Genomic DNA, 57,671 nt, shown 5'->3' on the forward strand with positions numbered 1-57,671 from the left:
CCCTCCCTCTCCCTGCCCCCCGGCCTGCCCGCCCCCGCCCCCCCGGGGGGGGGGGGGCGACTCGGCGGTCGCCACGCACGGCCACCCCCGTCCCACCCCCCACCTGCCGGCGCGCGGGATGCGGCACCGCGCGTGAGGTGCGTACAGTTCCGGGTCGGACGTGGGTGGGCCGGTACGATCCGGCGTGGGGAACGGGACGAGACGAAGGCGCATGACGGCGGACAGCATTACCGAAAACGGTCAGGACGGCATCGACCGGAGCCGGCTGGAGACCTGCCTCAGCGTCTTCGAGGCGCTGGAGTCCCTGCCACCCGACCACCCCGACGTGGTACGGGTGCAGCGGGCCACCGCGAAGCTGTACAAGGTGATCAAGCAGCGGCGACGCGAGGAACGGCGGGACGCCATCCTGGCCGCCGACCGCGCCGTGACGGAGGCCACCGCCACCGGCGCACCGGGCCGGATCGACGACGAGACCCAGGGCATCCCCCTCGCCTCGCCGACCACCGGCACCACCGCCGGCTTCCTGCACAACCCGCGCGGCTGCTACATCTGCAAGCAGCGCTACCGCGAGGTCGACGCCTTCTACCACCAGCTCTGCCCGTCCTGCGCCGCGCTCAACCGGGAGCGCCGCGACGCCCGTACCGACCTGACCGGGCGACGCGCCCTGCTCACCGGCGGCCGGGCCAAGATCGGCATGTACATCGCGCTGCGGCTGCTGCGCGACGGCGCGCACACCACAGTGACCACCCGCTTCCCCCACGACGCCGTCCGCCGGTTCGCCGCCATGCCGGACAGCGCCGGCTGGCTGCACCGCCTGCGGATCGTCGGGATCGACCTGCGTGACCCGGCCCAGGTGATCGCCCTCGCCGACTCGGTCAGCAGCCAGGGACCGCTCGACATCCTGATCAACAACGCGGCGCAGACGGTCCGCCGCTCCCCCGGCGCGTACGCCCAGCTCGTGGCCGCCGAGGCGGCGGCCCTACCGGACGGTCCGCTGCCCGAGCTGATCACGTTCGCCAAGCCCGACGGCCCGGCCGGTTCGCCGGGCAGCCTGACCGCCGGGCCGCAGTCGACAGCCCTCACCCCGCACGCGCTCACCGCCCTGGCGTTGACCAGCGGCTCCGCCTCACCGGAACGGATCGCCGCGTCCACCGCCATCGACGCCGGTGGCCTGGTGCCGGACCTCGACCCGGTGAACAGCTGGGTCCAGCGGGTGAACGAGGTCGACCCGATCGAGCTGCTCGAAGTGCAACTGTGCAACGTGACCGCGCCGTTCGTGCTGGTCAGCCGCCTGCGCCCGGCGATGGCCGCCGCGCCGGCCCGCCGCAAGTACGTCGTGAACGTCTCGGCGATGGAGGGCCAGTTCGGCCGTGGCTACAAGGGGCCGGGGCACCCGCACACCAACATGGCCAAGGCCGCGTTGAACATGCTGACCCGTACCAGCGCCCAGGAGATGCTGACCGACGGCATCCTGATGACCAGCGTGGACACCGGCTGGATCACCGACGAGCGCCCGCACCCGACGAAGATGCGGCTGGCCGACGAGGGCTTCCACGCCCCACTCGACCTGGTCGACGGCGCCGCCCGGGTGTACGACCCGATCGTGCGCGGCGAGCAGGGCGAGGACCTGTACGGCTGCTTCCTGAAGGACTACGCGCCCTGCGCCTGGTGAACGCCGTCCCACCCGCTCGACGAGGAGAAGGTACATGTCATCCGACCGCGACCCGTGGCCGACGCTCGACGATCTGCTGCGCGAGGAGAGCGAGCTGGAGCTCGCGGGCCTGACCGAGACGGACGCGTACGAGCTCGGGGTGCTGGCCGTCACGGCCGCCGCGCAGCAGCGGCTGCCGATCTCGGTGGGTGTGTGGCGAGCCGGACGGCAGCTGTTCCACTGCGGTCTGCCGGGCTCGACGGCCGACAACGACGGGTGGCTGCGCCGCAAGGGGCGGGTGGTGATGCGGTTCGAGCACTCGTCGCTCTACATGGCCCGTCTCTGCCAGGACAAGCAGACGACGCTCACCGAGAAGTTCGGCCTGCCGGCCTCGCGGTACGCCGCCGCCGGCGGCGCGATACCGCTGCGCGTGCGCGGCACGGGCGTCGTGGGCTGGTTCGGCGTGTCCGGGCTCCCGCAGCTCGACGACCACCGCTTCGTCGTCGACATCCTCGGCAGGCTCCCGCGCTGACCCGCGCATCGAGGGCCGGGCGCCCCCGCCCGACCCTCGATGATCGTCAGCGGCTGGCCCGACGGTTCGCGCGCAGTGCCCGCAGAAGGACGCCGGGGGCGGCCAGCGTGCGCGGATGCTCCCGCATCGAGACGACGTCGTTGAACCGCCTGGCGACCGCGACGTCGGTGACCGTCGCCGCCACGATCTGCCGGCTGGCCCAGCTGGAGAGCCGGTAGCCGCGCGGGTAGGGCCCGTCGACGTGCGGCAGCGCCAGGTCCGCCGACGTCGAGATCGACCAGGCCGCGTCCACCACGACCTTCTGCATGTCGAGGTACGCGCGGGCCGGCGCGCTCAGGTCCGGGTCCGACCGCAGGTACGTCGACAGGCACGCCGCGTGCAGGGCGGCGGCCGTCATCCCCTGCCCGTACACCGGGTTGAACGAGGCGACGGCGTCACCGACGCTGACGAGCCCGGCGGGGAACCGCGCCACCGCGTGGAAGTCCCGTCGCCGGCTGTCGGCGTGCGCGTACGTCCGGACGTCGCCGATCATCTCGCTCGCGGCGACCTCGCCGAACTCCGGCGGGAACTGGTCGCGCAGCCGGCGCACGAAGTCCTCGGCCGTACGACCCGGGCGATGGTCCCCGTACCCGGCCATCATGGCCATCCACCGGCCGTCCTCGATGGCGAAGTACGCGGCGCCGGCCACGTCCTCGGACATCTTCGGGCTGAGCAGCGCCATGACGACCGCCAGGTCGGGGTTCGCCTCGGTACGCCGGAACAACGCGGTCGCGTAGTTGAGGTGCACCGTCATCCGCCGCGTGACAGGCCGCTCCCAGCCGGCCTGCTCCAGCCAGTCCGACAGTCTGCTCGAACGCCCCATGGCGTCCACCACGAGGTCCGCGCTCTCCGCGCCCGGGAGTCCGTCCACGTCGCAACGGACCCCGGCGACGGATGCACCGTCGACCACGAGGCCGGTGGCACGGGCCACCACCGTCTTGACGTTGGGCAGCCGCAGCACCTGCTGGCGGATCAGCCCCTCCAGCAGGGGGCGACTGCCCGCCAGGCTGTCGGCGTCGTCGGGCACGACGACCTTCAACCGGCCGTCGAGGTACGTGCGTCTGGCCGCCGGCGGCGCCTCGACCGCCCCGGCGGCCAGGGCCTGCTCGCGAAAGCCGGGAAACAGTCGTTCGAGCTGGAGAAAGCCGCCGGGCAGCAGCGCGTGCAACTGCGTCCCCTGCGGTACGCCGGGCCGCTCGCCGGGCACCTGGAGGTCGTCGCGCTCGATGATGACCACGCTGTCCGCGTAGTCGGACAGCACCCGGGCGGCCAGCAGCCCGGCGACGCTGCCACCGACCACGACGGCCTTGCCCAGGACCGGGGACGCCTGGTCGGGAGGTGGCGCGGCGTTCAGCGCGGCGAAGACCTGAGCCGGAGAGAGGGACATCGTGCTCTCCAAGAGTTACGAGGCGTGGTGGCCTCCCGGAGCCCGTCGGCGCTTGCCGCACGGACGGGGGCGGTGGACGGCCGTTCAGAGACTGCGCATCGATCGTTGCACACACGTCGGACGTCGCCTGGCCGCCTCCACGCGGGTGTCGGATACCAGCCAGCACGCTGGACTAGGTGGACGTTCGGATGATCCGGTCTGGCGTCTTCCTTCGGCGGCTGCCACGATCACCGGATGCCCGTCGCCCGTCGTACCCTGCTCGGAGCCGGCCTGGCCGCCGCGACCGGCGCCCTCACCGGCTGCGGTGACAACCGCGCGGCCGGTCCGGCCGTCGGAGACGGTGACGCGCTCACCGCGACCGACGCGGCGGGAAACAGGGTCGGGTTCGGCCCGGCCGGGCAGAGCCCCGCGGCCTCCGGCGCGCCCTCCCCGAGTGGTGCCGCCCCACCCGCCGGCCAGGCCCGCTACGCCGCGGACGTGACCGCGCTGCTCCGGCGGCACCTGCCCGGCACGCCGCAGACCGTCACGCACAAGGGCTTTCCCGGCGCCGTCGCGGTCGTCCTGGTCGGCGGGGAGACGGCGGTGCACACGGCGGTCGGTGAGGCGCTGCGGTACGGGGCCGGCCCGAAACTGCTCGCCGCGAACCAGCGCGTCGCGATGCGACCCGACTCGGTCTTCGACCTCGCCTCGGTCACCAAGGTCTACACCGCAATCCTGCTGCTCCAGCAGGTCGACAGGGGACGCGTCGAACTGGGCGCCCCGGTCCGCGACTACCTGCCCGGGTTCACCGGCTCCGGCAAGGACCGGATCACCGTCGAGATGCTGCTCACCCACACCAGCGGCCTCCCGGTCGGCGCGAAGGTCACCGGCCTGCCGGACAACGCGGCCCGCTGGAACGCCGTGCTCGCCACACCGCTGGTCTCCGGCGCCGTACCCGGGAACACGTTCCGCTACTCGAGCGTCGGGCTCATGCTCGCCGGCAGGATCGTCGAGAAGGTCACCGGTCAACGCCTCGACCAGGCCCTCACGACCAACCTCACCGGCCCGCTCGGCCTGCGCGACACCGGCTTCAGACCCACCACCTGGCTGTCCGCCAACGTCCGGGCCGCGCGCATGGTCGCCACCGACGCCCGCTCGTCGCGCGGCCTGCTGCGCGGCACCGTCCACGACGACGTCGCCAACCACCTCGGCGGCGTCGCCGGTCACGCCGGCATCTTCGCCACCGCAGGCGATCTCGCCGCCGTCGGTCAACTCCTTCTCGACGGCGGCACCTACCGGGGCAGGCGGATCCTCGCCGCGGCGACCGTGCGCCGGATGCTCACCAACCTGAACGCCGGCAAGCCGGCAGTCGACCCCGAGCGACCCCACCGCACCTCGGCGCACGGCCTCGGTGTCGTGCTCGACCAGCCCTGGTTCATGGGCGGACTGGCCTCGGCGCGGACCTTCGGCCACACCGGGTTCGCCGGTCCCTCGCTGCTGGTGGACCCGCGCCGCAGACTCGTCCTCGCCCTGCTCACCAACCGGGCACACCCCAACTGGAGCTGGGCGAACCCGGACCCGGTCCGCGCCGCCGTCGGCGACCTGCTGGCCCGCAGGGTGAGCTGACCGCGGGCGGGTCAGGTCCGTCGCGACCGGGTGGGCGCGTCGCCGTGCGCGCTCCGCGTCGGCCGCCGACCGAGGGTGAGTGCGATCATCACCAGGGCCAACGCCCAGAGGATCACGAAGGTCCAGATCGGACGGCTCTGGGTGGCCGCGCCCACGAACCCGCCGACGGCATAGCTCACCAGGCAGAGCAGCCCGATCAGGGCGAGCCGACGGACACCCGAGGTGTCGCCACGGCCGAAGAGCCAGTCGAACAGCCCCTGGGTGGTGCGCAGCACGGTCCCGGTCTGGTAGGACGTCGCCGTCTGCACGCCGAAGGTACGGACCACGAGGCCGCCGAGGATGCCGATGGGCAGGGCGCACAGGGCGGTCAGCAGGGTGCGTTCGGTCAACGAGTCGCGTCCTGAGTCGAGCCCTCGGTCGACAAGCCCCCAGACGACGAGCAGGGCGAGCATGACGACAAGTTCGACAGTCGGTGGGGTGATCGGGCCGACTGGCGGGAGCCGCCGGAGACCGGCGCCGAGCAGACCACCGAGACCGAAGGCGACGAGAGACGCCACCGCGGACGGCCAGGCCGGAAGGTGCCCGGCCAGTCCCATGCCGACGAAGACCACGTTTCCGGTCTGAATTCCGACGAAGACCTTGTACCGAAGAAACGAGAAGGCGTCGACCACACCGGCCAGGCCGACCCCCATCGTCAGTGCGAACAACGGTGCCCGGAACACCACTTCACTCGTCCGCCACCGATCCGGCGGGACCTGGGCCGATCGTCCCGATCCGCGCTGCGAGTTCGACATTCCGCACCCTACCCAAAATCGCCTGCCGCAAAACTCGCGTTCACGACGGCCGAATGGCGCGATCGCGCGATTCCCCGGACGGCTCCGCACCGGAATCGTGGTCGGAAAAGACGTCGCACACGGCACGTCGATTCGTCGACGGCGACATCGAGGCAGAAGGAGGATGCGATGGGCCTGGGCCCCATGGCCAGAATACGCGTCAAGTTCTATTCGTTCGCCGCCGTGACCGTTGCCGGAATCGCCGTCGGTGCTCCAATGTGGAGCGTCCTGGCGGCGGCTCTCATCTGCGTCGCCATTCCCTTCGCGGTCGTGGCCCAGGACGCCGGGCCGCTGCGCGCGCTGTTCCTTCCATCCCGCGTCGCCGCACCGGCGACCACTGTGAGAAAGGCTGCCCACCATGCGCAGATCCCCTGACGGATCGTCGTCGAACGGCGACGGTTCGATGATCGGCACGCTTCCTCGGAACCCCGCGATCGACAAGACGCACCCGGACCTGGTGAATCCGCCCTCCACCGACCACGGTCTGGTGCCGAACATGGTGTTTCCGTTCTCGCTGGCGCACACCCGCCAGGAGAGCGGCGGCTGGACCCGGGAGATCACGAACCGCCTCCTGCCGATCGCCCACGACCTGGCGATCGTCAACATGAAACTCAACCCGGGGGCCTACCGGGAGCTGCACTGGCACGTCCAGTCCGAGTGGGCGTTCATCCTCAAGGGCAGCGCCCGGATCGCCGCCGTCGACCAGGAGGGCCGCAACTTCCTCGAAGACGTCAAGGAGGGCGACCTCTGGTACTTCCCGGCCGGCATCCCGCACCACATCCAGGCGTTCGAGGAGGGCATCGAGTTCCTCCTGGTGTTCGACGACGGCTGCTACTCCGAGGACGCGACATTCCAGGTGAGCGACTTCTTCGCGCACGTGCCCAAGGAGGTCATCGCCAAGAACTTCGGCTGGACGATGGACCAGATGCGCAACATGCCGGACCACGAGAAGTACATCTTCCCGGGTGAGATCCCGCCGCCGCTCGCCGAGGACCGGGTCTTCAGCCCCACCGGAGACGTGCCCCGGACGTTCAAGCACCAGTTCCTCGCGCAGACACCCGAGCGCTTCGAGGGCGGCAGCGTACGGATCGCCGACTCGACCAACTTCGCCGCGGCGACCACGACCACTGTCGCGATGGTGGAGCTGGAGCCGGGAGCGATGCGCGAACTGCACTGGCACCCCAACGGCGCTGAGATGCAGTACGTCCTCAAGGGGTACGGCCGGATGGGTGTGCTCGCCAACCCCGCCACGGCCCGCACGTTCAACCTGGAGACCGGGGACGTCGGGTACGTGCCGATCTCCATGGGCCACTACGTGGAGAACATCGGCAACGAGCCGTTCGTGTACCTGGAGCTGTTCCGGTCGGCGAAGTTCGAGGACATGTCGCTCATGCAGTGGCTCGCGAACGTCCCGCCCGAGGTGGTCGCCACGACGCTGAACATGCCCCGTGAACTGATCGAGGTGATGCCGAAGGAGAAGCATCCGGTGCAGCGGCACTGAGCCGCCCGCACGCGCGAACGCCACGACCGGCGACCCCGGGTCGTGGCGGTCGCGCGTACAGGGAGGTCAGGCGCCGGTCTCCCGGGCGTCCCAGGCGCGGGCGAGCGCCACCCGGCTCCGGACGCCGAGCTTGCCGTAGATGGCCCGCAGGTGGGTGTCGACGGTGTGGAACGACAGGAACAGCTCACTCGCCGCCTGCTGCTTCGTCGCGCCGCGCGCCAGCAGTTCGGCGACCCGGGCCTCGGCCGGGGTGAGCGCGTCGACACCTGCACACCGCTCCGGGGCCTCGTTGCGGTCCCGGTCGGTGATGGCGCGACCGACCCGGCGGGCCCGTTCCTCGTCGCCGCTCGCGCCGAGGCGTACGTAGAGCGCGGCAGACGTCTGCGCGGCGGCGAGCGCCTCCCGCGCCGGGACCCGTGGTGAGCTGGCCAGGTCCAGCAGCGCGTCGGCCAGGGCCGGACGCGCGGAGGTGGTCCGCAGCCGGGCCACCGCCGTGCGCAGCGCGCCGGGATCGCCGGTCACGAGGCCGTCCACGTGGTGGGCGACACCCCGCCACAGCCGGTCGTTCGTCCTGCCGGCGACGCGCTTCAGGTGGTTGGCGAGCGTCTCCGCCCGCACGGTGTCGCCGAGCGTCAGCGCGGCACGGACCAGACGCGGCCCGTGATGCGGCACCAGGAGGAGCTGCGCCAGCGAGCGTTCGGTCAGGTCGATGGTGGCCCGCACCAGCGCGCCGTGACGTTCCGGTTCGGGGTCCCCGGCGACGGCGCAGCCCAGCCGGTACCACCGCAGGCCGTCCGGCCAGTCCAGCGTGGGGTCCTCGGACGCCAGCAGCGCGCGGGCCACCGCCACCTCACCCCGGTGCAGGAGGACCTCCACCACCGTGGCGAGCAGGCTGAGGCGTGCCCCGTCCAGCCGCTCGTCGGCGGAGCCCTTGAGGGCGAGTCGGGCGCGCGCCTCGGCCTCGGAGAACTCCCCCACCGCGAGGCGCGCGACGCAGTCCAACGCGGTGAACAGCGGCCGCGCCGCCACCCCGATGGTGTCGATCTCCGTGATGAGGGCGTCGAGTGCGGTCCGCGCCTCGGCGAAGCGGCCCCGGGAGATCTCGTTGGCGATCCGGTCGACGCGCAGCAGGACCCCCTGGCTCCGCGTCGCCGGTTCGGCGCCGTCCACCTCCCGCAGGATCTGTCCGGCACGCGGCAGATGCCCGGCGCCCGTGGCGCTGGCCGCACGGGCCATGGCCAACCGGACCGCGCCGCCGGGCGTCGGCGCGAGGGTGTGCGCCCGCTCGGCCTCGGCGAGCAGCCGGCCGGTGTCCCGGTGGCCGTACCGGGCCGCCACCTCGGCCAGGGTCGTCAGGAACCAACTTCGGTCGGCGGCATCCGGGTGCTGGTCCAACGCGCGTTCGAGGTAGGTCATCGACAGGGAGGGGCGCTGGGACGCGTAGTAGACGGCCATCCGGTCGAGCAGGACGGCCCGCTGGTGCGGCCCGTACCGGTGGGCGGCCACCTCGTCGTGCAGCAGCGCCAGCCCCTCGGTGAGCCGCGCGGCCAGGAAGAGGTTGTCGGCGGTGGCGATGAGCCAGTCCAGGCGGGCGTCCGGCTCGTCGGGAGCGCCCGTCGCGAGCATCAGGTCCGCCGCGAGCGTCGGGCTCACCGCCGGTTCGGTGACCAGGTGGGCGACCGCCGTCCGGGCGGCGTGGCTCGCCACCGGCATCGCCCGCAGCAGCTGGCCGGCGGCCTGGGCCGGGTACCCCGTCGCGGCCAGCACCAGGCCCGCCGTCTCGTGCAGTGTGCGGCGCACCGGCGGCGGAACGGACGCCAGTATCGTCTCGCGACGTTCGGACGAGGACAGTCGCAGCCCGACGGGCGTATCGACCAGGACATTGTCGGCGATCAACGCCGCCACCGTCGCCTCGAAGGACCGGCTCGACGTCCCGCCCGTCCCGGCGAGCATCTGTTCGAGGAAGCGTCTGTCGCACGGGGCGTCCGCGACCGCCACCGCGTGGAGTACGCGGCGTTCGTCGGCCGTCTCGATCGACGAACCTCCGGTGTGCCCGGCACGACGGTTGGTCAATGGCGTCTCAGGCAACGGACAACCACCTCTGGTCGACGCTTCCCGACAACCCGGCCGCAGCCGTGGCGTTTGCGGGTCGGACCCGTCACAGCGAGACTAACCAGGCCGAATGCTGATCAGGTGCAATTCCGCGCACAAAGGCGAATGAGATTCCGGTGTACGCGGCGTCAGTGCGTAATCGCCGATTCGGACGCGCGGATCGAATGGCCACAAACCCCACACGAGAATGGGTAAATTACCCAGAGAGCCGATATTCGGAATCGCCGGGACGACCGACGGATCCGCGACACGCCGCCCGGAGCCCTGGAGAGTCGATGGTCCGCTCCGCACCCCCACCCGCCGGGCAGGGACCGGGGTGGAGCGACAAGCCGGATGCGCGCCACGAGTTCCGTCAACCGATCGTGGTGCTGGCCCTGACCACCGCGATCGCGGGGTTCGTCGACGCGTTCGCGTACCTGACCTACGGCGCCTTCGTCGCCAACCAGTCCAGCAACGTCGTCTTTCTCGGCATCGGTCCGGCCGGCCGGCATCCGGCCTGGCCGGCGGCTGCGGCGTCCCTGGTCGCGTTCGCGGCCGGGGCGGGGATCGTCACCCGGCTGCGCGCGGCGCGGATCCGGTGGGCGCCGTCGGTCCGTGTCCTCGCCGCCACCATGTTCGCCATGTCGGTGTGGGCGGTGCTGAACGTCCTGTTGGACCACGGCCGCCACGGCCCGCAGTCGCGGATCGCGCTGTCGGCGCTCGGCGGATTCAGCATGGGCTGCCTGGCCACCCTGTTCGTCCGCACCGCGGGGGTCGCCACCACCATCACGTACCAGTCGGGCACGGTGGCGAAGACCGGCGAGCGGATCGTCGGGTGGGTCGCCGGCCCGACGGCGGATCGGAGCAGAGCTCGTCGGGCCTCGCTGCTGGGCCTGCTGACGCTCGCCGGGTACGCGGTCGGCGGTGCAATCGGCACGCTCGCCCAGCAGCGACCGCTCTGGGTGCCCGCCTGGGCGACGCTCGCCCTGCTGGCCGTGCTCGCCCTGGCCCGGCGCGATCCCGCCTCCGCCCGCAGCTGAGACCAGGTTCACGGGGAGCCCCCGAGCTTTTGCCGACACGGTGTCGATAAAGTTGCCGACACCTCGTCGGAAAACCGCTCGGGGTCGTCTCTCGATGGAGGTCCCATGTTCCTGGCGTTGCGCGAACTCCGCTTCGCGCGCTGGCGATTCACCCTCATGGGCAGCGTGGTGGCCCTGATCGCCGTGCTGATGGTGCTGCTGTCCGGCCTCTCGTCAGGCCTGGTCAACGACGGCGTGTCCGGCCTGCAACGACTGCCCGTCACCGCGTTCGCCTTCGACGGCGAGACCAAGATCGATTCGGCGTTCTCCCGCAGCATCGTCGACAGCCAGCAGGTCGACCGGTGGCGGCAGCAGCCCGGCGTCCGCGAGGCGGAGCCGTTCGGCAACCTGCTGGTCAACACCCGCAGCAGCCGCGACACGCCCGTCGACCTGGCCCTCTTCGGTGTCGAGCCGGGCTCCTTCCTCGCCCCCACCGCCGCCGAGGGGGCCGACGTGGGCACGCCGGACGGCATCGTGGTGTCCCAGACCGCCCTCGACAACGGCCTGCGCGTCGGAGACACCGTGACCGTCGACCGGATCGGCACCGTCCTGACCGTGGTCGGCGCCACCGCCGACCAGCACACCTTCGGCCACGTCGACGTGGCGTACCTGCCGCTGGAGAGCTGGCGACGCCTCCAGGCGGGCGTAGGCCCAGGCCAGGCGCTGCCCGCGAACGCCGCCGACCGGGCCACGGCGGTCGCGATCCGGGCCGACGACACCGTCGACCTCGCCGCCGGCGACGCCGCCGCCGGCACCACGACCGTCACCAAGAAGGAGTCGTACGGCGCCTCGCCCGGCTACACCGCCGAGACCACCACGCTGACCCTCATCGAGGCGTTCCTGTACGCCATCTCGGCGCTCGTCGTCGGCGCGTTCTTCACGGTCTGGACGATCAACCGCCGGCACGAACTGGCGGTACTGCGCGCGATGGGCGCCGCCAAGCCGTACCTGCTGCGTGACGGTCTCCTCCAGGCGCTGGTCATCCTGACGCTCGCGATCGCCGCCGGCGTGGCGGTCGGCGTCGCCCTCGGCAGCCTGATGGGTGGCAGCGGCGTGCCGTTCGCCCTCGAAGCGCCAGCGGTCGGCTTCGCCGCCGTGCTGCTGGTGCTCCTCGGCCTCCTGGGTGCCTCCGCCGCCATCGTCCGCGTCACCACCATCGACCCGCTCGCAGCCCTGGGAGAACAGCGATGACCACCACCGACCGCACGGGCCTCACCCTGTCCGGCGTGACCCTGCGCCTCGGTGACGGCGACGCGACGGTCACCGCCCTGGACAACGTCCACCTGAGCGTCAGTCCGGGCGAACTGCTCGCCGTCGTCGGCCCCTCGGGCGCGGGCAAGTCCAGCCTGCTCGCCGTCGCCGGCGTGCTGACCACCCCGGACGAGGGCACCGTGACCATCGACGGACGCGACGTCGCCTCGATGAGCGCCAAGGACCGGGCCGCGTACCGGCGCGACCACGTCGGATTCGTGTTCCAGAGCGGGAACCTGCTGCCGGCCCTCACCGCCGTGGACCAGCTCCGGCTGGTCACCAACCTGAGCCGCAAACGGGTCGACGACCGCAGCCCGGAACAACTGCTCGCCGACGTCGGGATGGCACACCGTGCCGACCGTCGACCGCACCAGCTCTCCGGTGGCGAACGGCAGCGGGTCGGCATCGCCCGCGCCCTGGTGGGACGCCCGTCACTCCTGCTGGTCGACGAGCCGACCGCGGCCCTGGACCGGGCACGCAGCCACGACGTGGTGCGGCTGCTGGCCGAGGAGACGAAGCGTTCGGCGGTCGCTACCGTGATGGTGACCCACGACCAGGACGTCCTGGAGCACTGCGACCGGGTGGTGGAGATGATCGACGGACGGCTGTCCGGCAACTGACGGACGCGAGGGAGGGCCCGTGCCACGCATCAACGCACCGACGGTCGCACAACACCGGGCCGAACGGCGCCGGGCCCTCCTCGCCGCGGCCCGTACGCTGCTGGCCGACGAACCGGGACAGGCACCCAGCCTCGCGGCCGTGGCGTCCCACGCCGGCCTGCCCCGCTCCTCGGTCTACGAGTACTTCCGCTCCCGCGACGACCTGCTGCTGGAACTGGTACGGGAGGTGCTGCCGAACTGGTCGCGCCAGGTCACCGAGGCGATGGCGCAGGCCGACTCTCCCGGCGGGCGGGTGCTCGCGTACGTGGCGACGAACCTGCGCCTCGTCGCCGAGGGCGAGCACGCCCTGGCCGCCGCGCTCATCGAGTCGGTCCCCGGCGACGAGGTCAACGAGAGCGCCCGGCGGATGCACGAGCAGATGAGCACACCGCTCGTGGCGGCGCTCACCGAGCTGCGACTGCCCGATCCGGGCAGCACCGCGGCCCTGATCAGCTCGGTGGTCTACACCGCCAGCCGGATGATCGAGACGGGTGCGGACCGGACCGCCACCGAGGATCGGGTCCGGGAACTGCTCGGGCCCTTCCTGTCGCACCGCGTCGGGCAGGGCGGCTGAGCGCGGACCGCGAGTGCCGACCGGGCCGCCGATCACCGGTGTCCGATCACCGGCGAGGTCCGGTCCACGACGTACGGCGGCGGCCGGTCTCCCCCACGGGTGACCGGCCGCCGTCGCGTCATCGGTCAGAGCCGGGCGGCACCCGCCTCGGTGGCCTCCCGCACCGCCGAGGTACGACGCACCTCGGCGCGCCCGTCGCCGGCGTCCTCCCGGTCCGGCGCGGCCACCCGGGCGGCCCGGTTGGTCGCCGCCGCCTGGTCACCGGTCACGCCGCCGCGGATCCGGTTGTTGGCGGCCACCTGGGCGGCCGGTTCGTTGCCCGTCACGGTCAACGCGCCGTTGATGATGTTGTCGTCGACGGTGACGCCACCGGTGGTGCTGGTGACGCTGACGTCCGCGCCCCAGTAGCCGCCGGAGGCGCAACTGTCGAGGCCGCCGTTCGGGCCGAGCTGCACGCCGCCCAGGTTGCCGGCGAACGTGGCCTTGCCGCGTACCGCACTGCCGCACACGACACTGCCGGTGGCGCTGTTGAGCACCGACAGCGTGCCGTCGACGAACGAGTCGTGCACGTCGGTGTAGTAGGTGCCGGTGCTGCTGAGGTTGCGCTGCACCTGGGTGCCCCGGTCGAGTCGCACCTCACCGGCGCCGACGGTGACGTGCCCGGCGATCGTGGACGCCTCGGCGAACAGGAAGCTGTCGATGGTCGCCGCGCCCTTCGGGCGTACGGTCACCGTGCCGGTCCGAGCGTCCTTGAGGAAGACGCCGTACCCGCCGGCGGCCAGCACCACCTGACCGTCGACAGTCGTGTCGGTGGCGTCGAGGTAGCCGTCGGCGGCGACGCGCACCTCGCCGCTGACCCGCCCACCTGTCACCACCAGGTTGCCGCCGGCGGCGACTGTGACGTTGCCGGTGATCGTGGTGCCGGTCAGCGCGCAGGACTCGCCGGCCGGCACGTACAGGTCGTTGGGCACGGTCACCGCACCACCGGTGCCGATGCAGTGGGTGACCAGGTCGGCGTGGGCGGTGGGCGCCACGGTCAGCACCGAGGCGGCGACGACGGCGCTCACGGTGGCCAGCTTGGCGACGGTACGTCCGGGCATCGTGGTTCTCCCTGTCGGTGAGATTCGAGGACTCATGCGCCGACCTCCGATCGGCCCGCGGCCCGGACGATGGCGCCCTGCTGCCGCTTGGTGAGCGTTCCGCCGGCCACCAGCGCGGCGGTGACCGTCTCGACGTGCCGGACGAAGGCCGCGTGGCCCGGGTAGTCGGCGTGCTCGTCGATCAGGTCGTTGATGGTGCAGCCGTCGCCGGTGTCGACGTTCGCGATCCCGGTGTCGTCGCCGTCGATGACCACCGTGGCCCGGGTGTCGGACCCGGGGCAGGCGTCGGTGCCGTCGGCCACCACGGTGAACGTCGTGGACTGCTCGGTCGCGGAGTTCCCGGCGGCGTCGGTGGCCCGGTACCGCAGGGTGTGCGCGCCTGTCGCGCGGACGGTGACCGGGGCGGTGTACGCGGTCCAGCCCCCGGTGTCGAGCGCGTACTCGACCGACGCCACACCGGAGCCTGCGTCGGTCGCGGTGACGGTGACTGTCGCGGCACCGACGTACGCGCCGTCGCCGTCGCGCTCGCCGGTCACGGTGGCGGCCACGGCCGGCGGAGTGTCGTCCTCCTGCGGCGGTGCGACGACGGTGAAGTGGGACATCTGCTCCACCGACGTGTTGCCGGCGACGTCGGTGGCCCGGTAGTGCAGCATGTGCATCCCGGCCGCGTTCACGACGACCGGGTTCGTGTACGCGGTGAAGGCTGCCCCGTCGAGGGCGTACTCGATGGTGGCGACACCGGAACCGGCGTCGGTGGCGGTCAGCGTGGCGGTGGCCGTTCCGACGTAGTTGCCGTCGCCGTCGCGGTCCCCGGCCAGCGCGGCCGTGACCACCGGCGCGGTGGTGTCCTCCTGTGTCGGCTCGACGATCCGGAACGCCACCGAGCCGACGGCGCTGGTGTTGCCGGCCCGGTCGGTGGCGCGGAACTGCACCGAGTGGTCGCCCACGGCGGTCAGCCGGACCGGCTGGGTGTACGGCTGGAAGCTGGTGTCGTCGACCTGGTACTCGACGGTGTCCACACCGGAGCCGGCGTCGGTGGCCGAGACGGTCACCGTGGCCGAGCCGACGTAGTTGCCGTCCGCGTCGCGGTCACCCGCCACGGCGGCGGTGACCGTGGGGGCCGTGGTGTCCTCGCCACCCCCGCCGTCGGTGACCACCAGTTCGCCGACCATCTGGCTGTGGCCGGGGATGGCGCAGAAGTAGCGGTACCGGCCCGGGGTCAGCGTGACGGTCGCCTGGTGGCGGCCGTCGTTGGCGTCGAACGGGTTGGCCAGGATGTTGAGGGTGACGTCGTGGTTGTAGCCCTCGGTGGAGGTGTCGAAGGTCAGCGTGTGCGGCATCCCGGTGGTGTTGCCGGTGGCCGCGCTGTTCTCCCAGATGATCGTTGTCGTACCGGCGACCGCCTGGGTGGGCACGGACTTGTAGCGGGTGGTGTCGTCGTCGGCGGTCCAGGTCAGCACCTGGTCCGCGACGCGCGGGGCGGCGGAGGCGGGCGTCGCGGCCAACGGGGTCACCGTGAGCAGCAGCGCCGACAGCACAGCCGTGAGGCGTCTGATCATCGTTTCTCCTAGAGTTCCCGCACGCGGATGTTGCGGAACTCGGTCAGGTCGTTGTCGCCGTGGTTCTGCACGCCGATGAAGCCGCGCAGGAACTGCCGCAGGTCGGTGGGCGGGTCGCCGGCCCGGGAGGACTGCTTGCCCGGCGTGTTGTCGAACTCGTTGATCACCACACCGTTGCGGATCATCGTGTAGTGCTGCCCGACCGCGCGGATCTCGTAGTCGTTCCACCGCTCCTTCGGGGTGACGCCGGCCTGGGCGAGCGGCACCGGGTCGAAGTTGTAGACCGAGCCGGTCTTCTGCGGCTCACCGGTCTCACCGTCGTAGATCTGGATCTCGTGTCCGCAGTAGATGGCCATCCAGGCCGGTGACGTCCGGGCCGATCCGACCGTGCCGCAACTGCCCGGTGGCCGCTGCTCCAGGGGGGTCCGCAGGTCCGGGAAGCGGATGAAGACGCCGGTGTTGGCGCGGCCGGTGCCCGGAGCAATGTCGCGGAACTGCACCCGCAACGAGAAGTCGCCCAGTTCCCTGGTGTGCCAGAGCATGCCCAGGCCGCCGCTGGAGCGCAGCGACCCGTCCGGCTGGATGGCGAACGAGCCCGACGGCGCCTGCTGCCAACCGCGCAGCGACTCGGCGGTGCCGTCGAAGAGCGGCTCGTACCCGGTGTGTCCGTCCCGGCCGATCCCGGACGCGGCGGCCAGCCGGGTGAGGGTGCCCGACTCGCGGGCGGTCAGCAGGTCGTCGTCCTGCACCGCGCGCGTCACCGCGCTCACGTGCCGGACGAAGGTGTCATGGTCGGGCCAGGTGCTCTCGTCGTCGATCAGATCGTTGACCGTGCAGCCCTGCCCGACCGTGCGGCTGGGCACCCCGGTGTCGGTGTCGCCGAGCCACACCGTGGCCCGGGCGTCGGGCACCGCGCAGCCCACCGTGACGCCGGTCTGTGCCGTCGCCGTCGAACCGTCGGCGTACGTGACGGTCAGCTTCGCCGTGTAGGTGCCGACCCGGGCGTACGTGTGCCGGGGGTTCGCCTCGGTCGACGTGCCTCCGTCGCCGAACTCCCACCGGTAGCCGACCCCGCCGGAACGGGACCCGGTGAAGGCGATGGTCAACGGCTTGTTCTGCACGGCGACCGAGGTCGCGGCCGGCGCCGGGGTGGGCGCGCCACCGGTGTAGGTGATCCGGATCAGCTTCTGGTTGGGGTGCAGGCTGAAGAACCCGCCTCCGTAGTCCAGCAGGTAGAGCGCCCCGTCCGGGCCGAACTTGGCGTCCATCCAGCTCTGCAACCGGTTGTCGCCGTTGCCGCCCGGGATGATGGCCCGCAGCGACTCGGCGTACACCGGTGGGGCTGCGGTCGGCACGCCCGCCGGGTCGACGGTGACCGCGACCCGGTTGGCCGCGTTCGACTGGTCGCCGATGAGCCACTTGCCGTCCCAGTGCTCCGGCCAGGCCACCCCGCTTGTCGTGTCGACGAGTTCGCGGTGGTAGGTCGGGCCGGACATGATGGCCTGCCCGCCGCCGCGCAGGTACGGCTGGGTGTAGGTGGCTTCCGCCGGGACGTACGTCGGCAGGCCGCTGCCGTCGGTCCGCTTCGGGAACACCGGTCCGCCGCCGCCCGGCGAATACCAGATCATGTTGTCCCGGGCCGCCGGGATGTCCACCAGGCCGGTGTTGCGTGGTGAGGTGTTCTTCAGGTTGTCGCAGTCGTACCAGCCGGTCAGCTCGGTGGCGTCGGTGCTGCTGCGGTCCCGGTAGGGCTGCCTGTTGCCCATGCAGTACGGCCAGCCCTGGTTACCGGCCGAGGTGATGATGGTGGCGGTCTCGTACTTGGCCGGGCCCAGGGTGGGGCTGGGCGTCGACGCGTCCGGGCCGACCCAGCCGGCGGTCAGCCACTTGTGGACCGGGTCGATCTGGAGGCGGGCGATGTTGCGCACGCCCATCACGTAGATCTCCGGTCGGGTCTTCTCGGTTCCCGGTGGGAACAGGTTGCCCTCGGGAATGGTGTACGTGCCGTCCGGCTCCGGGTGAATGCGGATGATCTTGCCGGCGAGGTCGTTCGTGTTGCCCGAGGTGCGCCGGGCGTCCTGGAAGGAGATCCCCTGGTACTCCTGGGTCCAGTTGTTACCGGAGTAGCCCTGCGACCCCTCGGAGGAGTTGTTGTCGCCGGAGCCGACGTACAGGTTGCCCCTGTCGTCGAACGCCATCCCGCCGCCGGCGTGGCAGCAACTGTGGATCTGCACCGGGAACTGGAGCAGATCCCTGCGGCTGGCCTGGTCGATGGTCTGCGCCTGGCGGTCGTACGTGAACCGGGAGACGGTGCGCTGCCCGACCCGCTTCACCCGGTCGATCGACTCGTGCGGCATCCAGTAGACGTAGAGCCAGCCGTTGTCGGCGAACGCCGGGTCGGGCACGATCCCGAGCAGGCCCTCCTCGTTCTTCACCAGTTCCGAGCCGCTGCCCCGGTTGCCCATCACCTCCAGGGTCGTGAGCAGCTTGACCTGCTTGGTCCGTGGATCCCAGGAGTGGATGGTGCCGCAGCCCAGGCCGACGTTCGGGTTGTTCCAGTCCGCGACCGGGCCGCTCGGGCAGGCCGCCTTGCCGACGTAGAACACGGTGCCGTCCGGGGCGATGGTCAGCCCGTGCGGCTCGCCGATCTGGTCGAGCTGACCGGTCTGGTTGGCCGCGGTGAGCCGCTCCACCTTGTAGTTCGACGCGATCGTCGCCTGGCAGTCACCGCGTACCCGCCCGGTGGTCCAGTTGAGAGCCCCGGTGAGGTGCGCGCGGAACGCCTCCTCGCCGTAGCTGCCCTCGGTGTGACCCATGCCGGTGTAGAACGACCGGCCCCCGTCGTAGTCCCGGCACCAGGACACCGGGTGGAAGGGCCCGTTGGCGGCCGGACCCGGGTCGTAGTGCCGCTCCTGCACCTGGGCGAGCGTGTGCACGGTGCCGATCGGGTTGGGATCCCAGTTCTCCCACCGGTCCGAGCGGGTGACGGTCAGCGGCAGCGACGCCGTGGCCGGGTGTTTGCGGTCCAGGATGTCGACCACCGCGCGGTTCACCGCGGGCGGCTCCGGGGCGGTGGTGCTGCCGGTGAACAGGCGCAGGTCGGCGAGCTGGATCAGCGGCTCGCCGCTGTTCGCGGTGACGTTCAACCGGTAGCGGGTGAACTCCTGCGGGGTGGCGATGTCGAACCGGCGGGTCTGGAACCGGTCCGGGAAGCTCTGCCCGGTGCGCCGGTCCAGATCGGACCAGGTCTGCCCGTCCGTGGAGCCCTGCAGGGTCCAGTCCTTCGGGTCGCGCCCGGCGGAGTCGTTCCCCGAGGTCAGCGCGTACCCGGTGATCCGCTTCGGGGCGGCCAGCTCGTACGCCACCCAGGCGGTCGGGGTGCGGACCAGCCACTTGGTGTTGGCGTCGCCGTCGGTGAGCTTCTCCTTCGTCTCGTTCGGCGCGTTCTCGCCGCTGGCGGTCACCCGGGCGACCGGCTCGGCCACCGGGATGGCGCCGGCCGGGCGGGTGCCGATCAGGCCGGTGAACCAGGTGGAGTCGACCTGGGCGCGGGCGGCGTCGGCGATGCCGACGAAACCGCCGCCGGCCTTCATGTAGCTCTGTAGCGCCGACTCCTGGTCGCGGTTGAGCGCGGCGCCCGTCGCGGAGAGAAAGACCACGCTGCGGTACGCGGACAGCCCGGCCGTGGTGAACACGCCCGGGTCCGTGGTGGCCGTGACATCGATGTCATTACTGACAGCAAGCTGTCGGATGGTGTCCACGGCGCGCGAAACCGGGTCCTGCTGCTCGGCCACCGGCCCGTGGAACACGAGGACCGCGCTCTTCGTCTGCGCTGCCGCCGGCGCGGGGCGCGGTGCGGCCGCCGCCGCGCTCGACGCCGTTGCCGTCGTCGTTGCCGGGATCAGTGTCGCGATGGCCGCTACCGCGGCGAGGGCTCGTCGTAGATCTCTGGTCATCCCCGTCCCCACTTTCGGTCAGCTTCCGTGCGTGTGGGTGTGGCCCTGGAACCGGTGGATCGCCTCCTCGGCACCGGGCGGCATGCTCCCGTCGGCGTTGCGCACCAGGAAGATCCCGGCCATGCCGCCGTCGGAGTGGAACTGCACGTGGCAGTGGTACATCCAGGCACCGGGGCCGACGCCCTCGCCGGCCAGCACCTGAAAGCCGAACGAGCTGCCCGGGTTGAGGTCCTTGTTGTCGATCACCAGGCTCGGATCGGCCGGACCTTCGAGCATGCCTGTGCGGTTGTCCGCCCAGCGGTGCGCGTGCAGGTGGAAGGTGTGGAAGGTGCCACCGTGCCCGATGGCGATCCACTCCACCCGCTCGCCGAGGTTCGCCTCGAACATCGGGGTGTCCGGCGCCATCCGGTTGTTGATCATCATGTCGTTGAACACCACGGTGAACTGCTTCGACGGCAGGATGTCGCCGCGTCGCCGGACGACCAGCGCCCCGTACAGTCCCTTCGCGACACCGCCGGTGCCGTGGTCGGTACCCATGGCGTGGTCGTGGTAGTGCCAGTAGCCGGCGCTGCCCGGCATGTACCGCCGACCCGCCGCGGCCACCATCTCGTGGGAACGCCAGACGTACGTGCGCGTCTCACCGGGATTGTTGAACGAGGCGTTGAACGGGCTGCCGTCCGAGTCGGTGCTGTAGTCCACCCCGTGCGGATGGATGGACAGCCGCTGGGTGGTGGTGTTGACCAGGGTGATCTCCAGGGTGTCGCCCTCGTACATCTCCAGGACCGGCCCCGGTACGGTGGCCCGCCCGGGTTCCAGGCCGTACCCGAACAGCCCGCCGGGTAGCTGTTCGGCGTAGAGGGTGACCTTCTTCGTGACGCCGGCGGCGGCCCGGGCCGGGCTGCCTCCGAAGGCGGTGCCGAGCGTGGGGGCGGACGCCCCGAGCGCGCCGGCGGCGAGCGCTCCGGTGGCGATCAGGGATCGACGGGACAGGTGGCGGTGGGAGCCGACGGCGTGATCGTCCATGGGTCTCCGTTCCCGACCGGGCGAAGACGCGACGAAGGGCAGGGTGCATCGACCGCCGAGCGCGGAGGTCCAGGCACGACTGAGGGTGAGGCTCGTCGCGTGCTCTGCTCGGAAGACTCAGAACTTTCGGTGGATGACAGCAACTTATGTAATCCATCGACGAAAGTACAGGTCTGATTGCAGAAAGATTACCTTGACATCACGACGTACTTCGATCGAGCATGAACCTGCCGGTGCGGCACCACCGCACGCACCAACGGCCCGCCGGCACCTGCCGGCGGGCTGTCGAAGAGGGTGTCAGATGCGGTGGCGGTCGTCGGCCGGCAGGCCCGGGGCCGCCGGCGGCTCGGGCGCCTGGTCGGGCTGGCCGAGCTGCGCGACACGGGTGGGGTCGAGGACCCGGGAGAGGAACGCGCGGGTCCGTTCGTGCTTCGGCGCGCCGAGCACCTCCTGCGGTGGCCCCTGCTCGACCACCACGCCACCGTCCATGAAGACCACCCGGTCCGCCACGTCGCGGGCGAACGCCATCTCGTGGGTGACGACCATCATCGTCATGCCGTCCTCGGCCAGCTGGCGCATGACGGTGAGCACGTCGCCGACGAGTTCCGGGTCGAGCGCGGACGTCGGCTCGTCGAAGAGCATCAGCTTCGGCTCCATCGACAACGACCGGGCGATCGCCGCCCGCTGCTGCTGCCCGCCGGAGAGCTGCGCCGGGAACGCGTCGGCCTTGTCGGTCAACCCGACGCGCTCCAGGTTGGCCCGCGCGATCCGCTCGGCCTCGGCGCGACCACGCCGCAGCACCCGGCGCTGGGCGATGGTGAGGTTGTTCAGCACGGTCAGGTGCGGGAACAGGTTGAACGACTGGAAGACCATGCCGATGCCACGACGCACGGCGTCGACCTCGACGTCCGGGTCGGTCATCTCGACGCCGTTCACCCAGATCCGGCCGGCGGTCGGCTCCTCGAGCAGGTCCACGCAGCGCAGCAACGTCGACTTGCCGGAACCGGACGGCCCGACGACGCAGACCACCTCGCCCTGGGCGACCTCGAAGTCGATGCCCTTGAGCACCTCCAGGGGCCCGAACGACTTGTGCAGGTCGCGGATCTCGACGGCGGGACGGGGCGGCGTGGTCGTCATGCGGGTCACCGGGCCTTGGCGTAGCGGAGTTCGAGGCGGCGTACCACCTGGGACAGCGGCAGGGTGATCACCAGGTAGGCGAGGCCGGCCACCAGCAGCGGAGTCGCGTTCACCCGGTCGTTCAGCATGTCCCGACCGAACTTGGTGATCTCGATGGTCTGCGCCGTCACGCCGAGCACGTACGCCAGCGACGAGTCCTTGGTGAGCAGGATCAACTCGTTCGTCAGCGGCGGGATCACGATCCGGAACGCCTGCGGGATGACGATCGTGCGCATGGCCGTGAAGTGCGACATGCCGAGGGTGCGCGCCGCCTCCATCTGGCCCTTGGGGACGGCCTGGATGCCGGCCCGGATGGTCTCGGCCATGTACGCCGCCGCGGTCAACCCGAGGCCGATCGCGATGGAACCGAACACGCCGCCCGGGATCTGGCGCTCCGGGAAGGCGATCGGGATGCCGTACCCGACGAGGAAGAGCACCAGCAGCGCAGGCAGACCCCGGAACAACTCGATGTACGCCGTCGCCACCCAGCGGTACGGCGCCACCCGGGACAGCCGCATCAGCGCCAGGATGGTGCCGAACACCAGACCGAAGGCGAACGCGCCGAGCGTGTAGAGGATGGTGTTGCGCAGCGCGACTGTGATGATCGTCGGGAACATCGACTTGATGATGTCGACGCGGAAGAAGGCGTCGGCCAGCCTGTCCCAGTCCGCGGCGAAGAGCACCGCGGCGATGACGGCGATGAACACCAGGTACTGGATACCGAGGGACAGTCGTTCCCGCTGACGGCGTCGCAGCTTCACGTTCGGTCGTTGCCTTCCCGGAAGGGGTGCCGGCGGGCAGGGCGCCCCAGCGCCCTGCCCGATGGAGCGTCGATCAGGCGCTCGGCCGCTTGCCGATCCACTTCTCGTAGACCGTGTCGTACGTGCCGTCCTGCTTGGCCTTGGTCAGCGCCTCGTTGATCTTCTTGAGCAGCTCCGGGTTGCCGTCCTTCTTCACCGAGAAGCCGTACTGCTCGCCGGTGTCGAACTCGGCGGCCACCTCGAACCCACCCGGGTTGTTCTTGAGGTACTCGGTCCAGACCGGCAGGTCGTTGATGGCGGCCTCGACCTGGCCGTTGGCGACGGCCTGCTGAAGGGCGGCGAGGTCCTCGAACTCGACGAGCTGCAGGCCCTTCTCCTTCTCGAACTTGCGGGCGTAGTCACGGCCGGTGGTCGCCGCCTGGATGCCGACCTTCTTGCCCCGAAGGTCGTCGAGCGACTTGTACGCCTTGCCGGTCTTGACGAGCATCGCCTGGGTCGCGTCGAAGTACGGGTCGGAGAAGTTCATCACCTTCTGCCGTTCCTCGGTGATCGTCATGCCGGCCGCGGCGGCGTCGCACTTGCCGGTGTTCAGGTCCTGGCCGGACTTGATCCCCTCGAACGGGGTGTCGATGATCGTCTGCTCGACGCCCAGCTCCTTGGCCACCAGGTCCATCAGGTCGACGTCGAAGCCGGTCACCTTGCCGCTGGCGTCCTTGGACTGGAACGGCGGGTACGGCAGGTGGGTGCAGACCGTCAGCTTGCCCGCCTGGACGAGCTTGACGCCGTTCGCCTGGACCTCGCTGTCGTCCTTCTTGGCGCATCCCGCGGTGACCGCCAGGGCGGCGATCGTCGCGAGGAGTCCGGCCTGGCGGGCTGCGCTTGAGAACCTCACGGCTGTGTCCCTCCGGTGCGGCTCCCCTTGTGACGGGCAGCCAGGTTGGTGCGAAGACGGTGTGACAGGCGACGGTACCCGATCCGACGGGCCGCACCCAGATCACGGCGGGCAGCTGACGCCGACACCACGGCCACGGAGGCGGTGAACCCGACACTCCGCCCACAACCGGGCGAGTGCCGGGGGCTCGACGCGGCGGTTAGCCTGTCCCCATGCGCGACTCGGTGTCCGGGAGTGATCCCGATGGCTGACGCCGACGATCTTCGGAGTCTGGCCCTGTCGCTGCCGGACGTCGTCGAGATCGACAGCGAGGGCTTCGACTTCCGGGTCGCCAACAAGGGCTTCGTCTGGTCCTACCCCGAACGCCGGCCCGGCGAGCGCCGGCGCATCCGCACCGACGTCGCGGTGCTCTACGTGGGCGACGAGGCCGAGAAGCAGGCGCTCCTGCTCGGCGAGCCCGAGCTGTTCTTCACCACGCCCGGATACGGCGGGCTGCCCCTGGTCCTGCTACGGCTGGAGCGGGTGGACGTGGAGCGCCTGACCGAGCTGGTCACCGACGCGTGGCGGATGCGCAGCGCCGCTCGCTCGGAGTAGCAACCCCGGCACACGACGTGCGACCCTCGCCGTATGTCGGACGGGGACCAAAAGATTTGTGGAGTTCCTACAACTGAGGGCCGGTCGGTTCGGTGATTGCGTCATGGCGCCGCCCGCCCGCAGCCGGAAAAGTGATCACTGCCGGGAGTCGTCCACTCGCGGCGCGCAGGCCATGGTCTACCAAAGGGGTCAGTCGGGTGTTCAACCGTATCGCCATCGTCAACCGAGGTGAGGCCGCCATGCGGCTCATCCACGCGGTCCGCGAGCTGGCTGCGGAGACCGGCGTGCCGCTGGAAACCGTCGCCCTCTACACCGACGTCGACCGCACCGCCACCTTCGTCCGCGAGGCGGACATCGCCTACGACCTCGGTCCGGCGTCCGCCCGCCCGTACCTGAACCTCGCCACGCTGGAGCGCGCCCTGCTCGAGACCGGGTCCGACGCCGCGTGGGTCGGCTGGGGTTTCGTCGCCGAGGACCCGGCGTTCGCCGAGCTGTGCGAGAAGATCGGCGTCACCTTCGTCGGGCCGAGCCCGGAGGCGATGCGCCAACTCGGCGACAAGATCGGCTCGAAGCTCATCGCCGAGAAGGTCGGCGTGCCCGTCGCCCCCTGGAGTCGCGGTGCCGTCGAGACGCTCGACGCCGCACGGGCCGCGGCGGCCGAGATCGGCTACCCGCTGATGCTCAAGGCCACCGCCGGCGGCGGCGGGCGCGGCATCCGCGTGATCACCAGCGAGGCCGACCTCACCGACGCGTACGAGCGCACCAGCCAGGAGGCGGCGCGGGCCTTCGGCAGCGGCGTCGTCTTCCTGGAGCGGCTGGTGACCGGCGCGCGGCACGTCGAGGTCCAGGTGATCGCCGACGGGCAGGGCACCGCGTGGGCGCTCGGCGTCCGGGACTGCTCGGTGCAGCGCCGCAACCAGAAGGTCATCGAGGAGTCCGCGTCGCCGGTGCTGGACCGGGCGCAGGCGGCCGAGCTGAAGGCGTCGGCCGAGCGGCTCGCCGTGGCGGTCGGGTACCGGGGCGCGGCCACCGTCGAGTTCCTGTACCACCCCGGCGACCGGCTGTTCGCGTTCCTCGAGGTCAACACCCGCCTCCAGGTCGAGCACCCGATCACCGAGCTGACCACCGGCTTCGACCTGGTCAAGGCCCAGCTGCACGTCGCCGGCGGCGGGCGCCTGGACGGCGCTCCCCCGGCCGAGCGCGGCCACGCCATCGAGGCCCGGCTCAACGCCGAGGACCCCGACCGCGACTTCGCGCCGTCCCCCGGCCGCATCGCCCGGCTCGACCTGCCCAGCGGCCCCGGCATCCGGGTCGACACCGGGGTCAGCGAGGGCGACACCATCCCCGCCGACTTCGACTCCATGATCGCGAAGATCATCGCGTACGGACGGGACCGCGACGAGGCGCTGGGCCGGCTGCGCCGGGCCATGGCGAACACCACGGTCATCATCGACGGCGGGGCCACGAACAAGAGCTTCGTGCTCGACCTGCTCGACCAGCCCGAGGTGATCGACGCCAGCGCCGACACCGGCTGGATCGACCGGGTCCGCGGCGAGGGCCGCCTCGTCGCGCACCGGCACAGCGCGGTCGCCCTGGCCGCCGCCGCCATCGAGGCGTACGAGGAGGAGGAGCGCGTCGAGTGCCAGCGGCTGCTGTCGACGGCGTCCGGTGGACGCCCGCAGGTGCAGCACGCCAGCGGTCGACCGCTCGACCTCAAGCTGCGCGGCGTCGACTACCGCACCCGGGTGGCACGGGTCGGCCCGCACCGGTTCCGCGTCGGCATCGAGTCCGGTGGCGTGGTACGCACCGCCGACGTCGAACTGGACCGCTTCGACAGGCACACCGGTCAGATCGTCGTCAACGGCATCCGGTACCGCCTGCTCACCGCCACGCACGGGCCGACGCACCTGGTCGAGGTGGACGGTGTCACGCACCGGGTGAGCCGCGACGAGGGCGGCGTCCTGCGCTCCCCCATGCCGGCCCTCGTCGTCGCCACGCCGCTGGAGATCGGCGACGAGGTCGAGGCGGGCGCGCCGGTGCTCGTGCTGGAGGCCATGAAGATGGAGACGGTGCTGCGGGCGCCGTTCCGGGCACGGCTCAGGGAGTGCGCCGTCTCCGTGGGCAGCCAGGTGGAGGCGGGTGCGCCGCTGCTGCGCCTGGAGCCCCTGGCCGACGACGGCGACGACACCGCCGACGCCACGGCCACCGCGTCGGTCGAACTGGACCTGCCCACCTCCGCCGAGGAACTGTCGGCGGACGCGCGCAGCCGGCGCGGCCAGGAGGACCTGCGCGGCCTGCTGCTCGGCTTCGACGTCGACCCGCACGACGACCGCCGGGTGCTCGACGACTACCTCACCGCCCGCCGTGCGGCCACCGAGGACGGCCACCGCCCCCTGGCCGCCGAACTCGACCTCCTCACCGTGTTCGCCGACCTGACCGAGCTGAGCCGCAACCGGCCCACCGGCGAGGACGGCGGCGCGCACGTGCACAGCGCCCGCGAGTACTTCCACACCTACCTGCAGAGCCTCGACGTCGAACGCGCGGGCCTGCCGGACGCCTTCCAGGGCCGGCTCGGCAAGGCGCTCGGCCACTACGGCGTCACCGACCTCGACCGCAGCCCCGACCTCGAAGCCGCCGTGTTCCGGATCTTCCTGGCCCAGCAGCGCGCGTCCGCCGACGCCACGGTCGTCGCGGCCCTGCTGCGCGCCTGGCTGCGGGAGACCCCGCCGGACGAGACGCTGCGCGAACCCGCAGGCCTCGCCCTGGAACGGCTGATCGCCGCCACGCAGGTGCGCTTCCCGGTCGTCGCCGACCTCGCCCGGGGCGTGGTGTTCGCCTGGTTCGCCCAGCCGCTGCTGCGCCGCAACCGCGCCCGCGTCTACGCCGAGGTCCGTGGACACCTGCGGCACCTGGACGCCCACCCGGACTCGCCGGACCGCGCCGAACGCGTCGCGGCGATGGTCCGCAGCACCGAACCGTTGGTCCGGCTGCTCGGCCAGCGCCTCGTCCGCGACCACCTCGACAACACGGTCATGCTGGAGGTGCTCACCCGGCGGTACTACGGCAACAAGGCGCTCACCAGCGTCCGCACCCGCACGGTCGCGGACTGCTCGTTCGTGGTCGCCGAACGCGCCGACTCCAGCGTGGTCTCCGCCGCGGTGAGCTTCGACGCGTTGGACCGCGCCCTTCGTGGCCTCGCCGACCTGGCCACCGGCGAGGACTCCGTCGACGCCGACATCTACCTCGGCTGGGAGAACCAGCCGGAGGACTTCGACGCGATGGCCGCCGCGCTGCTCGCCGTCATCACCGCGCACCCGCTGCCCCCGCAGGTACGCCGCCTCACCGCCACCGTCGCCGGTCGGGGTGGGGCCGTCATGCACCACCACTTCACGTTCCGCCCGTCCGGCACCGCCATGGCCGAGGACCGGCTCATCCGCGGCCTGCACCCGTACATCGCCGAGCGGATGCAGCTGGAGCGGCTGCACAGGTTCGACCTGACCCGGCTGCCGTCGTCGGACGAGGAGGTCTACCTCTTCCAGTGCGTGGCACGGGAGAACCCGGCCGACGAACGCCTCGTCGCGTTCGCCCAGGTACGGGACCTGACCGAGCTGCGCGAGCAGGACGGCCGACTGGTGGCGCTGCCGACCACCGAGGACGCCATCGCGGCCTGCCTCGACTCGATCCGCCGCGCCCAGTCGCGCCGGCCGTCGAAGACGCGGTTCAACACCAACCGGATCGTGGTCTACGTCTGGCCGCCCAGCGAGCTGACCCGCGAGGAGATGGAGATGATCGCCGGGCGGGTGCGCCCGACGACCGTGGGCGCCGGGCTGGAGGAGATCCTCTTCATCGCCCGTCAGCGTGACCGCCGGACCGGCGAGCTGACCAAGATCGCCGTACGGATCTCCTTCGACGCCGCCGGCGGCGCGGAGCTGGCCGTCGGCGAACCGCCGGTGGAGCCGGTCGAACCGCTCGACGAGTACCGGCTGAAGGTGCTGCGGGCGAGCAGCCGCAACACGGTGTACCCGTACGAGCTGACCGGCCGGCTCGGCGACTTCGTCGAACACGACCTCGACGACGCGCACGTGCTGGTGCCGGTGGACCGGCCCAAGGGACGCAACCGCGCCGCGATCGTCGCCGGTGTCGTCACCACGCCGACCGAGCGGTACCCGCAGGGCGTCACCCGGGTGGTGCTGCTCGGCGACCCGACGAAGTCGCTCGGCGCCCTGTCCGAGCCGGAGTGCCGCCGGGTGATCGCCGCCCTGGACCTCGCCGAGCGGATGCGGGTGCCCCTGGAGTGGTGGGCGCTGTCCGCCGGCGCCCGGATCTCGATGACCTCCGGCACCGAGAACATGGACTGGGTGGCCGCCGCGCTCAAGCGGATCGTCGAGTTCACCCAGGCCGGCGGTGAGATCAACATCGTGGTCGCGGGGATCAACGTCGGCGCCCAGCCGTACTGGAACGCCGAGGCGACGATGCTGATGCACACCAAGGGCGTGCTGGTGATGACACCGGACTCGGCGATGGTGCTCACCGGCAAGCAGTCGCTCGACTTCTCCGGTGGCGTCTCCGCCGAGGACAACTTCGGCATCGGCGGCTACGACCGGGTGATGGGACCGAACGGGCAGGCGCAGTACTGGGCGCCGAACCTGACCGCCGCCCGGGACGTGCTGATGGCGCACTACGACCACACGTACGTCGCGCCCGGCGAGGACGCCCCACGGCGCGCGACCACCACCGACCCGGTCGACCGCGACATCTCCGCCTTCCCGCACGACGTGGCCGGCAGTGCCTTCGCCACCGTCGGCGAGATCTTCTCCGCCGAGGCCAACCCCGACCGCAAGAAGCCCTTCGACATCCGTACGGTGATGCGCGCCCTCGCCGACCAGGACCACCCGGTGCTGGAACGCTGGGCGGGCATGGCCGACGCGGACACCGCCGTCGTACAGGACGTCCACCTGGGTGGCATCCCGGTCTGCCTGCTCGGCATCGAGTCGCGCTCGGTGCCCCGGCACGGCTTCCCACCCACCGACGGCCCGGACACCTACACCGCCGGCACGCTGTTCCCCCGATCGTCGAAGAAGGCCGCCCGGGCCATCAACGCGGCGAGCGGCAACCGTCCCCTCGTCGTGCTGGCGAACCTGTCCGGCTTCGACGGCTCACCGGAGTCGATGCGCAAGCTCCAGTTGGAGTACGGCGCCGAGATCGGCCGGGCGATCGTGAACTTCCGTGGACCCATCGTCTTCTGCGTGATCTCGCGCTACCACGGTGGAGCGTTCGTGGTGTTCTCCAAGGCGCTGAACCCGAACATGACGGTGCTGGCGTTGGAGGGCTCGTTCGCCTCGGTGCTCGGTGGCGCCCCCGCCGCCGCCGTGGTGTTCGCCGCCGACGTCAACGCCCGTACGGCGGCCGACCCCCGGGTACGCGACCTGGAGGCGCGCGTCGCCGCCACGTCCGGAACCGAACGCGCCGCGCTGACCGCCGAACTCGACGAGCTGCGCTCGTCGGTGCGCGCGGAGAAGCTCGGCGAGGTGGCCACGGAGTTCGACCGGGTGCACAACATCCAGCGGGCCGTCGAGGTCGGCTCGGTGGACGCCGTCATCCGCGCCGCCGAACTGCGTCCGCGCATCATCGAGGCCATCGAGACCCGCCTGGGATAGCGCACGTACCCGACCCGCCGGCGGTCAGCCGCATCGGGCTGACCGCCGGCGGGGTCGTCGCTCAACCGGTTCGCTGCCCGCCGGTGCCGGGCCTGTCGGCCTGCCAGGCCGCCACGAGATCCTCGCGGGCCCGGGCGACCCGGGAGCGGATCGTGCCGACCGGGCACCGGCACACGTCCGCCCGGCGTGACCCTGCTGGCCTTCCTGGCCCTCGACCTCGTCAGCGGGGTGTGGCGGACCCGCCGAGCGAGGGCCACGGCCGGATGACACGCGCACGTGCCCTCCGGCCGTTCAGCCCGCGACGGGCTGGTCCCGCACGGTGCTCGCGCGTCCTCTCGGGACCACCGGGTCGGGCATGCTCCAGGAACGCCACAGCTGGCTGTACCCGCCCCCGGCTTCCAGCAGCTCGGTGTGCGTACCCTGCTCGGCGATCCGCCCGTGGTCCAGGACGACGATGCGGTCCGCGGTGGCCGCCTGACTGAGACGGTGGGCGACGACCACTGTGGTACGGCCCTCGGTGGCCGCCACGGCGGCGCGGTCGAGGTCGCGCGCGCCCGCGCTGCCCGCCTCCGCGGTGGCCTCGTCGAGGACCGCGACGGCGGGGTCGGCGAGGACGAGACGGGCCAGCGCGAGCTGCTGGGCCCGCGCCGGGGTGAGCTGCCGACCCCCCTCCCCCACGGCCGTGGCGAGACCGTCGGGCAGGGTACGCAGCCAGTCGGTGGCGCCGACGAGGTCGAGGGCGGCGGTCAGCTCGGCGTCGGTGGCGTCCGGGTCGGCCAGGCGCAGGTCGTCGCCGAGCGGGCCGGCGAAGACGTGCACCTCCTGGCTGATCAGGGCGATCTCGCGGCGCAGGCGGTGCTCGCCGAGGTGCGTCAGTGGCACGCCGCGCAGGCGCACCGCACCCTGGCTGGGCGCGATGATGCCGGCGATGATGCCGGCGAGGGTGCTCTTGCCCGCTCCGCTCGCGCCGACGAGCGCCACACGCTCCCCCGGTGCGAGACGCAGGGTGATGTCCCGCAGGACGACGGGACCGTCGTCATAGCGGTGCTGCGCGACGGTCACCTCCAGCGCCGCCGGTTCGGAGCGCTCCTGTCGACCGGGCTCGGAGGTGACGGGTGACGCGGTGTCGGGCAGTGTGGTGACGCCGACGAGCCGGGCCAGGCTCGCTCCGGCCTGCAGCACCGAGTCCGATTCGAACAGCAACAGGCCGATGGGGTTGAAGAGGCGGTGGAAGTAGAGCGCGGCGGTGGTGGCCGCGCCCACTGTGACGAGGTCGTCGCGTACCAGCAGGAAGCCGGCGAGCAGCACGGCGGCGAGCCCCACGAACTCGGACCGGTTGATGCGCAGCCCGAACCGGGTGAACAGACCGAAGATCTCCAGCGACAGGTCGCGGGCCACCGCCGAGCGGTCCGCGATCCGGGTGACGTGGACGTCCTCCATCCGGTAGGCGCGAACGGTCGCCGAGCCGCGCAGCGCCTCGGCGGTCGCCTGCGTACGCTCGCCCGTCGCCACCCGTTCACGCGCGTAGTACGGGACCGACCGCTTGAGGTACCAGCGCAGCGCCAGCGCGTACGCCGGCACGGCGACCAGCCCGGCGATGCCGAGCCGCCAGTCGAGGGCGAAGAGCCCCGCCGCGGTCAACACGATCGTCAGCAGCGCGCCGAGGAAGGCGGGGCCGCTGGTGGCGATCACGTTCGTCACCACGGCCACGTCGTCGCCGGCCCGTGCCACCAGGTCTCCGGTCCCGGCCCGCTCCAGGGTGGCCGACGGCAGGTGCAGCGCGCGGTCGAGGACCCGCTCCCGGAGCCGGGCCAGCACGGTCTCTCCCAGTCGTGCGGCGATGGCGGCGCCGACCGCCGTGAGGAGTCCGGCGAGGACCGCCGCGCCCGCGATCACGCCCGCCCAGGCCACGACCTGTCGCGTGTCGGACCCGGCGATGACGTCGTCGACGAGGCGGCCGAGCACCCACGGTGCCACGAGTCCGGTCGCGGCCGCGGCGACGAGCAACGTGCCGGCGAGGACGCTGAGCCCCGGCAGGCGCGCCAGCTCGGTGCGCAGGGCGACCCACGTCTGCCGGCCGGTGGCCGTCGGCAGCAGGTGCCGGGACTCGACACCGGTCACGATGGAGTGGTCGGTCATCGCAGGATCTCCTCCCGGTAGCGGGCGTCGCTGGCGAGCAACTGCTCGTGCGGCCCCTCGGCGACGACCCGCCCGCCGTCGAGCACGGCCACCCGGTGAGTGACCCGCAGCAGGGTCGGGCTGGTGGTGATGAGCACCGTGCCACGGCCTCCCGCGCCGCGAGCGGAGGCCAGACCCTCGGCGAGCAGCCCTTCGGTCACCGCGTCGATCGCCGTGGTGGGGTTGTGCAGCACCAGCACCGGCGGGTCGGCGACGAGTGCCCTGGCCAGCCCGATGCGCTGCCGCTGCCCGCCGGACAGGTTCGCCCCCCGCTCGGTGAGGACGCGGTCGAATCCGTGCGGGTGCGCGGCGAGCACGTCCTCGGCCGCGGCCGCGCGGACGGCCGCGCGCAGGACGGTGTCGTCGAGGTGGGCGCCGGCGCTGAGGTTGTCCCGCAGGGTCCCTTCGAACAGCGCCACGTCGTGCTGCTCGACCAGGACGGTGGCGCGTACGGCGTCGATGTGCAGCTCGTCGACGGGTACGCCGTCGATGTGCAGCGTTCCCCGGTAGTCCTGGCGCGGGACCCGTCCCGCCAGCAGCGTGACGAGCGCCTCGGCGTCGCCCGGATCGTAGGCGAGCACGCCCAGGATCTCACCGGCGCCGACGCGCAGGCTGACGTCGTCGAGACCGGAGTAACGGACCGAGTCGAGGGCGAGGCGGGACGACGCCGGTGCGGACGGGCCCGCGCCGCCGGGCCGGTCGACGGGTGCGGCGCCGACGACCCGGGCGACCCGGCCCGCGGAGGCGCGGGCCATGGCGAACAGCTGGACGCAGTACCCGAGCGTCTGCACCGGCTCCGCGATGAACTGGGCCAGCCCGACGACGGCGACGAGTTCACCGATGGTGAGTCGGCCCTGTAGTGCGAGCCAGCCCGCCACGCCGGCGACCGTCGCGAGAAAGAGGCCGTTGACCATCGTGGTGAGCCCCAGGTGCAGGCCCTTGGTGGTGGCGGCGCGCAGGGTGACGTCGAGGGCGTGGCGGCTGGCGCCGGCGTACCGGCGGGCGGCGTGGTCCTGGGCGCCGATGCCGCGCAGCACACGCAGGCCGGTGACGAGGTCGACGGCGAGCGCGGTCGTGGCCGCGAGGGCCTCCTGTTGGGACGTGCTGCGCCGGGTGAGCAGCGGTGCCATCCGTTGCAGGGCGACGACCAGCAGCGGCACGCCGATGAGCACCCCGAGGCCGAGCGGGATGTCGACGACGACCAGCGCGACGGCCGCGACCACGATGGCGGTGAGCGCCGCCGAGGCGAGTCCCGCGACCCGCACGACGAGTGCGGACAGCTCGGCGTCGGAGGCGGTGACGGACAGCAGCTCTCCGTCGCGCATGCCCGAGCGGTGCCCGTGCGGGTCGAGCGCGCTCCGGGCGATCTCGACCCGGATGGCGTGCGCCTCGTGTTCGACAGCGGCGTACGCCATCCGGGCGCCGGTCCGGTAGGCGAAGGCGAGAACGGTGAACAGTGCGGCGAGGCCGCCGAGCGACAGCGCCAGCGCGCGACCGTCTCCGGTGGCGACCGCACGGTCGATGACCACGCCGATGGCGACCGGGATGAGGGCCTCGGCGGCCTGGTGGGTGCAGAGCAGCGCGATGCCGAGAACCACACGTCCACGCTGTCGGCGCAGCGCTCGACGCAGCACCGCCGCGCCGCTGACTCCCGGGACAGCCGTCACCGGCGTCACGACCGGGCGACCCGGGCGAGCGCGTCGTCCGGCCGGTCGGTGGCCGGGACGACGTGGTGGCGGCCGATCGGCAGCATCAACGGCTTGCCCGACGTGGGATCGGTGACGACCTTGCTGTCCAGGCCGAAGACGGCGCGTACGCATTCCTGGGTCAGGACCTGCGCCGGCTCACCGGCGGAGTGCAGCCGCCCGCCCGCCAGGGCGATGAGGTGGTCCGCGTACCGGGCGGCGAGGTTGAGGTCGTGCAGCACCATCACGATCGTCGTCCCGCGCGTGAGGTTGAGGTCGGTGAGCAGGTCCAGGACCTCGACCTGGTGACTGACGTCGAGGAAGGTCGTCGGCTCGTCGAGCAGCAGCAGATCTGTCTGCTGGGCCAGGGCCATCGCGATCCACACCCGCTGCCGCTGGCCGCCGGAGAGTTCGTCGACCGAGCGGTCGGCGAGGTCCGCCGTCCGTGTCGCGTCCAGGGCGGCCGCCACCGCGGCGTCGTCCTCCCTGCTCCAGCGCGAGAGCGTCCGCTGGTGCGGGTTGCGCCCGCGCCCGACGAGGTCGGCCACGGTGATCCCCTCCGGCGCGGTCGGCGACTGGGGAAGCAGGCCGAGAGTGCGGGCCAGTTGCTTGGCCGGCAGCCGGTGCACCTGCTTGCCGTCGAGCAGGACGTGACCGGTGCGGGGCGCGAGGAGGCGCGACATCGACCGCAGCAGGGTCGACTTGCCGCACGCGTTCGCCCCGACGATCGCCGTGATCCTCCCGGGTGGCACGTCGAGGTCGAGCGAGGAGATGACAACCCGGTCGCGGTAGCCGAGGGTCAGGCCCTCGACCGCCAGCGTGTGGGTGGTGGTCACAGCGAGCCTCCCGCGCGGTTCGTCCGGATGAGCAGGTAGATGAGGTAGGGGGCACCGAGCACGCCGGTGACGACACCCACCGGGTAGCGGGTGTGGAAGGCGAACTGGCCGACGAAGTCCGCGATCAGCACCAGGAGCGCGCCGACCAGCGCGGACGGCAGCAGCAGTGAGCCGGACGGGCCGACGAGCCGGGCGGCGATCGGCCCGGACAGGAAGGCCACGAAGGCAATCGGCCCGGTCGCCGCGGTGGCGAAGGCGATCAGACCCACGGCCGCGATGATGACCAGGATCCGGGTACGTTCGAGGCGCACCCCGAGCGCCGCCGCCGTGTCGTCGCCGAGCCGCATCATGGACAGGTTGCGGCCCTGGCTCAGCAGCACCGGCACCAGCACGGCCACGGCGACGGCCACCGGACCGACCTGCTTCCAGGTGGAGCCGTTGAGGCTGCCGGTCAACCAGCGCAACGCCTCCTGCAGGTCCCACTCGGCAGCCTGGGTGAGCACGTACGCGGTGAGGCTGTCGAGCATGGCCGCCATGCCGATGCCGATCAGCACGAGGCGCGTACCGGCGACGCCGTCGGAGAACGACAGCAGGTAGATCGCCACCGCCACCGCCAGCCCGGCGACGATCGCGAAGGCGGACACCCCCGCCCCTCCGAGTTGCAGCGTCACGATCGCGAAGGCCGCCGCGGCACTCGCGCCGGAGCTGATGCCGATCATGTCGGGGCTGGCGAGCGGATTGCGCAGCATCGTCTGGAAGGTGACGCCCCCGAACCCGAAGCAGGCTCCGACCAGAACCGCGAGGACCGCCCGAGGCAGGCGCAGCGTGCCCACGGTGAACGACGCTCCGGGGACGTCCTGGCCGGAGATCACCGCCAGCACGTCAGCCGGCGGGTAGAACGTGCGTCCCGCCATCAACGAGACGGCGAACGCCACGACGACGAGAACGGCGAGAGCGGCGAGGACGGCACCGCGGCGGCGTGCCCGGCGGACCCGGCCGTTGGTGACGGCCGCAAGGGTCGTGGTGCTCACAACTCGCGAACCTTCTGCCGGCGGACGATGTAGATGAAGAAGGGGGCGCCGATCAGTGCCGTCACGATGCCGACGTCGATCTCCGCAGGGCGTGCCACCACCCGGCCGACGACGTCCGCGGCGGTCAGCAGCGCCGCGCCGATGAGCGCGGAGAACGGTAACAGCCACCGGTGGTCGAGCCCGACGAGGAGGCGGCACACGTGCGGGACCACCAGGCCGACGAACCCGATGGGTCCGGCGACCGCCGTGGCGGCGCCGCACAGCAGCACGGAACCGGCACCCGCGACGCCGCGCACGACGGCGACCCGCTCGCCGAGCCCTGCCGCGAGGTCGTCGCCGAGGGCCAGCGAGTTCAGGGCCCGGCCGGACAGGAGGCAGATCACGAGACCCACGGCGAGGAACGGCAGGGCCTGCCGGATGCTGTCGTAGGTGGCGCCACCGACTCCGCCGATCTGCCAGGAGCGGAAGTTGCCGGCGATGTCGTTGCGGGGCAGCACGAAGGCGCTGATCAACGACGCGAGCGCGGCGGACGTGGCAGCGCCCGCGAGCGCGAGCTTGAGCGGCGTCGCGCCTCCGCGTCCCAGCGACCCGACGGCGTACACGAAGACAGCCGCGAGGGCGGCACCGAGGATCGCCACCCACAGGTAGCTGGTCGGCGAGGAGAGGCCGAACAGGACCATTCCGGTGACCACCGCGAGCGACGCCCCCATGTTCACGCCCAGAATGCCGGGGTCCGCCAGCGGGTTGCGGGTCACGCCCTGCATCACCGCCCCGGCCAGGCCGAGCGCGGTGCCGACGAGCACGGCGAGCAGGGTCCGCGGGATCCGCTTGGTGACGGCGGCCTGTTCCATCGTGTCGTCGGCGCCTCGGAACGCGGCGACGATGTCGGACCACCCGACGTCGCGGGAACCGAGGGCGACCGACGCCACCATGAGCGCCAGGAGCACCGCGGCCACCACGAGGAACCACACCAGGCGTACCCGTGCCGGACGCCGCACCACGGCGGCGTCCGGCACGGTACGCGAGTCGAGCGCGGTCATGAGACCCGGTCAGCAGCCTTGGCGAGCATCGCGACGTAGTCGTCCAGCACGAACGGGAGGGCCAGCGGGGTCGGGTTCGCCGCGGTGCCCAGCGGGGTGGCACCGGAGAGCATGACGACCGAGCCGCGTTTGATCGCGGGGATCTTCGACAGCAGCGGGTCGGCCTGCGCGGCGGCGAGGAGCTTGTCGTCGCCGTACGCGACGATGACGTCCACGTCGTTGAAGACCTGGATCTGCTCGGCGCTCTGCTCGAGGCTGAACTTGTCGGTGCCGGCGGAGAGCGTGGCGATGCTGGCCGGCACCTTCAGGCCGAGGTCGGCGAAGAACTGGGCCCGGGTGTCGTGCGTCGTGTAGAAGCCGATCTTGCTCAGGTCGGTCGGGTCGACGTGCGTCATGAACATCGCCGACCTGCCTGCCAGCTGGGGGTGCTTCGCGGCGGTGTCGGTCATCCGCTTCTCGAAGTCGGCGATCAGCGCGTCGCCTTCCTTCGCGAGGCCGAGGGCCTGGCTCTCCAGCTTGATCGTGTCGCGCCACGCCGTGGCCCAGGGCGCCTGCGGATAGGCGACCACCGGAGCGATCTTGCTGAGGGTGTCGTACTCCTGCTGTGTCAGCCCGGAGTACGCGGCGAGGATGACGTCGGGCCGGGTGTCCGCGACCGCCTCGAAGTTGATGCCGTCGTTCTCGTCGAACAGCACAGGCCTGGTGCCGCCGAGCGCTGTGAGCTTCTCGGCGACCCAGGGCAGGATGCCGTCGTTGTCGTCGTCGCCGAAGTTGGCCTTGGCCATGCCCACGGGAACGATGCCGAGGGCCAACGGAACCTCGTGGTTCGCCCAGGCCACCGTCGCGACCCGCTTCGGCTTCTCCTTGATCGTCGTGGTGCCGAGCGCGTGCGTGATCGTGATCGGGAAGGCGGCGGCGGGGCTGCCGTCGGCGGCGTCCTCGGCCTTGGACGACCCGCCGCAGGCGGCGAGCGCCAACGTCGCGGCCAGGGCGACGACCCCGGTCAGGAAACGGTTAGCACGCATAGAACTGAACTCCATCGCTAAGTAAGGGAAGGCTAACCTAACATAGCGATATGAGTCGTTCTCATGGCCGGCCCAGGGGCATGTTCGCTGGCTGATGGCCTCCTTGGTTGACCGGTCCGGCAGGCGGATGCAGCGACTGCGCCTCAGCGCGCGGTGCCGCCCGGCCGGCGTGTGCCGCGGCCGGCCGGCCGGTGCCCGATGCGCGGAGCCCGTACCGCTGAAGGCCTGGCCGACTCCGGACGGACGTCCCGCGCCGCGCCGGCGACCATCTCGTCAGGATCGCTGGCGAGGGCCTGCCGGATGTGCGCCGGGACGACCTCGGACTTCGCCAGGGCCAGCCGGACCTGCGCGGAGCGGTCCTCCACCAGGCGTGCGAGATCCGCGTCGTCCAGCTCGACCGCGCCGACGAGGGCGACACGGACGTCGACCACCGGGTCCTGGGCGAGGGCGCTGCGCTGCTCGGCGGTGGTCCGCGGATTGCGGGCGAGCCCCTTACGGACACGGGCGGTGCGATCGGCGAGCAGCGCGGTGATCACCTCGGGGTCCCGGGTGTGGGTGGCGAGCCGTTCCCGCACCTCGGGTGAGACGTCCTCGATCAACCTGGCGGCCAGCTCGGGCTCCAACTCGCGCGACTCGGCGAGGAGGCCGCGAAGCTCCTTGTCCGCCGCCTCCGACATCACCCGGCGAACCGACTCGTCACACGCCGGGTTGCCGGCGACCGCCCAACGGACCCACCGGTCGGGGTCCTTCACGAGACGCAACAGGTTCCCGATCGACGCCGAGGGGTTTCTCGCCACCGCCTCCCGTACCCCGCGGTCGTGGTCCCGGGTCAGCGGGCGCAGCGCCTGGGCGGGAGCGTCGACCCGCGAGGCGACCGCCTTACGGACGACCGCCGACGGGTCGGACGCCAGGTCGAAAAGGGTCATCTGGGACGTTGCGGGATCCTGCGCGAGGGCGAGCCGCGCGTCGACGTCCCCCTCGACCGCACGCTCGTCGGTGGCCCCTGACCTGCTGTGACCGTCGGACCCGCCGACGTCCTGCTGCTTTGCCATGGACGCCATCATGTCACTGACCTGCTGGGGCGTCGCTCGCCACCGGCAGGCTGCCCCCCCGGCGGTCGTACAGTGGGGAAGGTCCTGGCCCCAGTGATCATGGCGGGTGTCACCTGCCCGCCGGAAGGAGCACAGTGAACCGTCCACTCCGGACCACGCTCGGCGTCGTCCTGAGCGCCGCCCTCCTGGCCACCGTCGCCGCCACCCCGGCGCAGGCCCACGGCGCGGGTCGACCGCCCGCCGTCATCGCGCTGCCCGACGGGTTCCAGCCCGAGGGCATCGCCACCGCCGGCCGGTACGCGTACTTCGGCTCCCGCGCCACCGGGGCCATCTACCGCGCCGACCTGCTGACCGGTCGGGGCGCGACGATCGGCGCGTCCACCGGCACCCCGTCGCTCGGCCTGAAGGTCGACCCGCGCGGTCGGCTGTTCGTCTCCGGCGGCACGGCCGGCGACGCCCGCGTACTCGACTCCCGCACCGGCGAGGTGCTGGCGCGCTACCAGTTCGCCACCGCCCCGACGTTCGTCAACGACGTCGTCCTGACCCGCGACGCGGCGTACTTCACCGACTCCAACCGGCCGGTGCTCTACCGGTTGCCGCTGGGCCGCGGTGGCGCGTTGCCACCCGCCGACGGGTTCACCACGATCACGCTGACCGGCGCGTACGAGCAGGTCGGCACCGGGGTCAACCTCAACGGCATCGTCACCACGCCGGACGGCCGGGCGTTGATCGTCGTGCAGTCGACCACCGGCACGCTGTTCCGGGTCGACCCGGCGACGGGCGCCACCACGGTCGTGGACGTGCCCGGCTACACCTTCACCAACGGCGACGGGCTGCTGCTGCTCGGCCGCACGCTGTACGTCGTGCAGAACCGCCTCAACCAGGTCGCGGTGGTCACCCTGAACCGCGCCGGCACCGCCGGAACGGTCACCGGCACCATCACCGACCCGAACTTCGACGTGCCCACCACCGTCGCCCTGGCACTGGGTCGGCTCTACCTGCCGAACGCCCGGTTCACCACGCCCCCGACCCCGACCACGCCGTACTCCGCCGTCGCGGTCCGTACCCGCTGATCGACCCGACGGGTACGCCCGACGCGGATGCCGACGAGCCCCGGCCGATCCTTCGCGGATCGGGCCGGGGCTCGCCGGTGTGCCTGTCAGACGAGGTCGAACCGGTCGTTCTCCATGACCTTGGTCCAGGCCTTGACGAAGTCGGCCACGAACTTCTCGCGCGCGTCCTGGCTGGCGTAGACCTCCGCCAGGGCCCGCAGCTGGGAGTTGGAGCCGAAGATGAGGTCGACCGCCGTGGCGGTCCACTTCACCTCGTCGGTGGCCAGGTCCCGGATCTCGTACACGTGCTCCTCGGACTTCGACGCGCTCCACCGGGTGCCCGGGGAGAGCAGGTTGGCGAAGAAGTCGTTGGTGAGCACACCGGGCCGGTCGGTGAGGACGCCGTGCGCGGCACCACCGACGTTGTTCCCGAGGGCGCGCAGGCCGCCCACGAGGACGGTCATCTCCGGCGCGGTCAGGTTGAGCATGAAGGCGCGGTCGATGAGCAGCACCTCCGGCTGGGTCTTCTCGCCCGGCCGCAGGTAGTTGCGGAACCCGTCCGCGCGGGGCTCCAGGACGCGGAACGAGTCGACGTCGGTCTGCTCCTGGGTGGCGTCGGTGCGGCCCGGCCGGAACGGCACGGTCACCTCGACGCCGGCGTCACGCGCCGCCTTCTCGACGGCGGCCGAACCGGCCAGCACGATCAGGTCGGCGAGCGAGATCCGCGCGCCGCCCGCCGCGTTGAACTCCCGCTGGATGCCCTCCAGGGTCTCCAGGACGGCAGCGAGCTGCTCGGGCTGGTTGACCTCCCAGTTGCGCTGCGGCTCCAGCCGGATCCGCGCCCCGTTCGCGCCACCGCGCTTGTCGGTGTGCCGGAAGCTCGCGGCGGACGCCCAGGCGGTGGAGACCAGCTGGGCGGTCGTGAGACCGGAGTCGAGGACCTTCGCCTTGAGGGCGGCGACGTCGGCGTCACCCACGAGCTCGTGGTCGACGGCCGGCACCGGGTCCTGCCACAGCTGCGGCTCGGCCACCCACGGGCCGAGGAAGCGCTCGATCGGGCCCATGTCGCGGTGCAGCAGCTTGTACCACGCCTTGGCGAAGGCCAACGCGAACTGGTCCGGGTTCTCCAGGAACCGGCGCGAGATCTTCTCGTACGCCGGGTCGAACCGCAGCGCCAGGTCGGTCGTGAGCATCGTCGGCCGGTGCTTCTTCGACGCGTCGAACGGGTCCGGGATGATCTCCGGGGCGTCCTTGGCGACCCACTGCTTCGCGCCGGCGGGGCTGGTGGTGAGCTCCCACTCGAAGCCGAAGAGGATCTCGAAGAAGCGGTTGCTCCACTGCGTCGGTACGTCGGTCCAGGTCACCTCGAGACCGCTGGTGATGGTGTCCCGGCCCTTGCCGCTGCCGTGGGTGCTGAGCCAGCCGAGGCCCTGCGCCTCCAGCGGGGCACCCTCGGGCTCCGGACCCACGTGGTTGTCGGCCGGGGCCGCGCCGTGGGTCTTGCCGAAGGTGTGTCCGCCGGCGATCAGCGCGACGGTCTCCTCGTCGTTCATCGCCATCCGGCCGAAGGTCTCCCGGATGAAGTACGCCGCCGCCCGCGGGTCGGCGTTGCCGTTCGGGCCCTCCGGGTTGACGTAGATGAGGCCCATCTCGGTCGCGCCGACCTCGGGCGCCATCTCGGAGTCGCCGACGTAGCGCTCGTCACCCAGCCAGGTGTCCTCCGGGCCCCAGAAGATCTCCTCGGGCTCCCAGACGTCCTCCCGACCGAAGGCGAAGCCGAACGTCTTGAAGCCCATCGACTCCAGGGACACGTTGCCGGCGAGCACGAGCAGGTCGGCCCAGGAGACCTTCTGGCCGTACTTCTGCTTGACCGGCCACAGCAGGCGGCGGGCCTTGTCCAGGTTGGCGTTGTCGGGCCAGCTGTTCAGCGGCGCGAACCGCTGCGCGCCGTCGCCGGCGCCGCCCCGGCCGTCGTGGATGCGGTACGTGCCGGCGGAGTGCCAGCTCATCCGGATCATGAGGCCGCCGTAGTGGCCGAAGTCCGCCGGCCACCAGTCCTGCGAGGTGGTGAGGACCTCGGCGATGTCCCGCTTGAGGGCCTCGACGTCGAGCTTCGCGAACTCCTTCGCGTAGCTGAAGTCAGGCCCCAGCGGGTTGCCCTTGGCCGAGTTGGCGTGCAGCACCGACAGGTCGAGCTGGTTGGGCCACCAGTCCCGGTTGGTGCGCGGGCGACCGCCGGTCTTCGGGGTCGGCGAGTCGATCGCCGGGTTCTCGCTCTCGCTGCCGTGCGCGGTCACCGAGTCGTGTGCGACCGGGCAACCGGCCGCCTCCTTCTTGTCCACGCCCTGCGCGCTGGCCGGGGCCTGGTCCTGGGTGTCGCTCATGTACTTCCTTCCGAACTGGCGGATCGCTGGGCGGTGCGTTCGGTCGCGCAGTCGGGGCAGACGCCCCAAAAGACGACCTCCGCTTCGTCGACCACGAAGCCGTGGTCGTCGGAAGCGGTGAGACAGGGGGCGTCGCCGACGGCGCAGTCGATGTCGGCGATCACGCCGCAGGAGCGGCACACGATGTGGTGGTGGTTGTCGGCCACCCGCGCCTCGTAGCGGGCGGTGGCACCGGCGGGCTGGATGCGCCGCACCAGACCGGCGTCGGTGAGCGCCCGCAGGACGTCGTACACCGCCTGGTGCGAGACCGTGGGGTGGTCGGCACGGACCAGGCGCAACACGGTGTCGGTGTCGACGTGCGGATGGTCCCGCAGCGCGGCGAGCACCGCCAGCCGCGGCCGGGTCACGCGCAGCGAGACGGCACGTAGCTGCGCCTCGAAGCCGGACCTCATGTCCCGAACATAGCCCACTCTTTTGGAATGGATCAAATTTTGCCGGATCTCACGCCGGCCGTTTCGGGAGGATCGTGCCCGATCAGCCTCTCCTGCGCCGTACGACCCGCCGGACGGCCAGGAACGCCACGCCTCCGGCCAGCACCCACGGCGCCGCCACGATGACCGGGTCCAGCGGGTGATGCACCCGGTCGACCCGCTTGCCGCTCAGGCGCGAGGAGAGCCCGTGGTGGGTGACCTCGCTCCGGATGCCGGTCTCGGCGACCGGGTTGTCGGGGTGCCGGGTCAGCACCGACCGCAGGGTGCTCTCCACCGCGTCCACCCGGTCCGCCGCGAGCAGGAGCAGCCAGTGGGCCGCCCGGCCCTCGCTGTACGTCCGGTACGAGTAGCGGCGGATCACCCCGGAGAGCCCCCGGGGCGGGCAGGAGGTGCCGAAGACCGGGGTGAGGAACCGGTGCTCGATCGACCTCTCGCGCGGCCACTTCTCGGGCTGCCGCTCCGGGAACTCCCAGTGCGCGCCGTTGAGACCCGGGTCGAACTGCTCCCTGGGCACCGAGGGGCGGTCCCGGGGGTCGAGGTCGACTCCCCACCCGGGGATACGAGCGCGCAGCTCGTCGGTGGATTCGGCCAGCTTCGGCTTGTCCGGCGTGTAGGGCATCGCGGCGCTCCCGGTCGGTCAGGCGGCGTTCGGGACGATGATCGGCTTGATGCAGCCGTCGAGTTTGGCGGAGAAGATGTGGTACGCCTCCGCGACGTGTTCCAGCGGGATCCGGTGGGTCACGATGTCGCTGGGCTTGAGGTAGCCGTTGCGGATGTGCTCGAACAGGCGCGGCCACTGCCGCTTCACCGGGCACTGGTTCATCCGCAGGGTCAGGCCCTTGTTCATCGCGTCGCCGAACTTCACGGCGCTGAACATCGGCCCGTACGCGCCCATGACCGAGATCGTGCCGCCCTTGCGGACCGAGTCGATCGCCCAGTTGAGGGCGACCGGGGAGCCGCCCTGGAGCTTGAGCTTCGTGGCGGTGACGTGTTGCAGCAGGTTGCCGTCCGCCTCGGCGCCGACGGCGTCGATGGCCACGTCCGCGCCGAGGTGATCGGTGATCTTCTTCATCTGCACGACGATGTCGTCGTACTCGGCGAAGTTGTACGTCTCGGCGTGGGCGAACGACGCCGCCTTCTCCAGCCGGTAGTCGAGGTGGTCGATGACGATGACCCGGCCGGCGCCCATCAGCCAGGCCGACTTGGCGGCGAACAGGCCCACCGGGCCGGCGCCGAAGACCACGACCACGTCACCCTCGGTGATGTCGCCGAGCTGCGCGCCGAAGTAGCCGGTGGCGAGCGCGTCGGTGAGCAGGACGGCGTCGTCGTCGTCCATCCACTCGGGAATCGGGCTGGGGCCGACGTCGGCGAACGGCACCCGCACGTACTCGGCCTGACCACCGTCGTAGCCGCCGCAGGTGTGCGAGTAGCCGTAGATGCCGCCCACGGCTGTCGCGTTGGGGTTGACGTTGTGGCAGTTGCTGAACAGTCCCCGGGCGCAGAAGAAGCAGGAGCCGCAGTACACGTTGAAGGGGACCATCACCCGGTCGCCGGGCTTGACGTTCCGTACCGACGAGCCGACCTCGTCGACGACGCCGATGAACTCGTGACCGAAGGTCATCCCGACCCGGGTGTCGGGCATCATCCCGTGGTAGAGGTGCAGGTCGGATCCGCAGATCGCGGCCCGCGTCACCCGCACGATCGCGTCGTTGGGGTGCTCGATGGTGGGACGGTCCTTCTCCTGCACCCGCACCCGGTAGGGACCGCGGTAGACCATTGCGCGCATCACTGCCTCCTGGACCAGCCTGCTGCCGGACGATCCGCCCCGGCACCGCCCGAAGCACTGGTCTCCCTACCCCCGCTTTCCGGGGGCAAACCGGCGGCCGATCCCGGTGCGCGTGAGCCCGGTCGGGCTCACGACCGCGCGCGGAGGCGCGGCCCTGACCGGGACAGACCGCCGAGGTCAGGGCCGCACGGTCCGTTCCGGTCAGCTGGCGTACGTCTCGAACTCGCCGACCCGTGGCGCGCCACCCGAACTGGTGATCGTGAAATTGATCTTGCTCAACGAGGTCGCGGCGAAGGTGATGGCGCCCGCCCCGCTGCCGGAGGCGAGCACGGCTCCGGTGTCGTTGTTGACGAGCTGCCAGGACCCGATGGAGCCCGAGGTGCCCGACGGTTCCCGGATGATCACCCGGGAGACCCGGGTGGCGGAACCCCACTTGATCGAGATGGTGCCGGTCGCCCCCGCCGGCGACCAGTACGTGCCGAGGCTGCCGTCACGCACGTTGCCGTAGCTCGTGCCGCTGGCCTTGCTGGAACCGTCGGCGCCGGCGCCGAGGCTGAGGTTGGTGCCGCTGCCCGGCGGGGGCGTCGTGGGCGGGGGCGTGGTGGGCGGCGGCGTGGTCGGCGGAGGCGTGGTGGGCGGCGGGGTCTGCGGCGAGCAACTGCCGTCGGACACCCGCAGGCCCGTGTTGGCGCCCACCGTCTGACGGACGACGTCCGGCACGCAGTTCGCCCCGTCGAGGCGGTACGCGTACGGGATGCTGACTGTCGTGTTCGACGTCGGATTCGGGCCGGCGGGGTACGACTCGCTGCCGGCGCTCGACCAGGTCACGTTGTCGAAGATGTTGCCGCTGACCTGCCAGTAGCCGCGCTCGTTGGTGTAGAAGGTGCCCAGGACGTCCTTGGAGTCGCGGAAGTAGTTGTTCTCCACCTTGGCCCTGGCGCCGGCGCGGGAGTTGATGCCGGACTCGTGCAGGCTCACGTAGTGGTTGTTGTAGATGTGCGCGACGCCGCCGCGCAGCAGCGGCGTACGGGAGTCGATGTTCTCGTACAGGTTGTGGTGGTACGTGATGAACCCGTTGGAGAGGTCGCTCTCGCTGGACCCGACCAGGCCACCGCGTCCGGAGTTGCGCAGGATGCTGTAGGACAGCGTGACGTACTGGGTGTTGTCCTTCATGTCGAACAGGCCGTCGTACCCCTCGGACTCCCCGCCCGACGCCTCGAGTGTGACGTGGTCGACCCAGACGTTGCGGACCGTGCTCTCCATGCCGATGGCGTCGCCGCCGTTCGAGGTGGGCGAGCCCGACTTCTTGACGTTCCGGACTGTCACGTTCTGGATGATGATGTTGCTGGAGTCGCGGATGTGGATGCCGAGCTGGTCGAAGACGGCGCCGCCACCGACCCCGATGATGGTGACGTTGCTGATCTGCTTGAGCTCGATCACGCCGGCCGCGGTGTTGCAGCTCGACCCCGACACCTTGGTGGTGTTGCCGTGGTTGATGGTCCCGGAGACCTCGATGGTGATCGGCGTGCTGCTGCTGGCCCGACCGCAGAGCGCCGCGTGGATCGCGGTGCCCGTCGTGGCGCGTACCGTCTGACCGCCCGCGCCGCCGGTGGTCCCGCCGTTCTGGGTGGCGTAGCCGGTGGCGCTGCCCACCGCGGCCGAGGCCTGCGGGGTGACCATGGCCACCCCAAGCGCCACACCGACCGTCGCCGTCGCGAGCACTGCCTGAAGTCGCAGTGCGACTGGTCTTCTCATCTCGCCTCACCCTCGTCCTGGAATTGCTTTCCTGATGACAGAAAATTGCCCACAGTGAATTCGCGCATCCTCGATGGGAGCGCGGAACTGGCACGTCACTGATGGCGTCACTCGAAATTCGTTCGCCCGGACGAAGAATGAGACATCGACGTGACGCAATCGTAGGAAAGCGGTTTCCCTCGATGCAAGGGTTAGCGTTTGCAGGTTGTTTGCAGTCCCCCGGGCCCGGCGGTGACCAGCACCGCCGGGCCCGCGTGCGACTACTCCCTCGTGCCGATGTCGTCGATCGGCGGGACCCGCAACAGTCGCCGCACCGGCCACACCGTCGTCGCCAGCGCCAACACCGTCGCACCACCGAGCACGGCCACTCCGCCCAGCGGCGGCACGTACGGGATCGGGCTGCCGGTCAGCGCGTTGACGATCGCGCCGAGCGTCAGCGCCGCGATCGTCGCGCCGATCAGCACCGCGGCGCCCAGCAGCCCGGCCTGCTCGGCGCGGACCATCGCGCGGATCTGCCGGCGGGTCAGACCGACCAGTCGCAGCAGCGCCAGCTCCCGGCGACGGGCCAACGCGGCCAGCACCATCGTGGTCGCCGCGGCCAGCGCCGCGTAACCCACCATGACGCCGATCAGCAGCCGGTTCAGCCAGGCGCCGAGCGCCAGATCGGTGCCGATCAGCCGGGTACGGGTGGCCGCGTCGAGCACCGTGACGCCCGGGTGCCGGGCCGACCACTCGGCAAGCGCCGCGTCGGCCTCCCCGCCGCCACGGACCAGGACCTCGTCGGCGGTGACCCCGTCGGTGTGCCCGGCGACCGTCCGGGCGGCCAGCGTCACGTCGCCGAAGCCGAGGCCCCGACCGTAGACCGCGACCACCCGCAGCTCGGTGGGGGTGCCGTCACCCAGCCAGAGTCGCGCCGTGTCGCCGACCCCCCAACCGGACGCGGACGACTGCCCCACGGACAGGGCGACCGTATCGGCACGCAGGTCGGCCAAGCTGCCCTCGCGCACGTCCAGGTCCATCGTGGAGGTGATCTGGTCCGGGTCGATCGCCTGCGCGGTGACCGGCTCGATCCCGTCGAACCCGCGCACCACCACCTGCGTACGGCGTACCCCGGTGGCCGCCCGCACCCCGGCCAGCTCGCGGACCTCGCGGGCCGCCTCCGGCGCCAACCCGCCCGGGGCGACCAGCACCCGCTCCGCGACGGTGCCCGCCCGGCTCTGCCCGACGGTCTCCCGCTCGATATTGGTCTGCAGGAACCAGACCGAGCCGCCGAACCCGATGGACAGCACGAGGGCCGTCAGCACGGTCGCCATGCCCTGCGCGTTGGCCCGCAGGTTGGCCGCCGCCAGATAGCCGCTGACCGGCCAGAAGCGGGACAGCACGGGGGTGAGCAGGCGTGCCGCGTACGCGTTGAGCCTCGGCGCGAGCAGCGCCACCCCGAGGACGAACAGGTACAGCATGCCGACCGCGCCGGCCAGCGCCGCGGTCGCCCCGGAGCCGCCGAGGGTGAACGCCCCGGCGGTGACCGCCCCGGCCAGCGTCAGCACACCGGCGATCAGCCGCACCCGACCGTCGCGTCGCGGTTCCACGGCGATCTCACCGAGCGCCTCCACCGGCTTGATCCCGGCGACCCGACGCCCGGCGATCAGCGCGGCGAGCACCGCCACGAGCACCGCCGTACCGACCGCGGCCGGCACCGCGAACAGGCCGCCGACCATCGGGAAGTCGGCCGGGACGAACCCGCGTGCCAGCAGTTCGCCCCGCACCCACCGCGCCGCCAGCAGACCGGCCGGCGCGCCGACCGCCGAGCCGACCAGGCCCAGCAGGGCGGCCTCGGCGACCAGCATGCGGCGGATCTGGCCCGGGGTGGCCGCGACCGCCCGCAGCAGGGCCAGGTCGCGGCGGCGGTGCCGGACGGACAGCCCGATCGTGCCGGCCACCACGAAGACGATCAGCAGGATGACGTACCCGCCGAAGGCCGAGCCGGCCGTGACCAGCATCGACTGGGCGGCCAGGTTCGCCGACTGCTCGGCCTGCCCCCGGTCCCCACCGGCGTACGTGCTCGCGCCGGCCGCCGAGGCCACGCGACGCACCTGCTCGGCGACCGCGCCACGGTCGGCGTCGGGCGCCACCCGCACACCGATCGCGTCCACCCGGCCCGGACGCGCGGACAGGCGGGCCGCCTGCGCGTCGGTGAAGAACACCTCGGCCGCGCCGGTGTCCGCGACCGCGCTCACCCGGTACGGCCGGCTGACCCCGCCGACGGTCAGGTCGAGCCGGTCCCCCGGTGCCACGCCCAGTCGGGAGTCGGCCAGCACCTCGTCGTCGGCGCGCGGGGCGACACCCGCCGTGATCGGACGACCGGTGAAGGCGTACGTGCCCCAGCTGTGCCCCACCGCGGCGGGCGCGCCGATCACCACCCGGTCGTCGCCGGTCACGGCCGTCACGCCGGGCAGCCGCCGGATCTGGTCCACCAGAGCGGCGTCCACCGTGCCGCCCTCGGGGAGCGCGACGGTGCTCGTGGTGGTCTCGCCGTCGAACCCCCGGCTGGTGTGGCTGACCGTGCGGTCGGCGACGACCAGGTCGGCACCCACCCAGACGCGGGGCTGCGGACGAAAGCGCAGCCCGGACTCGACGAGGGTGCCCATGGCGACCAGGATCATCACTCCCGCGACCAGGGCGAGCAGGGTGGCGGCCGCCGGGCCGGCACGGTGGCGCAGCAGTCGGGCGGCGAGCGCGGTCATCGGACGACCCGCCGGTCCAGCGACGCCAGGTGCTCGGCGATCCGGGCGGCGCCGAGCTGCGGCAGGTCGGCGACGATCCGGCCGTCGGCCATCACGAGCACACGATCGGCGTACGACGCGGCGACCGGATCGTGGGTCACCATCACCACGGTCATGCCGTGCTCGTCGACGACCGCGCGCAGCAACGTCAGCACCTCCGCCGCGGTGCCCGTGTCGAGCGCGCCGGTGGGCTCGTCGCAGAAGATCACCTCGGGGCGGGTGGCCAACGCCCGTGCGATCGCCACCCGCTGCTGCTGCCCGCCGGACAGGGCCGCCGGCCGATGGCGCAACCGGTCGGTGAGCCCGACCCGTTCGATCACCCTGCTCAGCCAGGCCTGGTCCGGGCGGACGCCGGCCAACCGCAACGGCAGGAGGATGTTCTCCTCGACGGTGAGCGCGCCGATCAGGTTGAACGCCTGAAAGACGAAACCGATCCGGGTACGCCGCAGCTCGGTGAGCCGGGTCTCGGACAGCGGCGACAGGTCGGTGCCGCCGATGGACACGCGGCCGGAGGTCGGCCGGTCGAGGCCCGCGGCGTTCTGGAGCAGCGTGCTCTTGCCGGAGCCGGACGGGCCCATGACCGCGGTGAAGGTGCCGCGGGTGAAGTCGGCGTCGATCCCGGCCAGCGCGTGCACCCGGTTCTGGCCGGTCTCGTACACCCGGGTGAGGTGTTCGACGCGTACGGCGGCGTCGACTGTGGGTACCGGACAGGTGGACATCCTGGTGGCCTCTCTGCAGGTCGTCGTTGTGGGCTGCGCGCACCACAAACGCTATTGACCTGCGGAGACGGTCACCATCCCGCGTGCTGCCGGGTCGGGGTACAGCAGGCGCTACCGCTGGCCGCCGTCGAGGTACCGCAGCACGGCGGTGACCCGACGGTCGGCGCGGTCGTCCGGCGGGAGTTGCAGCTTCGCGAAGATGCTCCGGATGTGCTTGTGCACCGCGCCGTCGGTGACGAACAGCCGCTCGGCTATCGCCGTGTTGCCGAGTCCCTCGGCCATCAGCCCCAGCACCTCGCGCTCGCGTGGCGACAGTTCGCTCAGCGCCGTGTCCGGGCGGCGGTTGCGGGCCAGCAGCTGCGCCACCACCTCCGGGTCGATCACACTGCCGCCGTCCGCCACCCGGCGCAGCGCGGCGAGGAACTCCTCGACCCGGCCCACCCGCTCCTTCAGCAGGTACCCGAGCCCGGCGGCGCCGACCGCGAACAGTTCGGTGGCGAACGCCTGCTCCACGTACGCCGACAGGACCAGCACCGCGAGACCGGGCCGGCGCCTGCGGGCCTCCACGGCCGCCACGATGCCCTCGTCGGTGTGGGTCGGCGGCATCCGCACGTCCACGATCGCCACGTCGGGTGCGTGCTCGTCGACCGCGACCAGGAACTCCCCGGGCGTGCCCGCGGTGGCGACCACGTCCAGCTCCTCCGCCCGCAGCAACAGCGCCAGACCCTCGCGCAGCAGGGGGTCGTCCTCGGCGATCACGATCCGCATGGCAGCTCCACGTGCATTCTCGTCGGCCCTCCGGGCGGGCTGGTCAGTGTCATCCGGCCGTCGTACGCCTCGACCCGCCGGCGGATGCCGGTGAGCCCGGACCCGTGTGCCTCGTCGGCGTCGCCGCGCCCGTCGTCCTCGACGGTCACCAGCAACCGGCCCCGCTCGCGGCGTACGGCGACGTCCACCTGGCCCGCCCCGCTGTGCCGGACGGCGTTGGTGAGCGCCTCGGCCACCACGAAGTACGCGGTCGCCTCGACCGAGGCGGCGCAGCGCACCGCCACGTCCACCTCCAACCGGCAGGGCACGGCGCTGCCGGCGGCCAGGCCCGCCAGCGCCCCGGCGAGGCCCCGGTCGTCCAGTACCGGCGGCAGGATTCCGCGCACCACCGTACGCAGCTCGCCGAGCGCCTGTTCGGCGGCGTCCTGCGCCTGCCCGAGGATCTCGTCGGCCCGGTCCGGGTTGCGCCGCACCGCCCGCCGCGCGGCGCCCAGCAGCACGTTGACCGCGACCAGCCGGTTCTGGGTGCCGTCGTGCAGCGACCGCTCGATCCGGCGTAGCTCCACCGCGTGCGCGTCGAGTGCCGCGGCCCGGGTGGCGGTCAGCTCGGCGACCCGCAGCGACAGGTCGACCCCGGGCGGCGGGGGCAGCAGCCACCGGCCCGGCCAAGCCTGGAAGCGGGCCAGGGCCGGAGTGAACGCGACGGTGGCGGCAAGCCAGCCCACCCCGACCACCGCGACCAGGAGCGCATCGGACAGCCCGTCGACGCGCCACCAGAAGATGCCCGGCGCGCCGTCCTCGGGTGCGAGCAGCCGGTACCACAGCGGGAACGTGATGTCCTGGACGGCGTAGAGCGGGAGCGCGACGCCGACCAGCCCGGTTGTCAGGCCGGTGACCGAGTGGAGTGTGACCCAGCCGAGCTCCCGGCGGACGAACGGGTCGCGTACCGCCGCCCGCAGTCCGGCCGGCACCGGCCCCGGCGTGGGGATCCGCGCCCCCTCGCGGGACAGTCGGGCACGCTCGCGGTCGGCCACCGCGCGCACCGCGCGCAGCGCGCCGGGCGCCGCCCACAGCCCCACCCCGACCAGGCAGGCCACCCCCACGGCCAGCGTCCAGAGCAGGGCGCCCAGCGCCAGCACCGCGGTGCCCAGGCCACCGACGAGGTGCCGCACGGCGCGGACCCGCCCCCACACGTACGCCATCGTCCACCTCCCGCGCCAACATAGGCCGCCGCGCGCCGCGATGACGACGCCCGGCGCGGAAAGTACAGCCTGCTGTACCGCCGGTCGTCGAACGCGGTCCGCCCGGCGGCGCCGACGGTCCGTCGCGGCGCCGCCTGCCGCGTACGTGGCCTCGCGCCCACCCGGGCAAGAGTCCGGAAAGGGTCCGGAAATTTCGGCGGCGGACGGAGCCGGATCGGGAGCCGCCTACCGCGACACAGCGCGTGTCCGCGCCGCTCCTGATCGACTTCTGACCTGGAGGGACGGCCCACACACAGGCAGTCGCCACATCGACCAGGGTTTCCGCGATGCTTCCGGAAAATGTTGACAGGTTGACGACGGAGTCAATACGGTCGCCATCGACGGCTCTCAATCACCGTCACTGTCATACACCGCGACCCACTCCTCCGGTCGTCGTGCGGACGACCGGCCACCACCACCAGGCGGCACGACGCCGGTGACCGTCACGTGGCCACCGGCAGCGGGCCCGCCACGAGGAGGAACAGGTTCATGACCGACACCAACCACACCCCCGCCAGACCGGCGAGGCGCGGCCGCCTACGGCTGCTCCTCGGCGCCGTCTGCGCCGCCGTCCTGGCCGTCGCCGGCACGATGACGGCGACGAACGCGTACGCCGAGGCCGATCGGACGCTCACCTCGAGCCTGACCGGCACGCACAACGGCTACTACTTCTCCTTCTGGAAGGACGGCGGCAACGCCAGCATGACGCTGCGCGCCGACGGCCGGTACTCCAGCAGTTGGGACCGCAGCACCAACAACTGGGTCGGCGGCAAGGGCTGGGCCACCGGCTCGCGGCGGACGGTCAGCTACTCCGCCAGCTACAACCCGGGGAACAACAACACCTACCTCGCCCTGTACGGATGGACCCGCAACCCGCTCATCGAGTACTACGTGGTGGAGAACTTCGGCAGCTACAACCCGAGCAGCGGCGCCCAGCGGCTCGGCACGGTCACCACCGACGGCGGCACCTACGACATCCTGCGCAGCCAGCGGGTCAACGCCCCGTCGATCGACGGCAACCAGACGTTCTACCAGTACTGGAGCGTCCGGCAGCAGAAGCGTTCCAGTGGCACCATCACCACCGCCAACCACTTCGACGCCTGGGCCCGCGCCGGCCTGAACCTCGGCACCAACCACTCCTACCAGATCATGGCGACCGAGGGCTACCAGAGCAGCGGCAGCTCCGACGTGACCGTCCGGGAGGGCAGTGGCGGCAACCCGACCTCCGGGCCCACCACCGGCAACCCCGGGACCGGCAACTGCACCGCGACGCTGTCGGCCGGCCAGCAGTGGGGTGACCGGTTCAACCTCAACGTCGCGGTCAGCGGCACCAACAACTGGGTCGTCAACCTCGGCCTCGGCGGCGGGCAGAGCATCCAGAACAGCTGGAACGCGTCGGTCAGCGGCACCAGCGGCACCGTCACCGCGACACCGAACGGCAACGGCAACAACTTCGGGATAACGGTCATGGCCAACGGCAACTGGAACTGGCCGACGGTCACCTGCCGTACCAGCTGACCTGGATCAGCCCCTGCGGCACCCACCTCTGGCGTGGCGGCTCCGGCCGTCACGCCAGAGGTCCGTCCCGCGCCCGGACATCGTCCGCGCACGGCGCGGCACACCTCTTCGAGCGGGAAATCGGCGAAACTTCAGGCGGCCGTGTCGAGAACGCGTCGTCGGCTCCGTCCCCGGAGTGAACGCGACCACGATGGGTCACACCCGTACCGAGGAGAAACACACAATGGCCAAGTACCTGCTGCTCAAGCACTACCGGGGCGGTCCGAGCGCGGTCAACGACGTACCGATGGACCAGTGGACGCCCGAGGAGATCTCGGCGCACATCCAGTACATGCGCGATTTCGCGGCCCGGCTGGAGCAGACCGGTGAGTTCGTCGACGGGCAGGCGCTCGCGCCCGAGGGCACGTTCGTCAGGTACGACGGCGAGGGCAACCCGCCGGTCACCGACGGGCCGTTCGCCGAGACCAAGGACCTGATCGCCGGCTGGATGGCGATCGACGTGGACAGCTACGAGCGGGCCGTGGAGCTGGCCGGTGAACTGTCGGCCGCACCCGGGGCCGGCGGCAAGCCGATCCACGAGTGGCTCGAGCTGCGCCCCTTCCTCACCGAGCCGCCCACCATCACGGAATGACCGTTCAGCTGGACGAGGCTCTGCTGCGGAGCCTCACGCCCAGCGTCCTCGGGATCCTCGTCCGCCGCGGAGTGACCTTCGCGGCGGCCGAGGACGCCGTGCAGGACGCGCTGGTCGAGGCCGTACGCGTCTGGCCGGCCGACCCGCCACGGGACCCGAAGGGCTGGCTGGTCACCGTGGCGTGGCGGCGGTTCCTCGACACGACCCGCGCCGACGACGCCCGCCGACGACGCGAGGACCTCGTCGACGAGGAACCGCCGCCCGGACCGACGCCCTCGGTGGACGACACACTCCAGCTCTACTTCCTGTGCGCCCACCCGTCACTGACACCGTCGTCCGCCGTCGCGCTCACCCTGCGCGCCGTCGGCGGGCTCACCACCCGCCAGATCGCACAGGCCTACCTGGTGCCCGAGGCGACGATGGCGCAGCGCATCAGCCGGGCCAAGCGCACCGTCTCCGGTGTGCGGTTCGACCAGCCCGGCGACGTCGCCACCGTGCTGCGTGTGCTGTACCTGGTCTTCAACGAGGGCTACTCCGGGGACGTCGACCTCGCCGCCGAGGCCATCCGGCTCACCCGGCAACTCGCGGCCGCGATCGACCACCCGGAGGTGGCCGGGCTGCTCGCGCTCATGCTGCTGCACCACGCCCGGCGCGCCAGCCGCACCGCGCCCGACGGAGGCCTCGTGCCACTGTCCGAACAGGACCGCGGCCGGTGGGACACCACCTCGATCGCCGAGGGCGTCCGGATCCTCCAGGCGGCCCTCGCCCGTGACCGGCTGGGCGAGTTCCAGGCCCAGGCCGCCATCGCGGCGCTGCACGCCGACGCGCCCACCGCCGAGGAGACCGACTGGGTGCAGATCGTCGAGTGGTACGACGAACTCACGCGACTGACCGACAGCCCGGTCGTTCGGCTGAACCGCGCGGTGGCGGTCGGCGAGGCGGACGGCCCGCGCGCCGGCCTGGCGGCGCTCGCCGCGCTCGACGACACGCTGCCCCGCCACACGGCTGTCGCGGCGTACCTGCACGAGCGGGACGGTGACCTGGCGACGGCGGCACGGTTGTACGTCGAGGCGGCCCGGCGGGCACCGAACCTCGCCGAGCGCGACCACCTGACCCGACAGGCCGCCCGGCTCAACGCCCGCCGCTGACGGCTCACGTCACGGCGTGCCCGCTTCGCTCGTCGAGGTACGTGTGCAGCGCGGCGGCGCCGCCGAGCATGGCCCGGCTCCGCGCCGACAGGCGGGCGCGCCAGTCACCCAGCAGGGCTCCGAGCGGTGCGACGCCTCCTGCGGAACGGACCTGGACGAGCAGCGGGGCGATCTGTTCCAGCAGGTAGCCACCGCGCCGGAGCTGGTGGGCCAGGAGCGCGTCGCGGACGTCGGCCGCCCGGTAGACCCGGTAACCCGTGCGCGGGTCACGGTGCGGCCGGACCAGACCGGCGTGTTCCCAGGCGCGCAGGGTGGCCGGACGCACGCCGAGCCTCCTCGCCAGGGCCCCCACGAACATGTCGCCGCGCTCCGGTGGCAGGGGTTCGAGGTCACCGACCGCGGCCTCGACGGCTTCGAGGGTGCGGCGGTCGTCGAGAAGTTGGGCGTGCGCCTCGTCGACGAGCCGCAGCGCGTCCTCGGTCGCGTCCTGGTTGATCGCCCGCATGATCGCGGCGGCCGGTTGGTGTCCGTACCCGGGCAGGAGGGCGAGGAACGCGCGCAGCGCCGCCGCGTGCAGCGGAGTGTACGTGCGGTAGTCGTGTGCCGTGCGTGCCGCGGCCGGCAGGATGCCCGCCGCCTCGTAGTTGCGCACCGCCTGGGTCGACAGGCCGTGCTCCCGCGCCAGGTCGACCGGCCTGAGCCGTCGCGCGCTTTGAAGGTCCTGCCGCACCGACCTGCCTTCGCCGCCGAAAAAGTCTCCACCGTCACTTCAACGATAGCGTTGACGGTATGACCGCTGCCAGCACGGACGCAGTCCACACCGTCGACGCCGACACCGTCCTGAGTCTGCTCCCGGCCCGGCCACCGCCGTCGCCGGACTGTCCCCCCCGGGTGACCCAGTGGTTCGGCTACGCCCCGCTGGATCCGGCGCAGGTGCTCGACACCGACGGGATCGTCTTCGTCAGGGACACCCTCCGCCGCTGAGCCGGCCCGCCCCCGAGCGCGCGGCTCAACCGTCGCCGGGGCGGACCAGCCCGATGATGTCCTTTGGTGGGGTCGCCGCCGAGACCGTCATGCTCTACCCGAACATCTTCGGCGACGCGCCCGCGTCCCTGGACCGGGCCCGCGAGTTCCTCGTCGCCGGCGGCCCGAGCGACTACTTCCCGCCGCTGGGCGCCACCGTCGCGCTGAGCAGCCTCGCCGCGATCGCGCTGACCTGGCGCAACCGGCGGCTGCGCTGGTTCGTCGCCGCCGCCGCGGCGGTCTTCGTCGTCTGCGAGTTCCTGTTCTCCGCCGTGTTCTTCTGGCCGCGCAACGAGATCATGTTCGTGGACCCGGTCGGCACGCACTCCCCCGAGTACCTGCGTCAGGTCGCCGAGGAGTTCGTCGCCGGCCACTGGGTACGCCTGGTCGGCGGCGCGTGACCGGGACGGTCCGTCGTGCACGGACCGTCCCGGGCGCAGGCCCTAGACTCGGGACCGGCGTCGATCGGGGAGCGTGCGCAGGTGAGTTCGTCCCAGCTTCTCGTCACCCTTGACCGCGACAGCCCGGTCCCGTTGCAGCAGCAACTCTGCGACCAGATCAGCGGATCCGTGCGGACCGGCCGGCTGCGCCCCGGCGATCCGGTGCCACCCAGCCGCGAGCTGGCGCACCAGCTCCGGGTCTCCCGGACGGTGGTGACCCGGGCGTACGAGCTGCTGCGGGCCAACGGGGTGCTCACGTCCCGGCGGGGATCGGGCACGCGGGTCAGCGGTGCCCTGCCCGAGGCGCCACCGCCCGCCCGTCGCGCCGCCCGGGAGCACCTGCGGCCCGAACCGCCGCTGCCCACCGACGCCGGCAGTGCGCTGTGGAAGCCCTGGGAGCCGGCGCCGGCGCACCGGTCGGACGGCACGTACGACTTCCGGCACGGCACCCCCGCGCTGGACAGCTTCCCGGTGGCCCGGTGGCGGCAGTCGCTCGCCGAGGCGGTGAGCAGGGCCGACGCGGTGGCGCTGGGCTACGGCCCGGCCGAGGGATCCCCGTCGTTGCGTACCCAGATCACCGCCCTGCTGCGGCGCAGCCGGGCGCTCGACGCCCCCGGCGAGAACACGGTGGTGACCAGCGGCGCCACCCAGGCCATGGACATCCTGGTCCGGTTGCTCGTCGGCCCCGACGACGTGGTGGTCATCGAGGACCCGAGCCACACCGTGCTGCGCCAGATCTTCGGCTACTCGCGAGCCGCCGTGGTGCCGGTGCCGGTCGACGAGGAGGGGCTACGGGTCGACGAGATCGACGGCCGGGTCCGCGCGCACGGTCTCGACCCCGCGCGGGTACGCCTGGTCTACGTCACCCCGTCGCACCAGTTCCCGACCGGGTTCATCATGTCCGACAGGCGCCGCCGGGCGCTGCTGCGCTGGGCCCGGGGACACGCGGCCACGGTGCTGGAGGACGACTACCACAACGAGTTCACGTTCGCCGAGGAGCGGCTCCCGTCGCTGGCCGCCGACCCGAGGGGCGCGGACGTGGTCTACGTGGGCAGCTTCAGCAAGACCCTCTTCCCCTCGCTGCGCATCGGATACGCGGTCCTGCCGCCACACCTCGTCCGGCCGTTCCTCGGCGTCAAGTGGATCACCGATCGGCTGACGCCGA

Annotated in this window: 45 protein-coding genes and 1 pseudogene (1 of these 46 running past the window's edge); 18 read left to right on the forward strand and 28 right to left on the reverse strand. The window is 71.9% G+C overall.

The features are described 5' to 3' along the window. The first annotated feature begins 211 nt into the window (after positions 1-211). Positions 212-1,672 carry an SDR family NAD(P)-dependent oxidoreductase gene (locus ABZS77_RS22115; RefSeq protein ID WP_354825778.1) on the forward strand — a complete coding sequence of 487 codons (1,461 nt, stop codon included), beginning with the start codon at positions 212-214 and terminating at the stop codon, positions 1,670-1,672. Positions 1,673-1,706: 34 nt separating this feature from the next. Then, a complete protein-coding gene (locus ABZS77_RS22120; RefSeq protein ID WP_354825780.1) occupies positions 1,707-2,183 on the forward strand; it encodes a heme-degrading domain-containing protein in 477 nt (158 codons plus the stop codon). 46 nt (positions 2,184-2,229) lie between these two features. Here ABZS77_RS22120 and ABZS77_RS22125 read toward each other — a convergent pair whose 3' ends face one another. Then, positions 2,230-3,609, reverse strand: a complete 1,380-nt coding sequence (locus ABZS77_RS22125) for an FAD-dependent monooxygenase (protein WP_354825783.1) — start codon at positions 3,607-3,609, stop codon at positions 2,230-2,232. 234 nt (positions 3,610-3,843) lie between these two features. On the opposite strand from ABZS77_RS22125, the gene ABZS77_RS22130 reads away from it, so the two are divergent. Next, positions 3,844-5,214 carry a serine hydrolase domain-containing protein gene (locus ABZS77_RS22130; protein ID WP_354825786.1) on the forward strand — a complete coding sequence of 457 codons (1,371 nt, stop codon included), beginning with the start codon at positions 3,844-3,846 and terminating at the stop codon, positions 5,212-5,214. 11 nt (positions 5,215-5,225) lie between these two features. Here ABZS77_RS22130 and ABZS77_RS22135 read toward each other — a convergent pair whose 3' ends face one another. Next, on the reverse strand, positions 5,226-5,936 hold the full coding sequence (locus ABZS77_RS22135; RefSeq protein WP_354825789.1) for a DUF1275 family protein: 711 nt from the start codon (positions 5,934-5,936) through the stop codon (positions 5,226-5,228). A 240-nt stretch (positions 5,937-6,176) separates the two neighbouring features. Between ABZS77_RS22135 and ABZS77_RS22140 the strand changes: the two genes are divergently transcribed. Continuing rightward, on the forward strand, positions 6,177-6,422 hold the full coding sequence (locus tag ABZS77_RS22140) for a hypothetical protein (protein ID WP_354825792.1): 246 nt from the start codon (positions 6,177-6,179) through the stop codon (positions 6,420-6,422). Beyond that, entirely contained in the window at positions 6,406-7,548 is a 1,143-nt protein-coding gene (locus tag ABZS77_RS22145) for a cupin domain-containing protein (RefSeq protein ID WP_354825795.1), read from the forward strand. Before ABZS77_RS22140 ends, ABZS77_RS22145 begins: the two co-directional genes overlap by 17 nt. 66 nt (positions 7,549-7,614) lie before the next feature. On the opposite strand, the gene ABZS77_RS22150 is transcribed toward ABZS77_RS22145, so the two are convergent. After that, entirely contained in the window at positions 7,615-9,636 is a 2,022-nt protein-coding gene (locus ABZS77_RS22150; protein ID WP_354825798.1) for a helix-turn-helix transcriptional regulator, read from the reverse strand. Between the two features lie 299 nt (positions 9,637-9,935). Here ABZS77_RS22150 and ABZS77_RS22155 point away from each other — a divergent pair, with 299 nt between their 5' ends. The 4 genes from ABZS77_RS22155 to ABZS77_RS22170 all read left to right on the forward strand — a co-directional run bounded on the left by ABZS77_RS22155 (position 9,936) and on the right by ABZS77_RS22170 (position 13,202). Further along, positions 9,936-10,679 carry a YoaK family protein gene (locus ABZS77_RS22155; protein WP_354825800.1) on the forward strand — a complete coding sequence of 248 codons (744 nt, stop codon included), beginning with the start codon at positions 9,936-9,938 and terminating at the stop codon, positions 10,677-10,679. 105 nt (positions 10,680-10,784) lie between these two features. Then, complete coding sequence (locus ABZS77_RS22160; RefSeq protein ID WP_354825803.1) at positions 10,785-11,909, forward strand: FtsX-like permease family protein; 1,125 nt, start codon at positions 10,785-10,787, stop codon at positions 11,907-11,909. After that, a complete protein-coding gene (locus ABZS77_RS22165) occupies positions 11,906-12,589 on the forward strand; it encodes an ABC transporter ATP-binding protein (RefSeq protein ID WP_354825805.1) in 684 nt (227 codons plus the stop codon). The genes ABZS77_RS22160 and ABZS77_RS22165 overlap by 4 nt, the downstream gene beginning before the upstream one ends. 19 nt (positions 12,590-12,608) lie before the next feature. Continuing rightward, on the forward strand, positions 12,609-13,202 hold the full coding sequence (locus ABZS77_RS22170; protein ID WP_354825808.1) for a TetR family transcriptional regulator: 594 nt from the start codon (positions 12,609-12,611) through the stop codon (positions 13,200-13,202). A gap of 125 nt (positions 13,203-13,327) precedes the next feature. Here the strand turns inward: ABZS77_RS22170 and ABZS77_RS22175 are convergent, their stop codons facing one another. From ABZS77_RS22175 to ABZS77_RS22205, 7 genes are all read right to left on the reverse strand, one after another. Beyond that, complete coding sequence (locus ABZS77_RS22175) at positions 13,328-14,302, reverse strand: hypothetical protein (protein ID WP_354825810.1); 975 nt, start codon at positions 14,300-14,302, stop codon at positions 13,328-13,330. A gap of 32 nt (positions 14,303-14,334) precedes the next feature. Then, positions 14,335-15,861: a plastocyanin/azurin family copper-binding protein gene (locus ABZS77_RS22180; RefSeq protein ID WP_354825813.1), complete on the reverse strand. Its 1,527-nt coding sequence runs from the start codon at positions 15,859-15,861 to the stop codon at positions 14,335-14,337. 8 nt (positions 15,862-15,869) lie between these two features. Then, a complete protein-coding gene (locus ABZS77_RS22185; protein WP_354825816.1) occupies positions 15,870-19,817 on the reverse strand; it encodes a ThuA domain-containing protein in 3,948 nt (1,315 codons plus the stop codon). Positions 19,818-19,835: 18 nt separating this feature from the next. Continuing rightward, entirely contained in the window at positions 19,836-20,840 is a 1,005-nt protein-coding gene (locus tag ABZS77_RS22190) for a multicopper oxidase domain-containing protein (protein WP_354825819.1), read from the reverse strand. Between the two features lie 297 nt (positions 20,841-21,137). Next, on the reverse strand, positions 21,138-21,977 hold the full coding sequence (locus ABZS77_RS22195) for an amino acid ABC transporter ATP-binding protein (RefSeq protein ID WP_354825822.1): 840 nt from the start codon (positions 21,975-21,977) through the stop codon (positions 21,138-21,140). 5 nt (positions 21,978-21,982) lie between these two features. Continuing rightward, positions 21,983-22,777: an amino acid ABC transporter permease gene (locus ABZS77_RS22200; RefSeq protein WP_139585342.1), complete on the reverse strand. Its 795-nt coding sequence runs from the start codon at positions 22,775-22,777 to the stop codon at positions 21,983-21,985. Positions 22,778-22,850: 73 nt separating this feature from the next. After that, the gene (locus ABZS77_RS22205; protein ID WP_354825825.1) at positions 22,851-23,669 is read right to left on the reverse strand and encodes a basic amino acid ABC transporter substrate-binding protein; all 819 of its coding nucleotides are present in this window, start codon (positions 23,667-23,669) and stop codon (positions 22,851-22,853) included. Between the two features lie 243 nt (positions 23,670-23,912). On the opposite strand from ABZS77_RS22205, the gene ABZS77_RS22210 reads away from it, so the two are divergent. Beyond that, on the forward strand, positions 23,913-24,263 hold the full coding sequence (locus tag ABZS77_RS22210) for an MmcQ/YjbR family DNA-binding protein (protein ID WP_354825828.1): 351 nt from the start codon (positions 23,913-23,915) through the stop codon (positions 24,261-24,263). Positions 24,264-24,460: 197 nt separating this feature from the next. Then, a complete protein-coding gene (locus tag ABZS77_RS22215; RefSeq protein ID WP_354825831.1) occupies positions 24,461-29,920 on the forward strand; it encodes a carboxyl transferase domain-containing protein in 5,460 nt (1,819 codons plus the stop codon). Between the two features lie 61 nt (positions 29,921-29,981). On the opposite strand, the pseudogene ABZS77_RS22220 reads toward ABZS77_RS22215, so the two are convergent. From ABZS77_RS22220 to ABZS77_RS22255, 8 genes and pseudogenes are all read right to left on the reverse strand, one after another. Beyond that, positions 29,982-30,101, reverse strand: a pseudogene (locus tag ABZS77_RS22220) (RNA polymerase subunit sigma); the annotation flags it as partial. A gap of 110 nt (positions 30,102-30,211) precedes the next feature. Continuing rightward, entirely contained in the window at positions 30,212-32,059 is a 1,848-nt protein-coding gene (locus ABZS77_RS22225) for an ABC transporter ATP-binding protein (protein ID WP_354825833.1), read from the reverse strand. Beyond that, positions 32,056-33,765: an ABC transporter ATP-binding protein gene (locus ABZS77_RS22230; RefSeq protein ID WP_354825836.1), complete on the reverse strand. Its 1,710-nt coding sequence runs from the start codon at positions 33,763-33,765 to the stop codon at positions 32,056-32,058. Before ABZS77_RS22230 ends, ABZS77_RS22225 begins: the two co-directional genes overlap by 4 nt. Positions 33,766-33,770: 5 nt before the next feature. Continuing rightward, complete coding sequence (locus tag ABZS77_RS22235) at positions 33,771-34,619, reverse strand: ABC transporter ATP-binding protein (RefSeq protein ID WP_354825839.1); 849 nt, start codon at positions 34,617-34,619, stop codon at positions 33,771-33,773. Next, the gene (locus tag ABZS77_RS22240) at positions 34,616-35,650 is read right to left on the reverse strand and encodes an iron chelate uptake ABC transporter family permease subunit (protein ID WP_354825842.1); all 1,035 of its coding nucleotides are present in this window, start codon (positions 35,648-35,650) and stop codon (positions 34,616-34,618) included. The genes ABZS77_RS22235 and ABZS77_RS22240 overlap by 4 nt, the downstream gene beginning before the upstream one ends. Then, positions 35,647-36,690: an iron ABC transporter permease gene (locus ABZS77_RS22245; protein WP_354825845.1), complete on the reverse strand. Its 1,044-nt coding sequence runs from the start codon at positions 36,688-36,690 to the stop codon at positions 35,647-35,649. Before ABZS77_RS22245 ends, ABZS77_RS22240 begins: the two co-directional genes overlap by 4 nt. Beyond that, positions 36,687-37,715, reverse strand: coding sequence for an iron-siderophore ABC transporter substrate-binding protein (locus ABZS77_RS22250; protein ID WP_354825847.1), 1,029 nt, complete (start codon positions 37,713-37,715; stop codon positions 36,687-36,689). The genes ABZS77_RS22245 and ABZS77_RS22250 overlap by 4 nt, the downstream gene beginning before the upstream one ends. A gap of 143 nt (positions 37,716-37,858) precedes the next feature. Next, a complete protein-coding gene (locus ABZS77_RS22255) occupies positions 37,859-38,767 on the reverse strand; it encodes a hypothetical protein (protein ID WP_354825850.1) in 909 nt (302 codons plus the stop codon). Between the two features lie 134 nt (positions 38,768-38,901). On the opposite strand from ABZS77_RS22255, the gene ABZS77_RS22260 reads away from it, so the two are divergent. Beyond that, complete coding sequence (locus tag ABZS77_RS22260) at positions 38,902-39,840, forward strand: superoxide dismutase (protein ID WP_354825852.1); 939 nt, start codon at positions 38,902-38,904, stop codon at positions 39,838-39,840. A gap of 86 nt (positions 39,841-39,926) precedes the next feature. On the opposite strand, the gene katG is transcribed toward ABZS77_RS22260, so the two are convergent. From katG to ABZS77_RS22305, 9 genes are all read right to left on the reverse strand, one after another. After that, positions 39,927-42,203, reverse strand: coding sequence for a catalase/peroxidase HPI (katG, locus tag ABZS77_RS22265; protein ID WP_354825855.1), 2,277 nt, complete (start codon positions 42,201-42,203; stop codon positions 39,927-39,929). Further along, positions 42,200-42,655: a Fur family transcriptional regulator gene (locus ABZS77_RS22270; RefSeq protein ID WP_354825858.1), complete on the reverse strand. Its 456-nt coding sequence runs from the start codon at positions 42,653-42,655 to the stop codon at positions 42,200-42,202. Before ABZS77_RS22270 ends, katG begins: the two co-directional genes overlap by 4 nt. An 82-nt stretch (positions 42,656-42,737) precedes the next feature. After that, complete coding sequence (locus ABZS77_RS22275; protein ID WP_354825861.1) at positions 42,738-43,313, reverse strand: hypothetical protein; 576 nt, start codon at positions 43,311-43,313, stop codon at positions 42,738-42,740. Positions 43,314-43,331: 18 nt separating this feature from the next. Then, the gene (locus ABZS77_RS22280; RefSeq protein ID WP_354825863.1) at positions 43,332-44,480 is read right to left on the reverse strand and encodes a zinc-dependent alcohol dehydrogenase; all 1,149 of its coding nucleotides are present in this window, start codon (positions 44,478-44,480) and stop codon (positions 43,332-43,334) included. 201 nt (positions 44,481-44,681) lie between these two features. Further along, positions 44,682-46,235, reverse strand: a complete 1,554-nt coding sequence (locus tag ABZS77_RS22285; protein WP_354825866.1) for a polysaccharide lyase family 1 protein — start codon at positions 46,233-46,235, stop codon at positions 44,682-44,684. A gap of 260 nt (positions 46,236-46,495) precedes the next feature. Further along, positions 46,496-48,979 carry an FtsX-like permease family protein gene (locus ABZS77_RS22290; protein WP_354825868.1) on the reverse strand — a complete coding sequence of 828 codons (2,484 nt, stop codon included), beginning with the start codon at positions 48,977-48,979 and terminating at the stop codon, positions 46,496-46,498. After that, on the reverse strand, positions 48,976-49,737 hold the full coding sequence (locus ABZS77_RS22295) for an ABC transporter ATP-binding protein (RefSeq protein WP_354825872.1): 762 nt from the start codon (positions 49,735-49,737) through the stop codon (positions 48,976-48,978). Before ABZS77_RS22295 ends, ABZS77_RS22290 begins: the two co-directional genes overlap by 4 nt. A 111-nt stretch (positions 49,738-49,848) precedes the next feature. Then, positions 49,849-50,505 carry a response regulator transcription factor gene (locus ABZS77_RS22300; RefSeq protein ID WP_354825875.1) on the reverse strand — a complete coding sequence of 219 codons (657 nt, stop codon included), beginning with the start codon at positions 50,503-50,505 and terminating at the stop codon, positions 49,849-49,851. Continuing rightward, entirely contained in the window at positions 50,493-51,707 is a 1,215-nt protein-coding gene (locus tag ABZS77_RS22305) for a sensor domain-containing protein (RefSeq protein ID WP_354825880.1), read from the reverse strand. Before ABZS77_RS22305 ends, ABZS77_RS22300 begins: the two co-directional genes overlap by 13 nt. 528 nt (positions 51,708-52,235) lie before the next feature. On the opposite strand from ABZS77_RS22305, the gene ABZS77_RS22310 reads away from it, so the two are divergent. The 3 genes from ABZS77_RS22310 to ABZS77_RS22320 all read left to right on the forward strand — a co-directional run bounded on the left by ABZS77_RS22310 (position 52,236) and on the right by ABZS77_RS22320 (position 55,043). Continuing rightward, positions 52,236-53,264 (forward strand): glycoside hydrolase family 11 protein, encoded by a 1,029-nt coding sequence (locus tag ABZS77_RS22310; protein WP_354825883.1) that lies wholly within the window; start codon positions 52,236-52,238, stop codon positions 53,262-53,264. A gap of 223 nt (positions 53,265-53,487) precedes the next feature. Next, positions 53,488-53,895 carry a YciI family protein gene (locus tag ABZS77_RS22315; RefSeq protein WP_354825886.1) on the forward strand — a complete coding sequence of 136 codons (408 nt, stop codon included), beginning with the start codon at positions 53,488-53,490 and terminating at the stop codon, positions 53,893-53,895. Positions 53,896-53,903: 8 nt separating this feature from the next. Next, entirely contained in the window at positions 53,904-55,043 is a 1,140-nt protein-coding gene (locus ABZS77_RS22320; protein WP_354826053.1) for a DUF6596 domain-containing protein, read from the forward strand. 4 nt (positions 55,044-55,047) lie between these two features. Here the strand turns inward: ABZS77_RS22320 and ABZS77_RS22325 are convergent, their stop codons facing one another. After that, positions 55,048-55,773, reverse strand: a complete 726-nt coding sequence (locus ABZS77_RS22325) for a TioE family transcriptional regulator (RefSeq protein ID WP_354825888.1) — start codon at positions 55,771-55,773, stop codon at positions 55,048-55,050. 59 nt (positions 55,774-55,832) lie between these two features. Between ABZS77_RS22325 and ABZS77_RS22330 the strand changes: the two genes are divergently transcribed. The 3 genes from ABZS77_RS22330 to ABZS77_RS22340 form a co-directional block, all read left to right on the forward strand. Continuing rightward, the gene (locus ABZS77_RS22330; protein ID WP_354825891.1) at positions 55,833-56,027 is read left to right on the forward strand and encodes a hypothetical protein; all 195 of its coding nucleotides are present in this window, start codon (positions 55,833-55,835) and stop codon (positions 56,025-56,027) included. A 53-nt stretch (positions 56,028-56,080) separates the two neighbouring features. Then, the gene (locus tag ABZS77_RS22335) at positions 56,081-56,467 is read left to right on the forward strand and encodes an anthrone oxygenase family protein (RefSeq protein ID WP_354825894.1); all 387 of its coding nucleotides are present in this window, start codon (positions 56,081-56,083) and stop codon (positions 56,465-56,467) included. 81 nt (positions 56,468-56,548) lie between these two features. Beyond that, positions 56,549-57,671: the 5' portion of a PLP-dependent aminotransferase family protein gene (locus ABZS77_RS22340; protein WP_354825897.1), read on the forward strand. The gene runs 389 nt beyond the window's last position; the window shows 1,123 of its 1,512 coding nt (coding positions 1-1,123); its start codon is at positions 56,549-56,551; its stop codon lies beyond the right edge, outside the window.

The sequence above is a fragment of the Micromonospora sp. NPDC005298 genome (assembly GCF_040607375.1).
Classification (GTDB): domain Bacteria; phylum Actinomycetota; class Actinomycetes; order Mycobacteriales; family Micromonosporaceae; genus Micromonospora.

Bases quoted from the DNA above. Each gene is read 5' to 3' on its own strand.
- ABZS77_RS22290 (WP_354825868.1), bottom strand. From the start codon at position 48,979: ATGACCGCGCTCGCCGCCCGACTGCTGCGCCACCGTGCCGGCCCGGCG.
- ABZS77_RS22270 (WP_354825858.1), bottom strand. From the start codon at position 42,655: ATGAGGTCCGGCTTCGAGGCGCAGCTACGTGCCGTCTCGCTGCGCGTG.
- ABZS77_RS22255 (WP_354825850.1), bottom strand. From the start codon at position 38,767: ATGGCAAAGCAGCAGGACGTCGGCGGGTCCGACGGTCACAGCAGGTCA.
- ABZS77_RS22155 (WP_354825800.1), top strand. From the start codon at position 9,936: ATGGTCCGCTCCGCACCCCCACCCGCCGGGCAGGGACCGGGGTGGAGC.
- ABZS77_RS22130 (WP_354825786.1), top strand. From the start codon at position 3,844: ATGCCCGTCGCCCGTCGTACCCTGCTCGGAGCCGGCCTGGCCGCCGCG.
- ABZS77_RS22335 (WP_354825894.1), top strand. From the start codon at position 56,081: ATGATGTCCTTTGGTGGGGTCGCCGCCGAGACCGTCATGCTCTACCCG.
- ABZS77_RS22210 (WP_354825828.1), top strand. From the start codon at position 23,913: ATGGCTGACGCCGACGATCTTCGGAGTCTGGCCCTGTCGCTGCCGGAC.
- ABZS77_RS22225 (WP_354825833.1), bottom strand. From the start codon at position 32,059: ATGACCGACCACTCCATCGTGACCGGTGTCGAGTCCCGGCACCTGCTG.
- ABZS77_RS22190 (WP_354825819.1), bottom strand. From the start codon at position 20,840: ATGGACGATCACGCCGTCGGCTCCCACCGCCACCTGTCCCGTCGATCC.
- ABZS77_RS22120 (WP_354825780.1), top strand. From the start codon at position 1,707: ATGTCATCCGACCGCGACCCGTGGCCGACGCTCGACGATCTGCTGCGC.
- ABZS77_RS22310 (WP_354825883.1), top strand. From the start codon at position 52,236: ATGACCGACACCAACCACACCCCCGCCAGACCGGCGAGGCGCGGCCGC.
- ABZS77_RS22295 (WP_354825872.1), bottom strand. From the start codon at position 49,737: ATGTCCACCTGTCCGGTACCCACAGTCGACGCCGCCGTACGCGTCGAA.
- ABZS77_RS22125 (WP_354825783.1), bottom strand. From the start codon at position 3,609: ATGTCCCTCTCTCCGGCTCAGGTCTTCGCCGCGCTGAACGCCGCGCCA.
- ABZS77_RS22280 (WP_354825863.1), bottom strand. From the start codon at position 44,480: ATGCGCGCAATGGTCTACCGCGGTCCCTACCGGGTGCGGGTGCAGGAG.
- ABZS77_RS22305 (WP_354825880.1), bottom strand. From the start codon at position 51,707: ATGGCGTACGTGTGGGGGCGGGTCCGCGCCGTGCGGCACCTCGTCGGT.
- ABZS77_RS22165 (WP_354825805.1), top strand. From the start codon at position 11,906: ATGACCACCACCGACCGCACGGGCCTCACCCTGTCCGGCGTGACCCTG.
- ABZS77_RS22175 (WP_354825810.1), bottom strand. From the start codon at position 14,302: ATGCCCGGACGTACCGTCGCCAAGCTGGCCACCGTGAGCGCCGTCGTC.
- ABZS77_RS22245 (WP_354825845.1), bottom strand. From the start codon at position 36,690: ATGACCGCGCTCGACTCGCGTACCGTGCCGGACGCCGCCGTGGTGCGG.
- ABZS77_RS22285 (WP_354825866.1), bottom strand. From the start codon at position 46,235: ATGAGAAGACCAGTCGCACTGCGACTTCAGGCAGTGCTCGCGACGGCG.
- ABZS77_RS22145 (WP_354825795.1), top strand. From the start codon at position 6,406: ATGCGCAGATCCCCTGACGGATCGTCGTCGAACGGCGACGGTTCGATG.
- ABZS77_RS22140 (WP_354825792.1), top strand. From the start codon at position 6,177: ATGGGCCTGGGCCCCATGGCCAGAATACGCGTCAAGTTCTATTCGTTC.
- ABZS77_RS22185 (WP_354825816.1), bottom strand. From the start codon at position 19,817: ATGACCAGAGATCTACGACGAGCCCTCGCCGCGGTAGCGGCCATCGCG.
- ABZS77_RS22160 (WP_354825803.1), top strand. From the start codon at position 10,785: ATGTTCCTGGCGTTGCGCGAACTCCGCTTCGCGCGCTGGCGATTCACC.
- katG (WP_354825855.1), bottom strand. From the start codon at position 42,203: ATGAGCGACACCCAGGACCAGGCCCCGGCCAGCGCGCAGGGCGTGGAC.
- ABZS77_RS22180 (WP_354825813.1), bottom strand. From the start codon at position 15,861: ATGATCAGACGCCTCACGGCTGTGCTGTCGGCGCTGCTGCTCACGGTG.
- ABZS77_RS22315 (WP_354825886.1), top strand. From the start codon at position 53,488: ATGGCCAAGTACCTGCTGCTCAAGCACTACCGGGGCGGTCCGAGCGCG.
- ABZS77_RS22275 (WP_354825861.1), bottom strand. From the start codon at position 43,313: ATGCCCTACACGCCGGACAAGCCGAAGCTGGCCGAATCCACCGACGAG.
- ABZS77_RS22250 (WP_354825847.1), bottom strand. From the start codon at position 37,715: ATGCGTGCTAACCGTTTCCTGACCGGGGTCGTCGCCCTGGCCGCGACG.
- ABZS77_RS22115 (WP_354825778.1), top strand. From the start codon at position 212: ATGACGGCGGACAGCATTACCGAAAACGGTCAGGACGGCATCGACCGG.
- ABZS77_RS22300 (WP_354825875.1), bottom strand. From the start codon at position 50,505: ATGCGGATCGTGATCGCCGAGGACGACCCCCTGCTGCGCGAGGGTCTG.
- ABZS77_RS22330 (WP_354825891.1), top strand. From the start codon at position 55,833: ATGACCGCTGCCAGCACGGACGCAGTCCACACCGTCGACGCCGACACC.
- ABZS77_RS22195 (WP_354825822.1), bottom strand. From the start codon at position 21,977: ATGACGACCACGCCGCCCCGTCCCGCCGTCGAGATCCGCGACCTGCAC.